Source organism: Actinomycetota bacterium, assembly GCA_041658565.1.
Classification (GTDB): domain Bacteria; phylum Actinomycetota; class AC-67; order AC-67; family AC-67; genus JBAZZY01.
Window position 1 is genome coordinate 1 of record JBAZZY010000020.1, and the last position, 48,931, is coordinate 48,931.

Annotated in this window: 51 protein-coding genes and 1 tRNA gene; 9 read left to right on the plus strand and 43 right to left on the minus strand. The window is 64.5% G+C overall.

Features of this window, described 5'->3' with window-relative positions; translation table 11 throughout:
* From WDA27_10245 to WDA27_10280, 8 genes are all read right to left on the minus strand, one after another.
* Positions 1-1,393 (minus strand): VWA domain-containing protein (locus WDA27_10245; GenBank protein ID MFA5891307.1); only part of this gene is annotated, 1,393 nt, incomplete at its 3' end.
* Positions 1,390-2,775: a CpaF family protein gene (locus tag WDA27_10250; protein ID MFA5891308.1), complete on the minus strand. Its 1,386-nt coding sequence runs from the start codon at positions 2,773-2,775 to the stop codon at positions 1,390-1,392. The genes WDA27_10245 and WDA27_10250, both read right to left, overlap by 4 nt.
* On the minus strand, positions 2,772-3,962 hold the full coding sequence (locus WDA27_10255; GenBank protein MFA5891309.1) for a P-loop NTPase: 1,191 nt from the start codon (positions 3,960-3,962) through the stop codon (positions 2,772-2,774). The genes WDA27_10250 and WDA27_10255 overlap by 4 nt, the downstream gene beginning before the upstream one ends.
* Positions 3,963-3,973: 11 nt before the next feature.
* A complete protein-coding gene (gene cpaB, locus WDA27_10260; protein MFA5891310.1) occupies positions 3,974-4,783 on the minus strand; it encodes a Flp pilus assembly protein CpaB in 810 nt (269 codons plus the stop codon).
* A 22-nt stretch (positions 4,784-4,805) separates the two neighbouring features.
* The gene (locus WDA27_10265) at positions 4,806-5,840 is read right to left on the minus strand and encodes a hypothetical protein (GenBank protein MFA5891311.1); all 1,035 of its coding nucleotides are present in this window, start codon (positions 5,838-5,840) and stop codon (positions 4,806-4,808) included.
* A gap of 23 nt (positions 5,841-5,863) precedes the next feature.
* Positions 5,864-6,310, minus strand: coding sequence for a TadE/TadG family type IV pilus assembly protein (locus tag WDA27_10270; protein ID MFA5891312.1), 447 nt, complete (start codon positions 6,308-6,310; stop codon positions 5,864-5,866).
* Between the two features lie 79 nt (positions 6,311-6,389).
* Complete coding sequence (locus WDA27_10275; protein ID MFA5891313.1) at positions 6,390-6,611, minus strand: Flp family type IVb pilin; 222 nt, start codon at positions 6,609-6,611, stop codon at positions 6,390-6,392.
* A 55-nt stretch (positions 6,612-6,666) separates the two neighbouring features.
* Positions 6,667-6,885 carry a Flp family type IVb pilin gene (locus WDA27_10280; protein MFA5891314.1) on the minus strand — a complete coding sequence of 73 codons (219 nt, stop codon included), beginning with the start codon at positions 6,883-6,885 and terminating at the stop codon, positions 6,667-6,669.
* Positions 6,886-7,138: 253 nt separating this feature from the next.
* Between WDA27_10280 and WDA27_10285 the strand changes: the two genes are divergently transcribed.
* The gene (locus WDA27_10285) at positions 7,139-8,155 is read left to right on the plus strand and encodes a DnaB-like helicase C-terminal domain-containing protein (GenBank protein MFA5891315.1); all 1,017 of its coding nucleotides are present in this window, start codon (positions 7,139-7,141) and stop codon (positions 8,153-8,155) included.
* A gap of 13 nt (positions 8,156-8,168) precedes the next feature.
* Here the strand turns inward: WDA27_10285 and WDA27_10290 are convergent, their stop codons facing one another.
* The 5 genes from WDA27_10290 to WDA27_10310 form a co-directional block, all read right to left on the minus strand.
* Complete coding sequence (locus WDA27_10290) at positions 8,169-8,813, minus strand: response regulator transcription factor (protein MFA5891316.1); 645 nt, start codon at positions 8,811-8,813, stop codon at positions 8,169-8,171.
* Between the two features lie 17 nt (positions 8,814-8,830).
* The gene (locus WDA27_10295; protein ID MFA5891317.1) at positions 8,831-10,732 is read right to left on the minus strand and encodes a GAF domain-containing sensor histidine kinase; all 1,902 of its coding nucleotides are present in this window, start codon (positions 10,730-10,732) and stop codon (positions 8,831-8,833) included.
* Between the two features lie 318 nt (positions 10,733-11,050).
* Positions 11,051-11,923: a homoserine kinase gene (gene thrB, locus WDA27_10300; GenBank protein MFA5891318.1), complete on the minus strand. Its 873-nt coding sequence runs from the start codon at positions 11,921-11,923 to the stop codon at positions 11,051-11,053.
* Positions 11,920-12,984 carry a threonine synthase gene (gene thrC, locus WDA27_10305; protein ID MFA5891319.1) on the minus strand — a complete coding sequence of 355 codons (1,065 nt, stop codon included), beginning with the start codon at positions 12,982-12,984 and terminating at the stop codon, positions 11,920-11,922. The genes thrB and thrC overlap by 4 nt, the downstream gene beginning before the upstream one ends.
* Positions 12,981-14,273, minus strand: coding sequence for a homoserine dehydrogenase (locus WDA27_10310; protein MFA5891320.1), 1,293 nt, complete (start codon positions 14,271-14,273; stop codon positions 12,981-12,983). The genes thrC and WDA27_10310 overlap by 4 nt, the downstream gene beginning before the upstream one ends.
* A gap of 121 nt (positions 14,274-14,394) precedes the next feature.
* On the opposite strand from WDA27_10310, the gene WDA27_10315 reads away from it, so the two are divergent.
* On the plus strand, positions 14,395-15,789 hold the full coding sequence (locus WDA27_10315; protein ID MFA5891321.1) for a wax ester/triacylglycerol synthase family O-acyltransferase: 1,395 nt from the start codon (positions 14,395-14,397) through the stop codon (positions 15,787-15,789).
* On the opposite strand, the gene WDA27_10320 is transcribed toward WDA27_10315, so the two are convergent.
* The 4 genes from WDA27_10320 to WDA27_10335 are packed head-to-tail and all read right to left on the minus strand — an operon-like array spanning position 15,786 to position 20,091.
* Positions 15,786-16,664, minus strand: a complete 879-nt coding sequence (locus WDA27_10320) for an alpha/beta hydrolase (GenBank protein ID MFA5891322.1) — start codon at positions 16,662-16,664, stop codon at positions 15,786-15,788. The two genes, WDA27_10315 and WDA27_10320, sit on opposite strands and share 4 nt — an antisense overlap.
* Before the next feature lie 7 nt (positions 16,665-16,671).
* Positions 16,672-17,976, minus strand: coding sequence for a diaminopimelate decarboxylase (gene lysA, locus WDA27_10325; GenBank protein MFA5891323.1), 1,305 nt, complete (start codon positions 17,974-17,976; stop codon positions 16,672-16,674).
* Between the two features lie 16 nt (positions 17,977-17,992).
* On the minus strand, positions 17,993-19,684 hold the full coding sequence (gene argS, locus WDA27_10330; protein ID MFA5891324.1) for an arginine--tRNA ligase: 1,692 nt from the start codon (positions 19,682-19,684) through the stop codon (positions 17,993-17,995).
* Positions 19,685-19,689: 5 nt separating this feature from the next.
* Positions 19,690-20,091, minus strand: a complete 402-nt coding sequence (locus WDA27_10335) for a response regulator (protein ID MFA5891325.1) — start codon at positions 20,089-20,091, stop codon at positions 19,690-19,692.
* An 82-nt stretch (positions 20,092-20,173) separates the two neighbouring features.
* Here WDA27_10335 and WDA27_10340 point away from each other — a divergent pair.
* The 3 genes from WDA27_10340 to WDA27_10350 all read left to right on the plus strand — a co-directional run bounded on the left by WDA27_10340 (position 20,174) and on the right by WDA27_10350 (position 22,761).
* Positions 20,174-20,245 (plus strand) — tRNA-Arg (locus WDA27_10340).
* Positions 20,246-20,324: 79 nt separating this feature from the next.
* Entirely contained in the window at positions 20,325-21,272 is a 948-nt protein-coding gene (locus WDA27_10345) for a type IV toxin-antitoxin system AbiEi family antitoxin domain-containing protein (protein ID MFA5891326.1), read from the plus strand.
* 496 nt (positions 21,273-21,768) lie between these two features.
* Complete coding sequence (locus WDA27_10350) at positions 21,769-22,761, plus strand: hypothetical protein (GenBank protein MFA5891327.1); 993 nt, start codon at positions 21,769-21,771, stop codon at positions 22,759-22,761.
* Positions 22,762-22,826: 65 nt separating this feature from the next.
* On the opposite strand, the gene WDA27_10355 is transcribed toward WDA27_10350, so the two are convergent.
* The 9 genes from WDA27_10355 to WDA27_10395 all read right to left on the minus strand — a co-directional run bounded on the left by WDA27_10355 (position 22,827) and on the right by WDA27_10395 (position 31,997).
* On the minus strand, positions 22,827-23,036 hold the full coding sequence (locus WDA27_10355) for a zinc ribbon domain-containing protein (GenBank protein MFA5891328.1): 210 nt from the start codon (positions 23,034-23,036) through the stop codon (positions 22,827-22,829).
* Entirely contained in the window at positions 23,023-23,271 is a 249-nt protein-coding gene (locus tag WDA27_10360; GenBank protein MFA5891329.1) for a hypothetical protein, read from the minus strand. Before WDA27_10360 ends, WDA27_10355 begins: the two co-directional genes overlap by 14 nt.
* A gap of 68 nt (positions 23,272-23,339) precedes the next feature.
* Positions 23,340-24,830 carry an FGGY family carbohydrate kinase gene (locus WDA27_10365; GenBank protein ID MFA5891330.1) on the minus strand — a complete coding sequence of 497 codons (1,491 nt, stop codon included), beginning with the start codon at positions 24,828-24,830 and terminating at the stop codon, positions 23,340-23,342.
* 17 nt (positions 24,831-24,847) lie between these two features.
* On the minus strand, positions 24,848-26,692 hold the full coding sequence (locus WDA27_10370) for an ATP-binding cassette domain-containing protein (GenBank protein ID MFA5891331.1): 1,845 nt from the start codon (positions 26,690-26,692) through the stop codon (positions 24,848-24,850).
* The gene (locus WDA27_10375) at positions 26,676-27,464 is read right to left on the minus strand and encodes an ABC transporter ATP-binding protein (protein ID MFA5891332.1); all 789 of its coding nucleotides are present in this window, start codon (positions 27,462-27,464) and stop codon (positions 26,676-26,678) included. The genes WDA27_10370 and WDA27_10375 overlap by 17 nt, the downstream gene beginning before the upstream one ends.
* Before the next feature lie 2 nt (positions 27,465-27,466).
* On the minus strand, positions 27,467-28,480 hold the full coding sequence (locus tag WDA27_10380) for a branched-chain amino acid ABC transporter permease (GenBank protein MFA5891333.1): 1,014 nt from the start codon (positions 28,478-28,480) through the stop codon (positions 27,467-27,469).
* Complete coding sequence (locus tag WDA27_10385) at positions 28,477-29,355, minus strand: branched-chain amino acid ABC transporter permease (GenBank protein ID MFA5891334.1); 879 nt, start codon at positions 29,353-29,355, stop codon at positions 28,477-28,479. The genes WDA27_10380 and WDA27_10385 overlap by 4 nt, the downstream gene beginning before the upstream one ends.
* A gap of 51 nt (positions 29,356-29,406) precedes the next feature.
* Positions 29,407-30,768, minus strand: a complete 1,362-nt coding sequence (locus WDA27_10390; GenBank protein MFA5891335.1) for an ABC transporter substrate-binding protein — start codon at positions 30,766-30,768, stop codon at positions 29,407-29,409.
* On the minus strand, positions 30,765-31,997 hold the full coding sequence (locus WDA27_10395) for a hypothetical protein (protein ID MFA5891336.1): 1,233 nt from the start codon (positions 31,995-31,997) through the stop codon (positions 30,765-30,767). Before WDA27_10395 ends, WDA27_10390 begins: the two co-directional genes overlap by 4 nt.
* Positions 31,998-32,409: 412 nt before the next feature.
* On the opposite strand from WDA27_10395, the gene WDA27_10400 reads away from it, so the two are divergent.
* Positions 32,410-33,036 (plus strand): TlpA disulfide reductase family protein, encoded by a 627-nt coding sequence (locus WDA27_10400; GenBank protein ID MFA5891337.1) that lies wholly within the window; start codon positions 32,410-32,412, stop codon positions 33,034-33,036.
* 9 nt (positions 33,037-33,045) lie between these two features.
* Positions 33,046-33,732 carry a hypothetical protein gene (locus tag WDA27_10405; protein MFA5891338.1) on the plus strand — a complete coding sequence of 229 codons (687 nt, stop codon included), beginning with the start codon at positions 33,046-33,048 and terminating at the stop codon, positions 33,730-33,732.
* A 12-nt stretch (positions 33,733-33,744) separates the two neighbouring features.
* On the opposite strand, the gene WDA27_10410 is transcribed toward WDA27_10405, so the two are convergent.
* The 12 genes from WDA27_10410 to WDA27_10465 form a co-directional block, all read right to left on the minus strand.
* Positions 33,745-34,101, minus strand: coding sequence for a hypothetical protein (locus WDA27_10410; GenBank protein ID MFA5891339.1), 357 nt, complete (start codon positions 34,099-34,101; stop codon positions 33,745-33,747).
* A gap of 4 nt (positions 34,102-34,105) precedes the next feature.
* Complete coding sequence (locus tag WDA27_10415) at positions 34,106-34,420, minus strand: hypothetical protein (GenBank protein ID MFA5891340.1); 315 nt, start codon at positions 34,418-34,420, stop codon at positions 34,106-34,108.
* Positions 34,421-34,450: 30 nt separating this feature from the next.
* Positions 34,451-35,293: a cytochrome c3 family protein gene (locus WDA27_10420; protein ID MFA5891341.1), complete on the minus strand. Its 843-nt coding sequence runs from the start codon at positions 35,291-35,293 to the stop codon at positions 34,451-34,453.
* A gap of 4 nt (positions 35,294-35,297) precedes the next feature.
* Positions 35,298-35,969, minus strand: a complete 672-nt coding sequence (locus WDA27_10425) for a NapC/NirT family cytochrome c (protein ID MFA5891342.1) — start codon at positions 35,967-35,969, stop codon at positions 35,298-35,300.
* Between the two features lie 58 nt (positions 35,970-36,027).
* On the minus strand, positions 36,028-37,305 hold the full coding sequence (locus tag WDA27_10430) for a carboxypeptidase-like regulatory domain-containing protein (GenBank protein MFA5891343.1): 1,278 nt from the start codon (positions 37,303-37,305) through the stop codon (positions 36,028-36,030).
* Between the two features lie 47 nt (positions 37,306-37,352).
* The gene (locus tag WDA27_10435; GenBank protein ID MFA5891344.1) at positions 37,353-37,886 is read right to left on the minus strand and encodes a zinc ribbon domain-containing protein; all 534 of its coding nucleotides are present in this window, start codon (positions 37,884-37,886) and stop codon (positions 37,353-37,355) included.
* On the minus strand, positions 37,886-38,479 hold the full coding sequence (locus WDA27_10440; GenBank protein MFA5891345.1) for a cytochrome c-type biogenesis protein CcmH: 594 nt from the start codon (positions 38,477-38,479) through the stop codon (positions 37,886-37,888). Before WDA27_10440 ends, WDA27_10435 begins: the two co-directional genes overlap by 1 nt.
* The gene (locus WDA27_10445) at positions 38,442-40,439 is read right to left on the minus strand and encodes a heme lyase CcmF/NrfE family subunit (GenBank protein ID MFA5891346.1); all 1,998 of its coding nucleotides are present in this window, start codon (positions 40,437-40,439) and stop codon (positions 38,442-38,444) included. Before WDA27_10445 ends, WDA27_10440 begins: the two co-directional genes overlap by 38 nt.
* A 105-nt stretch (positions 40,440-40,544) precedes the next feature.
* Positions 40,545-41,258: a cytochrome c biogenesis protein gene (locus tag WDA27_10450; GenBank protein ID MFA5891347.1), complete on the minus strand. Its 714-nt coding sequence runs from the start codon at positions 41,256-41,258 to the stop codon at positions 40,545-40,547.
* Positions 41,259-41,265: 7 nt separating this feature from the next.
* Positions 41,266-41,943: a heme exporter protein CcmB gene (locus WDA27_10455; GenBank protein ID MFA5891348.1), complete on the minus strand. Its 678-nt coding sequence runs from the start codon at positions 41,941-41,943 to the stop codon at positions 41,266-41,268.
* A complete protein-coding gene (locus WDA27_10460) occupies positions 41,940-42,680 on the minus strand; it encodes an ABC transporter ATP-binding protein (protein ID MFA5891349.1) in 741 nt (246 codons plus the stop codon). The genes WDA27_10455 and WDA27_10460 overlap by 4 nt, the downstream gene beginning before the upstream one ends.
* A complete protein-coding gene (locus tag WDA27_10465; protein MFA5891350.1) occupies positions 42,677-43,162 on the minus strand; it encodes a cytochrome c maturation protein CcmE in 486 nt (161 codons plus the stop codon). The genes WDA27_10460 and WDA27_10465 overlap by 4 nt, the downstream gene beginning before the upstream one ends.
* 686 nt (positions 43,163-43,848) lie before the next feature.
* Here WDA27_10465 and WDA27_10470 point away from each other — a divergent pair.
* Together WDA27_10470 and WDA27_10475 are read left to right on the plus strand one after the other, a co-directional pair.
* Complete coding sequence (locus WDA27_10470; GenBank protein MFA5891351.1) at positions 43,849-45,147, plus strand: hypothetical protein; 1,299 nt, start codon at positions 43,849-43,851, stop codon at positions 45,145-45,147.
* Positions 45,148-45,308: 161 nt separating this feature from the next.
* A complete protein-coding gene (locus tag WDA27_10475) occupies positions 45,309-45,596 on the plus strand; it encodes a DUF6158 family protein (GenBank protein MFA5891352.1) in 288 nt (95 codons plus the stop codon).
* A gap of 45 nt (positions 45,597-45,641) precedes the next feature.
* On the opposite strand, the gene WDA27_10480 is transcribed toward WDA27_10475, so the two are convergent.
* The 5 genes from WDA27_10480 to WDA27_10500 form a co-directional block, all read right to left on the minus strand.
* Positions 45,642-46,205 (minus strand): FHA domain-containing protein, encoded by a 564-nt coding sequence (locus tag WDA27_10480; GenBank protein MFA5891353.1) that lies wholly within the window; start codon positions 46,203-46,205, stop codon positions 45,642-45,644.
* A 50-nt stretch (positions 46,206-46,255) separates the two neighbouring features.
* Positions 46,256-46,891 carry a TetR/AcrR family transcriptional regulator gene (locus tag WDA27_10485; protein MFA5891354.1) on the minus strand — a complete coding sequence of 212 codons (636 nt, stop codon included), beginning with the start codon at positions 46,889-46,891 and terminating at the stop codon, positions 46,256-46,258.
* A gap of 38 nt (positions 46,892-46,929) precedes the next feature.
* Positions 46,930-47,415 carry a hypothetical protein gene (locus WDA27_10490; GenBank protein MFA5891355.1) on the minus strand — a complete coding sequence of 162 codons (486 nt, stop codon included), beginning with the start codon at positions 47,413-47,415 and terminating at the stop codon, positions 46,930-46,932.
* Positions 47,388-48,083, minus strand: coding sequence for a signal peptidase I (locus WDA27_10495; GenBank protein MFA5891356.1), 696 nt, complete (start codon positions 48,081-48,083; stop codon positions 47,388-47,390). Before WDA27_10495 ends, WDA27_10490 begins: the two co-directional genes overlap by 28 nt.
* 66 nt (positions 48,084-48,149) lie before the next feature.
* Positions 48,150-48,719, minus strand: a complete 570-nt coding sequence (locus WDA27_10500; GenBank protein ID MFA5891357.1) for a TasA family protein — start codon at positions 48,717-48,719, stop codon at positions 48,150-48,152.
* Between the last annotated feature and the right edge of the window lie 212 nt (positions 48,720-48,931).

The window sequence follows — 48,931 nt, forward strand, 5'->3', positions numbered from 1 at the left end:
GAAACACCATGCCGCCTATGACTGCCAGCACGATTCCGAGCCACCAGCGCTGAAGCAACCCCACACCGACCAAAGCCCCGGCCGCCACTCCAGCCCCTTGCAGCACAACGAACTCAGAGGCCCGCAGCGGCCAACCCGCGCGATCCAGCCGCATCTGTAGACGCTCCTCGAAACCGGAACGCTTAGGTGCTCGCTCAACCAGGTGAACTGCGGTGCGCGCAATGGCGCTTCCGGCCAGCCCGTGACGCTCGTCGTCGGATGCGCCCCTGTTCCGCGACTTGGTCTTCGCACGCATGCTTCGCAGCAGGCGATCGCCGCCGCGCGCGCCCGGACGAGGCATCAACACCCCGAGGAGCAGGATGAGCGCTAGGAACACAGATCCAACGCCCACGTACAGTCCCGTGCGGCCGGCGAAAGCGCGGATCGGCGGAGCAGCCTCAGCATCGGGAGCAGAGATCGCCGGGAGCGGCGGTGGTAGTCCGGTCCTCGGGTTCAGTACGACGACCGAGTCGGACACCGAGAGCGCACCGGCTCGCAGCGTGACGGCGAGCTCGATCTCCTTGGTCCGCGCAGCGCCCGACTCGAACTCCAGCACGTATTGGGAAGCAATGTCCTTTGCCACCTGTCCGAACGCCGCTCCAAGTTGAGCCGACTGCCCGACCCGCAGGCTTCGCCCGCCGGTGGCGTCCGCGATCCTTGCAAGTGCCGTGGCGTCGAAGTCCGGAGTGACGAGCCCTACCGAGGTCACCGGCGCCGAGGCCCTCTTCGCTGCGGCGACCGACTGAGACAACGTCCGCACGCTGGAGGTGTCCTTGCCGTCGCTGAACAACACGATGTTGTGCTGCGCGGCAACTCCGGCCAGCCGCGTCGCGGCGAGCACGATCCCGTCGTACATGGCCGTGCCGCCCGAGGCGGTCAGCCCGCCGATGGCGCGCGCAAGCGCCCCGTGGTCCGCAGTGAGGCCTTGGCGCACCGATGCCCGCGGCCCAAAGGAAACAACCATCACGCGGACCCCGGCCGGAAGCAGCGAGACGAACCGTTTGCCGGCCGCCTTAGCGTCCACAAGCGGACCTCCCGCCGTACTTCCGCTCACGTCGAACACCAGAGCCACCGTCACCGGCTGAGCATGGGCTTCCAGCAGGGGCGTCACCGTCAGCGACGGAACCGCATCGCCCGCCTCAGTGACCGCGAATGCATCTCGCCCGAGAACAGCGTCACCGGCACCCGCAACCGACACGATCAGGCGCGCGTGACCGTTCTCGGAGAGAGCGGCCTCGCGGATGGTGACTGTCGCAGCCTCGACACCCACTGCTGGTTTGGCGAGAGCATAGATGTACGCCACCAACAGGAGACTGCAAACGAGTCCGGCGGTCGTCCGGCGTGACGGATTCATCGCCCCGATCCCCTCGCCATGCGCTCCGGCGCAAAGAGAGCCGCGTCGAGTTTGATTCCCTGATCGGCGAGGCGATCGACAAACCTCGGACGAAGCCCGAGCGACTTGATGTGCCCCTGGTGCCGCCCGGTCTCGTCCACTCCCATCCCCGTGTCGAACAGGAACAGATCCTGCAGCGTGATGATGTCACCCTCCATGCCGGCGACCTCGGTGACGTGAGTCATGCGACGGGAGCCGTCCCTCAGCCGGGCGAGGTGCACGATCAACTGCACCGCCGAACCGACCTGCTCGCGGATCGCGCGCACCGGCAAGTCCATGCCGGCCATCAGGCACATGGTCTCCAGCCGCGCAATGACATCCCGAGGCGAGTTCGCATGCACGGTCGAGATCGATCCGTCGTGACCGGTGTTCATGGCCTGCAGCATGTCCAGCGCCTCGCCGCCGCGGACCTCGCCGACGACAATACGATCGGGACGCATACGAAGGGCGTTGCGCACCAGATCACGAATCGTGACTTCACCGCGTCCTTCAATGTTGGGAGGCCGGTGCTCCAGGCGCACGATGTGCGGCTGCAATAGGCGAAGTTCCGCTGCGTCTTCAATCGTAAGGATGCGCTCATCCGACGGGATGAACGAGGACAGCACGTTCAGCGTCGTCGTCTTACCCGAGCCGGTGCCTCCGGAAACCAGGATGTTGATCCGGCCGCGCACGCACGCCTCAAGGAACAGTCCGACGGTCTCGGTCAACGTTCCGAAGGCGATCAGGTCTTGCACGTTGTACGGCTCCCGCGCGAACTTGCGCACGGTCAACACCGGACCGTCGATGGAGATCGGCGGGATTGCTGCGTTGACACGCGACCCGTCCGGCAGGCGCGCGTCCACGTACGGCTGAGCCTCGTCGATGCGCCGACCGACCTGCTCGACGATCTTGTCCATCGTGCGCCGCAAATGCGCTTCGTCCAGGAACCTCGCGACCGTCCGCTCAAGCTTCCCGTCGCGTTCGATGTAGACGGTGGATGGTCCGTTCACCATAACCTCGGTGACCGTCGGATCCCGCAAGAACGGCTCGATCGGTCCGTATCCAAGGATGTCATCCGTCGTCTCGGCAATCAGGCGCTGGCGGTCGGACGCCGACAACGGAGTGTCATCGTGTTGGAGGACCGAGGCCAATTCCTGTCGCACGCGGGACTCAAGTTGCTCTGCCGTCATCTGGGTGTCGTAAAGCTTCGGGCCCATCGCATGCAGCAATGCCTGATGGATCTTGCGCTTCAATCCGGCGAGCGAGTCGGGCGCGCGCCCCGAAGCCTCGTCCTCGCCCACTGCGTACAAGGGCGGGGGCCCGTCGTCCTGGCGCGCGCGCGACAGCCGTTCGTACAGAGTCATCGCTTCCTCCCAAGTTGAAACCGCCGCCCATTGGCTGGCTCGGCGACCGGCTCCCGCCGGAACTCCTCGATTCCTGCAGCAAGCTTCGACAACGCCAAGCTGATCGGCGACTTCGCGTCCTCGAGCACCAGGGGGGTTCCGCGGTTCACCGACAACGGCACGTCACGGCTGGACGGAATGCGAATGTCGACGCTTCTTCCGAGCGTCTTCTCGACCTCACGGATGTTGAGCCCCACCTTGCTGTCTGCACGGTTAAGGACCAATCGCACCCGGTCGGGATCGACGCCGAGCAGGCCCAGTGTTTGAAACGAGATCTTGAGATTCTTGATGCTCGGAACATCGAGCGTGGTCACGGACACCAGGATGTCACTCTCATCGATCGCCTGAAGCACGTGGTCGGTAAATGCAGGCGGCGTGTCGACAATCACATAGGCGAACTTCTTCTTCAGCATCCGCATTATCGTGAGCGCGGCGTCGGCCGACACCGTTTCGGCCAGCCCCGGCTCCAACGGCGCAGCCATCAGCGAAACGTTGGACCGGTGCAAAGTGAGATATCGAGCCAGCGCCTCATCGTCCAGCCTGTCGAGGTCCCGCGCCGCGTCGCAAATCGTCCGCGTGGGAAACAGTTGCAGCATGATCGCGAGATCCCCGAACTGCAGGTCCAGATCGAGCAGGGCGACCGGCCGGTCTCGCCGGGCGAGCAAGACGGCCAGATTCGAGGCAACAAAGCTCTTCCCCACCCCCCCTTTCGAACTGAGGACCGTGACAATCTTGTTGCCGTCGGACTTCTCGGAGGAGTGCCCGTTCGTCGAGCGCGTGCGCAATTGGCGCGACACATCTTCGGAGTGCGCGACGGCCTTCATAAGCTGTGCCGGCGTAAACGAGATGGGCAACACGTCACGAACGCCCGCCCGCAACGCGTCCTGCAGGGAGTCCGGAGTCAGGCGTTCGGCTACCAGGACGACGCTCACTTCCGGCGCCGTGATCTGAATCCGCCCGGCGAGCGCAAGACCCCCATCCACCCTGAGTCCCGGACCCAGAACGACGACGGCCAAATCCTGCCGCCCCTTTGCCAGGAGTTCATCGAACTCAGGGATCCGGCCCAACTCCAACACGTCGGACGTGGACGCCAACTGCTCGATTACCCGAGCGCGGAACGCACGGTCCGGATCAACGACAACAACCATCTCTTCTCCTCTCAGCGGAACAGGTTGGCCTTGGATCGGCCGGAGGTCTTCGCCGCGTCCTGTCCCTTGGGCAGCAGCGTGAAGTAGATCTGGCCCTCCATGACCGCGTACGCGATTCGCTCGGCGTCCGCAGGGCTCACAGCCAGCGTCAGCATGACCTGGCTCTGCGCAGCGTCTGCCTTCGCATCCTTGTCGGTAGTTGCGGCGGCTCCGGCGACATCGCTTCCGACCGCAAGCACCTGCACGTCCTGGAGCAAGAAGTGCACCACCGTTACCGGCAATGCGGCAGAAGACGCCGCGCTCGAACGATCCAAGAGCGACGAGCTCAGGCGAGCCGCCTGGGCACCGGTCACGTCGATCTTCGCGATGACCGACACGTGGTCGCCCGGCTGCACGAATCCGCCAACGGCCGGCGGGATGTCGGTCTGCACCGTGACGGCCTGGCGGCCGGCGGGAATCGGAAGAAGCCCCGATGCCTCGGCCACAGCCGCGAACCTAGCTGCGACGATCTGCTCTCCCTTGAGAATGGTCACCGTCGCCACCTGTCCACGGATCTGCTCGAGAGTCGTAATCGCTCCCTCAGCAAGGACCTTCCGAGGAATCGATGTCTTCGCAATCAAGCCCTGCGACAACGCCGAATCCGCCGACGTATCTGCCGGGATGTTGTCTTTGGCGACGAAGGCCGTCACCGATTCCACCCCGGCAAAGGCCTTGGTTTCCAGCCCGCGCATATACGAGATGAGCGCCATCGTCGCCAGCGCGGCAAGCAGCACCGCAAGGACGAGCGCCGCGGTTCGCTTGTGGATCGAAATTGCAGACACAGCCGGCCTCCCTTTGTATCGGTCACAGACAGCGCACTGCGGCGGAAACAGGGTCGTGGTCCACGGCGCAAATGCGAGCCCCGTAGACGCCTGTGTCTCGCCCGGTCGCGGTGCAGCAGTTTCCCGTCACCGTGACCTTGGTGAATTCGAAGTCGAAGTAGCGAAGGGCCTCAGGTCCGGTCACTCGGAAGTTGCGCAACTTCACACCGAGAAATGCGAACACCCTGTAGCGAACATTTCCCCCCTGAGACACGGCGGTATCGAATACCACGACCGTGAACGGTTCACCTGAGTCGCGCAGCGTGCTCAGGGTGCTTGAGATGCTTCCACCGGAGGACCCGGTGTCCGCCTGACACGAATCGCCGGAAGCCCCGTCGGCGTTGCAGTCGTTTACTCCGACCGTTCCCGGATACCCATTGAGCAGCCAGCTAACGAGGTCCGAGTTCGAGTTGGAACCGCCGTCGAAGTCCATGAACCCCCAGTTCCCCGGAGATCCCGTCCCGCAAGCCGTCGGCTGGTCCTTCGTGTACATGATGCGGTGAACCCCGGCGGACGGATGGATCCCGAGATCGAGGCCGAGCTTCAGGTATCCCTGCACGTGGGCGTTCTGCAGGCAGATGCCGATCGGCCGCAGCCCCTCGACCTCGCTGAGCAGTCCCCACTCCGCGGCGGACATGGAATACGCCGACTGCTGATCCAGCCCGAGAACGCCGCCGAAGCGAACGGCCGCAGGCTTCCGCGCCTCGACCGTGACGTAGCCGCTTAAGCCCAGCGCGTCCGACGTCACATTGCAGTCGATCGGCTGCACGTCGCTCCCGGCATTCGCGACTAGCAGGTCATTCCAGTTCTGACACGCGGCGGCAGGACCCAGCAGTGCAGCCGTCCGAGCCTCTTGCAGTGCGGTGGCGTCGGTCGCGGTGATGATGTTGCGACGAGTCTGCCACAAGTTGCCGGCGTCAACGCTCAGCGTTAGCGCCGCCATGAGCCCCACGAGCGAAACGGCGGTAACGACCGCGCTGATTCCACGTTCTTCTTGCCCGACGCGACGAATTCGCATGACCCGCCGCCTCCCCTCATGACTCACTCGCATCTGAATTCACCATCCCCGGTCACCGTCACTGCCGGCGACTTCCACACCGGAATTTGAATCAAGGCTCGGTACTGAACCGACACCCGCACGGTCTGCCCCGTTCGCAGATTGCACGGCTGAAACGCTCCGGATCCCGTCGGCGTGATCGCCACGCATCCCTGACCCACGGCCAGGGCACCGGGGCAGCCGACCTGGATCGCCGAGCCGTCCACAATGCTTACGGAGTCGCGAACTCGTGTGACGATGTCGTCCACAGTCGCCTGCGGCAGCGAGCCGGTACGCGCGCCCTCGCGAGCCGCAGCCTGAACGCCTTGGTACTGGTTGAACGCGATCCCGAACTGGATCGTGCCGAAGAGAATCATGAACAACAGCGATGCAACAATCGCGAACTCCACCGCTGATGCTCCTCGTTCTCCGCGGAACGACCGTTCGTCCATCACGTTCTCCTTTCCCACAGTCAGCGATACTCCGGACGGCTTCGGGCGGGCATCCCCGCCCGAAGCCGCTCCCGGCGGGCTAGGACCCGCAGCCGTTCGTCTTGGTTCTGATCGCTTCCGCCGTGCAATTGAACGTCGAGCTGGCCTGCTGGCCTAGGGTCATAACCGCGACGATGATGACCGCGGCGATCAGTGCCACCATCACGCCGTACTCCACGGCCGTCGCCCCACGGTCACTCTTGACCTGAAGGCGAGTTGCGAGCCACGTCCCCGTGAAGCGCGCCAAGCGAATAATGCGCATGCTTTTCACCTCCTTCTTAACTCCATCACGGCCACGCAGCTCAGGCGTTCGCGCCTCAGCACTTGGTGGCTCCCTTGTCTCCGATAGAAGTCGCTGTGCAATCGAAGGTCGACTCAGCACGGTTCCCCAACGCCACGACACCCAAGATGATGACCACTGCGATGAAGACGAGCATGATCGCGTACTCCACCGCGGCCGCCGCGCGCTCGCTTCGCAAGTTGCATCGACCGACAACCCACGGCCCCAACATGCGCAGGCTTCGAATCGTCAACATGAGGGCCTCCGGTAGGGAGCGATCACTGGATTGGTCATGTGGCCACGATACGGACGCCGCATTTCCTCGTCATGAGGCCTGCGCCCCGAATCGAATCGTCGATCGTCCTCAGTCAACCGGGACGAATGTCCTATTCACTTGGCGCCGATATGTATGCACAATCCATTGCTAGACATTGGTGCGCACTCGGAAGACCACCGTCGATCGGCCAACCTGCCGTCGACCTGCGCCCACATAGTGGAGGCGAGAAGACATGTCACAGGCTGCCAACTCCGCGGGCCACGCGCCCGCCGCGCCGCGCACGGTCGCCGGACTCATTGATGACCTGCAGGATCAGGACGTCGCCCTCGCGCGCGAGCTGATTCCCATCCCGACCCATTTCGAGCCGCTCGACCACGCGCTCGGCGGAGGACTTCGCGCAGGAGAACTGATGGTCGTCGGAGGACCTCCGGGTGTCGGCAAGACCATCGCAACGCTGCAATGGGCCCGCTCGATCGCAATGGCCGGCGGCACGGCGATTTACGCTTGCTACGAACACGACGAAACCGCGCTGCTTACGCGACTTATCGCGCTGGAACTCGGCGAGTTGCCTCGCTACGACGGCGACGAACACATCGAGCGTTTGCGGGAGGGGTTCCGCGACGTCGCAGAGGGACGTGCGCGCCTCGCCGACGTCCTGACGCGCGAGGAGTTCGTTCGCCGCGCCTACGGCCGAGTCCGAGAGTATGCCGAGCGGCTGTGGCTCGTTCGGTGCTCCAGCGTGCGCACCGGCGTGCCGGCCCTCGAAGAGATGGTTGAGCAGCGCAAAGACGACGTCACGGTCCTATTTGTCGATTACTTACAGAAAGTGGCGCTTCACCCGGAGTCCGCCGACGACGCCGAGAAAGCCACCCGCGTGGTGGAGGCGCTGAAGGAACTCGCCCTCAGCCACCGGATTCCCGTGGTGGCCGTGGTGGCCGGCGACCGAGACGGGCTGTCCGCTCGCCGTGTCCGACTGAACCACCTCAGCTCATCGGCCGCGCTCGCGTACGAGGCCGACGTCGCGATCATCCTGAACGACAAGACCAGCGCCGTGTCCAAAGTCCACCTCGCATACGACACCGTTCGGGCGAAGACGTTCAGGGACTACACCGTATTCTCGATCGAGAAGAACCGGGGCGGACCTGCCACGCTGGACCTGGAATTCCGCAAGGACTTCGTCTACTTCCGCTTCAACCCGTCCGGAGGTCTGGTCGCAGAGCGGCTCGTGGATGAACGGTACGCGGAGTAGCGGAACTGCTCTCTCAGCCGGTTCCCACCGCAACCAAGCCCCGCCGGTACGCCTCGGCGACTGCCTGGGCTGCAGTCTGAACCTCCAGCTTCGCGTAGATGTTCGTGAGGTGGTTCTTCACGGTCTTCAGCGAAACGAACAGCCGCGTACCTACCTCGGCCGGCCGGGCACCGGAAGCCAGCAAGTGCAGGATTTCCAGCTCGCGCCCGGTGAGCGCGGTGCCCGACCCGCGTGAACCGGCGAGATCGATCACTCGCCGCGCAATCGCCGGACTGAGGTAGGAGTTCCCCTCCGCAACGGTTTGCAACGCGAGGATCAGCTCAGCAGTGGACGCCGTCTTCAAGATGTACCCGTCGGCGCCGAGGCTAATGGCTCGGGAGATGCTGGCGTCGTCGTCGTGCATCGTGAGGAACAGGATCCGCACTCCGGGGGACGACGCGCGAAATCTCTGAGCGACGTCAAGGCCGCTGCCTCCGGGAATAGCGATGTCCAGCAGGATCACGTCCGGCTTCACCTTCAGGGCCTCGTGAACGGCTTCATCTCCTCGCGATGCCTCGCCTGCGACTTCGAACCCATCCTCCGCACCTATGGTCTTCACCAGACTCTGACGCAGCAAGGTGTGATCTTCAACCACAAGGACGCGAGTCATGGCCTTCATCTCCCCATCGCACGCCGTCATGCCGCACCAACGCTTTGAATAGAGCACAAGACCTCGACTCGGGTCCCGCCTCCCTGCACTCCGGACACCGAGATGCCGGCGCCGATTCGCGCCGCGCGCTCCCGCATCGCCGTCAACCCGAGACCGTTCCCCATCCCGGCACCATCCGGCATCCCGACCCCGTTGTCTTCGACCGCGAGACGAAGCCTCTCGCCGCTCGCCGAAAGGACCACGCGAATCCGGGTCGCCCGGGCGTGACGCAATGCGTTCGACACCCCCTCCTGCGCGATGCGAAACACCTCCGCCTCGACCTCGGGACGAACATGCACCGGACCGACGGCATCGAACAGGATTTCAGGGCCGCCGATTCCGCGCAGATCGCGCAGGTATGCGCCCAACGACCGCGCAAGTCCGTCCGTCGACACCGGCGAACGCAAACCCCCAATCATCCCCCGCACATCCTCACCGGCTCGATCCACCACGCGAGATAGCCGGTTGATCGCCGACCGAACATCTTCGTCGGCGATGCCTCCGTACCGCGACATGAAGTCCAACTCAAGGCGGAGATGCGTAAGCGCCTGTGCGACACCGTCGTGCAGCTCGCGCGCCAGCCGTCGTCTTTCCTCGTCGATCGACAGTTCCCGTACGCGCCCGAACAACTGAGCGTTCTCGATCGCAACGGCGGTTTCGTCGGCCAGTTGTTGCACGAACATGCGATTCCGCTCGTGGTGAGCCTCGTCCGGACAAGCACACACGATGACCCCCAGCAGGACTCCATCACGACGCAGAGGAGCAAAGACATAGCAGTCGTGCGCACCGAGCGACTCGGTCCGCTCCGGCGGCAACGCCGCTCCCGGGATGAATCCCGCCGCGTGCCACTGAAGCGGCTGAAGGGACATCGTCTCCGCCCAGCCGGCGAGTACCTCCGGGCGCGGGAAGCCAAATGAGGACGCGATGCCGAAGTTACCTGCGTCACTGATCGCGATGAGGCCGGCCGGCGCGCGCAGCACCTCGCGCACCTCGGACATGACCGCCGAAGCGATCGCCCCTACCTCGAGACTCTCCGGAACGGCGCGCGCAATCCGGTAGAGGGTGGACAGAACGCGGTTGGCCTCGGCGAGCGTCTCCATCCCCTCAGGGTCCGACGCGCGACGAACGCTGCGCGCCAGTCCGCCGGCCAGACCCCCCAGCACGAACGCGACGCACCAGGCCGCCGCTTCGTATGCGTGCAGCGACCGGGCAAAGACCTGCGAGCCGATGTCGTACATGGCTCCCGACGCTGCCAGAGCACCGGCGAAGGCACCGCCCGCAACGCCGTACGACACTCCCGCTCCGATGACGGCGACAAGAGCGAACGGCGCATAGTTGCTCGCAAGGCCACCGGTCAGCCCGACCAGGATCCCGCCGATCACGACGTCGGCCGCAGAGGCTGCGCGCGCCGGTCGGATGAAGATCCGCAACGCCACGTACGCAAACGCGACGGCGAGAATCGTTCCCCGCCAGCGCCCCGCGCTGCTCGAGGTCAATTCCAAGACGGCGGCCAGCGCGACGGCGCCGATGCGCGCGGCGTCCAACGCCCAGGGCGGACGCGACCGGCGCTGAATCGACTCGGCCGGAGCCTCCTCCACCCCAAGCGCGCGCCGGATCATTCCACGCACTTCGGACGGCAAGTACGGACGGATCAGCACGCCGACAACGCCGTCGGGCGGCGACTCCGCGTCTCCCGGCCCTTGTCGGACGCCGATCACTTTGGTCGCTCCCGGCACCGCGGGCGCGTCCCTCCGGTCCAGATCTACCAAAAGGACATCGGGCGGGGATGTCGCACCGGTACCGGCCCCCTCGAGCACCTCTTCGACGACGGCCCTGGGGAACAGCCGCTGAACAAGGAATGCAAGATACGGATCGGGATCGGCAATCATGATTCGAAAGGAACCGGGCGAAAGAGGCGCTACGGGCGCGCGGGTGGCGAGCAGTTCTACTCCAGCCGACTCGTGCACGGACACCGTCCCTCCAGAAGTCGGTCAACCGCCTGCGCCGCGACCCTAAGCGTCCTTCGAAACGAGTTCGGCGCCTCAGAGGCCGCGAGCGACTTCGATATCACACGTCAACCATGGTCGCCCACGCGGCATCTCCGGCCAATAGCACGAAACTATCAATAGGTATCCGGCCCGTCGTCGTCACGACACCTGTGCATTTGCGCGATGCGCAAGCGCAGAAGGAGGTTTTGCGGAGTTCGGCTAACGGACTTCGGCGCGCGCACCACTCGGGTCAATCCGTGCAACCCGGACATCCCATCCCGGCTGCACGATCGAACGCGCGAACTCGGCGGCAGCGTCGGCCGCGGCTTCCTCAACGAAGGCGGCCACGCTGGGTCCGGCACCGGACAGAAAAGCCGCAATCCCCCGATCTCGCAGCGCGCGCACGACCGCCGCTGTGGCGGGCATCAGTTCAAACCTGCTCGGTTGATGCAAGACGTCCTCGGTTGCAGCAAGCAACACATCGGTCGACCCCGTGGCGAGCGCCGCAACGAGCACGCCGGTGTGCGCCAAGCCTGCTACGGCGTCGGCGCGCGAGACTCTCGGCGACAGTGCCGCGCGCGCAGCCTCCGTCGACATCGCCTCGGACGCCACACACATCAACACTCGCAGCCCCGCCGGAGGATCGATTCGAACCGTCTGAAGACCCGCCGTCGCGGTGACCCCGCCGAACAAGCATGGCGCGACGTTGTCGGCGTGGCCCTCGATCGCGACCGCAAACCGGAGCAGATCCTGATCGCTGAGGGCGATGTCGCACAGAACTCGTCCCGCCACCAGTCCCCCGATGATTGCCGCCGCGCTCGAGCCGAGCCCCCGGCCGAACGGGATCGCGATCCGCTGATGAATGCGGACAAACGGCACCTCGCCGGTCACCGATGCGATCGCTTGAGCAACAAGGTTGGATCCGTCGGTCGGCACCGCCTGCGCCCCGGGGCCTTCAGCGGAGATCAACAGCGCCGGCGCGCGCTCGACGATGATCTCGTTGTGCCGGTCGAGCGCGAGTCCCAGACAGTCAAACCCGGGGCCTAGGTTCGCAACCGTCGCGGATACGCGCACCGCGACAGCGTCGGTCACAATCCCAACTCCCGCGCGGCGATGTCGGGGTCGGGAGGAATGACGATCGGCTCGGGAGCCCCTGCGATCGCCCAGTCGGGGTCCTTGAGTCCGTGGCCCGTGAGCACGCAGACAACGGTCGTGTCGGGCGCGATCAATCCTTCGTCGGAAAGGTGCAACAGGCCGGCCACCGACGCGGCCGAAGCCATCTCCACGAAGACACCCTCACGCGCGAGCATCCGGTAAGCCACCAGGATGTCGCGGTCACTCACCGCGCGGATCGCGCCCTCAGAATCCCGCGACGCCTCGAGCGCCTGCTGCCAGGACGCGGGATTGCCGATGCGAATCGCGGTCGCAATCGTCGAGGGCTTCTCAACGGGATGACCGAGCACGATCGGCGCGGCACCGGCGGCCTGGAAACCGAACATCCTCGGCAGAAAGGTGATGTCGCCGGCGTCGCGCGCCTCGCGGTACCCGCGCCAGTACGCCGTGATGTTCCCGGCGTTGCCGACCGGCATGACGTGATAATCGGGCGCGCGCCCCAGCGAATCGCAGACCTCGAATGCCCCGGTCTTTTGGCCTTCGATCCGGAAAGGATTGACCGAGTTCACCAGCGTGACCGGATACCGCTCGACCAGATCGCGCGCCATGTTCAGCGCTTCGTCGAAGTTCCCGGCGACCTGCAACAGGCGCGCGCCGTGCACCAGCGCTTGGGCCAGCTTCCCGAGAGCGATCTTCCCCTCGGGCACCAGCACCACGCAATCGATCCCGGCCTTCGCTGCATACGCCGCGGCGCTCGCCGAGGTGTTCCCCGTCGAGGCGCAGATCACAGCCCTCGCGCCCTCTTCGAGCGCCTTGCTGATCGCCACCGTCATTCCGCGGTCCTTGAAGGACCCGGTCGGGTTCGCACCCTCGTACTTCAAGTAGACGCGCGCGCCGGTGCGCTCGGAAAGCGGACCCGACAAGATCAGCGGCGTACCCCCCTCGCAAAGGGTGACCACCGGCGTGTGTTCGGACACCGGCAAGCGATCGCGATACTCCTCGATCACGCCCCGCCAGACACGAGACCCCGGCCGGCTCACGCCTCCCCGCCTTCGACGCGCATAACGCTGGTGATCTTAGTGACGTCGTCCAAACCCTTCAGCGTTCCAAGCGTCGCCTGCAAGTCCTTCTCGAGAGCGCGGTGGGTGATCAGCACCAACTGCGCCTGGTCACCGGTCCCTTCCTGCCAAACGCTCTTGATCGACACGTTGTGGTCACCGAAAGCGTGCGCGACCGTTGCAAGGACGCCGGGCCGGTCGGCCACGTTCAACAAGATGTAGTACTGGGAGTACATCGCCTCGATCGGGCGGATCTTCTTGTCGGTGTAGCAGGTGCAACCGACGCCGCGTCCGCCCGAGATGATGTTGCGCGCCACGTCGATGATGTCGCCGACGACGCTCGTGCCCGTCGGCCCCCCGCCGGCGCCGCGCCCGTAGAACATCAACTCACCGACGTTCTCTCCTTCGACGAAGACCGCGTTGAAGTTCTCACGAACGCTCGCAAGGGGGTGGTGGTTCGGGACCATCGCCGGGTGCACGCGCACTGCGATCTCGCCGTCTTGCTGCTCGGCGATCGCCAGCAGTTTCACCGTGTACCCCAGCCGGCGCGCGAATGCGATGTCCTGCGCAGTGATATCGGCGATGCCCTGGCGGTATACGTCACCGGACACCACACGCGCGTTGAACGCGATGCTGGCCAAGATGGCAACCTTCGCGGCAGGGTCGAAGCCCTCGATGTCGGCGCTCGGATCGAGTTCGGTGTAGCCCAAGCGCTCCGCCTCGGCCAGCGCCTCACCGAACTCCAGCTCCTCTTCCTCCATGCGCGTGAGGATGAAGTTGGTCGTCCCGTTGACGATGCCCATCACCTTGCGAATGCGTTCGCCGGCCAGCGACTCCTTCAGCGGGTGGATCAGAGGAATCCCCCCGGCCACCGCCGCTTCGAAATACAAATCGAGGCCCTTCGCGTCGGCGGCCTCAAAAAGCTCCTGCCCGAGCGAAGCGAGCAACTCCTTGTTTGCGGTGATCACGGGTTTGCCGTTGGCAAAGGCCTCAAGGATCAGCGATCGCGCAGGCTCGATTCCGCCCATGACCTCGACGACGATGTCGACGTCGGCCCGGTTGACGACTTCGTGCGCGTCGGTCGTGAACAGCGCCTCGGTCCCGGAAGGGACGTCCCGATCCTTGCTCAAGCTCCGCACGGCGACGGAAACAACCTCGAGATCCGCGCCCACGCGGCGGCGGATGTCCTCAGCGTTTGTCGCCAGCATGCGCAGCGTTGCCGAGCCGACGATCCCGCATCCAAGCTGGCCGATTCTCAGTGTCTTGTTCATCGCCGGCCAATGATACCGGCGCGGAGGCAAGGCTTCCCTCGTGATACGCGGCGGCCGACCTGGGCCTTGGCGGTCGGGCGAGCCCGGGTCTATGCTCGCGTCCCCAACCGGAAAGGCAACCGTGCCCGAAAGACTCAGCGCACTCGACGCACAATTCCTGCACCTGGAGACCCCCTCGGTCCACATGCACGTCGCCGGACTGGCCGTGCTCGACCCATCCTCGCGGCCGCAGGGACCCCCGACGCTGGAGTCGATCGAGCAGGTCGTCCGGGATCGGATCCACCTGGTTCCCCGCTTTCGCCAAAAGATCGTGCCCGTCCCGTTCGGCATCGCGCGCCCGGTCTGGGTCGATGACCCCGAATTCGACCTCGGATTCCACCTGCGGCGCGCGGCTCTGCCTCACCCCGGCGGACGCGCCGAACTCGCGGACTATGTGCAGAGGGTGTGTTCACGACCCCTGGACCACTCGAAATCCCTGTGGGAGATGTACTTGATCGAGGGCCTGCTGGACGGTTTCCTTGGGCTGCTGTGGAAGGTGCATCACGCGATGATCGACGGGATGAGCGGCATCGACATCGCCACCGTCTTGCTCGACTTCACCCCTGAGGGGCGGGCCGTCGAAGCCCAGCCGTGGGCCCCGAAGCCCGAACCCTTGCCGCTTGACCTACTGGTCTCGGCCGTCCGCGAACAGATCGCCAACCCGATTCGCGTGGGAATCGAGACGCTGGAGACCGTGGTGCGCGCGCCGGCCGCCGCGGCCAAGCAAGCGCAGGCACTCGCCGAAGGAGTCGCGTCGATCGTCGCCGCCGGCAACGCGCCGCAGAGCCCTTTCAACCGTCCAGTCGGCCCCAACCGCCGCTTCGCGATGACCGAGGCTCCGGTCTGCGATTTCAAGGAGGTCAAGAACGCGCTCGGCGGCACCGTCAACGACGTTGTCCTCGCGATCGTCGCGGGGTCGCTGCACAAGTTCCTGACTCATCGAGGCATCCCCACCGACGCTTCGACGACCTTTCGCACCATGGTGCCGGTCTCGACGCGCGACGACAGCCACCGAATGGCCCTGGGCAACCGCGTCTCAAACATCTTCGTGGATCTTCCGGTCGGCCCGATGGCTCCCGCCGACCGACTGAAGGCAATCGTCCAGTTCACCAAAGACCTGAAGTCGTCCCATCAGGCCATCGGAGCTTCCGCGCTGATGGACATCGGCACCTGGGCGCCGCCGACGCTACATGCGCTTGCGGCGCGCCTCGCCTCGCGAAGCCGCCTGATCAACCTCGTCGTGTCGAACGTTCCGGGACCGCAGGTTCCTCTGTACCTGGACGGCGCGCGCGTCCTGACGACGTACCCGATGATGCCGCTCGCCGAGCGATGCGCGTTGTCGATCGCATGCACGAGCCTCGGCGACGTCATGGGATTCGGGATCACCACCGATTGGGACACGCTCCCCGACATCGACGTCCTGGCGCGCGGCTTGCAGGAATCCCTGGAAGAGCTGAAGAAAGCGGCGCGCGCCTAGCGAATCTGCGAGGTGCCCAGCCAGCGCTCGATCGCGGCGAGCGTATGCCGGGGGGCTTCGAGTTGCGGGACGTGACCGACGTCGTCGAACACGACGAAGTCCCAGTCCGCGCGAACGCGCGCCACCGCCTCGGCCGCCGCAAGCGGAACCAAGCGATCTTGGCGACCCATAAGCATCAGCGTCGGCGCAACGACGGCGCGCACCGTGCGCAGGAACTCGCGGCGCCGCGCGAGCAGACGAACGAGACTTCGCGATGCTTCCAAGAACGCAGGCGTGGTCCACGGTTGGTCCATCCGTTCGCGCATGATCGCGATCTGCTCGGCGACCACCGCGGGATCGACGCGCCGGTAGTCCACTGTGCACATCTTCAGCCCCTTCATCGCGACGCGCTCCGGACCAACCTTGCGCAAGCGACGCTGCGCCATCGGAATCCCGGCGGCAGGGATCGCAAACGCGGCGAGGAACTGCGCGCCGGCGCGATCGAACACGTGCGAATACCGCGGCGGCAACGCGGGATCAACAAGTACCAGCCCTGCCACCGAATCCGGGTGAGCCGCAGCCTGAAGGATCGAGATCGCGCCGCCCATCGAATTCCCGATGAGCACCACCGGCCGACCGAGCACGGCAAGGACCCGGTTGAGCAAAGCCACGTTGGCCTCGACGGACGCGCTACGCCCTTCCGGCGGCGTGCGACCGAACCCGGCCAAGTCGATCGCGTACACGGTCCCGTGTCGGGCGAGGCCGGGAACGATCGGCAACCAGTTGGCGTGGGAGCCGCCGAGTCCGTGCACCAAGACGAACGGCGTTGCGTCGGGCGGGCCCGGGTACCGCAAGCAGTAGACCCGTCCGCCGGCCTCAATCCAGTTCGATTCCACGAACCTGCTACACGTCCCGCGCGACGAGATCTTCGTATGTCTCGCGACGGATCAACGTGCGGGCTTTGCCGTCGCGTACGGCGATCACGGCCGGACGCGGGAACCGATTGTAGTTCGATGCCATCGAGTACCCGTACGCCCCGGTCGCGAGAATCGCAAGCAAGTCTCCGCGCTTCACTCCGGCCGGAAGTGGGATATCACGAATGAGCACGTCGCCCTGCTCGCAGTGCGAACCTGCGATCGTGACCGCGCGCTCGGCCGGTGCGTCGGCCCGGTTCGCAAGAAGGGCTTCGTAGCGCGCGCCGTATAGCGCGGGCCGGATGTTGTCGCTCATCCCACCGTCCACCGCGACGTAGGTGCGCACCCCCGGAATGTCCTTGACCACGCCGACCCGGTACAGCGTCAGGGTGGAGTTCGCCACCAACCACCGGCCGGGCTCAACAGCCAAGCGCGGCACGGGCAGGCCGTGGCGGGTCACCTCTTCCTCCAACTTGGCGCGCGCCTCCGCAGCGAAGTGGTCCACGCGCGCCGCGAAATCTCCCCGCGTGTAGGCGATCCCCAATCCGCCGCCCAGGTTCAACTCCCGCACGACGTAACCGGCCTGCTCGCGCGCGGCCGCGCAGAACTCAACGAGGATCTCGATCGTCTTTAGAAAAGCCTCGACGCCCGTAATGTTGCTTCCGATGTGGGCGTGGAAGCCGGCAACGTCGATGTTCGCCAGGTCGCGCGACAGCTTCACCGCCTCCAGCGCAGCGCCGCCTTCGATGGACATCCCGAACTTCGAATCCTCCTGGCCGGTCTGGATGTACTCGTGCGTGTGCGCCTCTACGCCCGGAGTCACCCGCAGCAGCACACACGCGCGCGCGCCGGCCTCCGCCGCCAGGCCGTTGATCCGCTCCAGCTCCTCCAACGAATCCGCCACGATCCGGCCGACGCCCTTGTCGATCGCCATCGCCAGCTCGTCGTCGCGCTTGTTGTTGCCGTGGAACACGATCCGATCCGGCGGGAACTCGGCCGCAAGCGCGGTGTGCAACTCACCGCCGGACGAAACGTCCAGACCAAGTCCTTCCTCGGCGACCATGCGCGCCATCGCGACGCACAAGAATGCCTTTCCCGCGTAGTAAACGTCGGCATCGGGATAGGCCTCGAGGTAGGCGCGCGCGCGCTCCCGAAAGGTCTGTTCGCACATGACGAACAGCGGCGTCCCAAACTCCTCGGCCAGATCGACCGTGTCGCATCCGCCGATCTCGAGGTGGCCGTCGGGGCGAAGGCGCGCGCTGGCCGGCAAGACGTCGCGAAGCGTGTGCGGCATGTCGGGAAACCTCCGGTTACATCGACTCCGGCGCCGAGACGCCGAGCAGCGCGAGAACGTTGTGAAGCGAGATCTGCGTGGCGCGCGCCAGATGCAGCCGCGCCTGCGTGAGGGCGGCGTCCTCGGTCACCACGCGGCAGTCGCGATAGAACCCGTGGAACAGCGCCGCGAGTTCCTCGGCAAAGCGGGTCATCCGGTGCGGCGCGCGCAAGCGCGCGGCCACCTGCACGGCTTCTGGCAGCTCGGCGATCTTGCGCAGCAAGTCCAGCTCGCTCTCGTGCTGCAGCTCCTCCAGCGCCACTCCATCGACCGGTTCCGTCTGAACGCCTTGGTCTGCGGCGTGACGCATGATCGAGCAGATGCGCGCGTGTGCGTACTGCACGTAGTAGACCGGGTTCTCTTGCGTCTGGCTGACGGCAAGATCGAGGTCGAAGTTGATCGTCTGGTCGATGCTCGTGCGCACGAGCAAGTATCGCGCGGCATCGACACCGACCTCCTCCAACAACTCGTCGAAGGTCACCGCTTCTCCCGTGCGCTTGGACATCTTGACGGACTCACCGGCGCGCGTGAGATGCACGAACTGGCCCAGCATGAACTCGCAGTGCTCGGGATCCTCGCCCAGCGCGGAAATGCTCGCGCACATCCGGCGCGCGAACCCATGGTGATCGGCGCCGAGCAGGTAGATCATCCGTTGAAACCCGCGACGGAGCTTGTCCAGGAAGTACGCAATATCCGGCGCAACGTAGGTCGGAATCCCTCCGAACGCCTCAGACCGCACCAGCACTCGATCCTTATCATCCCCAAAATCGGTCGTGCGCAACCAGCGCGCGCCGTCCTGCTCGTAGACGTGCCCGAGTTCATTCAGCACCTCGATGATGCGCTGAACCGCGCCCTCGTCGTGCAGGGTCGTCTCACTGAACCAGACATCGAACACGACGCCGAAGCGCTCCAGCGTGGCCCTTTGATGCGCGAGCATCCGTCGGTATCCCTGCTCGCGGAAGAACGCCAAACGATCGGACTCGGGAGCCTCGACGTACCGATCCCCAACCTCGGCGGCAATCTCCGCCGCCAACTCGCCGACGTACGCGCCCCGATACCCTCCCTCCGGAATCGGCCCGGCATCGCGCCCGAAGCGCTCGAGGTAGCGAACGGCGATGGATGCGGCGAACAGGTCAATCTGCCGGCCGAAGTCGTTGACGTAGAACTCACGCTTGACATCCTGGCCGGTCCACTCCAGCAGTCGCGCGAGGGTGTCACCGACGGCCGCCCACCGTCCATGTCCCAAGTGCAGAGGCCCGGTTGGGTTCGCCGACACGAACTCAACCTGGATTCGCTCGGAAGCCGGCAACTTCGAGCGCCCCCAGTCGGGTCCGGCCGACTCGACCTCCCGGACGATGTCGGTCAGCCAAGCATGCGTCAAAGTGATGTTGATGAAGCCGGGACCGGCAACCTCGAACTTCGCGACGTGCTCCCGGCTGTCGTGCTCGATTACCTCCGCGGCCGCGACGATCGCATCGGCGATGTCCCGAGGCTTTCTGCCGGCCTGCCTCGCCACCACCAGTGCGATTCCACTCGACCAGTCCCCGTGCTCCTTGCGCGCGGGACGCTCCATCTCAAACGCCGGCACCTCGAACTCGGGAAGGGAGCCGACCTCTTGGGCGTGCTCGATCGCGCGTCGCAAGAGCGCGGCAAGCTGATACTGAACCACCGCGCTCAGCTCCCCCGAGGAGGCCGTGCCGGCTGTCCGGCCAGCAACCGCTCAACCGTGTCCAGCAGATCCACCGGGTCGAACGGTTTGGTGACGTACGCCGACGCCCCCAATTCGATCCCGCTCGCGACATCGAATTCCTGGGCCCTGGCGGACAAGAAGATGATCGGGATGCGCGCCGTTTCGGGGTCCGCCTTGAGCCTGCGACAGACCTCGCGTCCGTCGATCTTCGGCATCATGACGTCCAACAGGATCAGATCCGGCCGGAAGACACGAACGGCTTCAAGGGCCTCCTCGCCGTCACCCGCCTTGGCGACGTCGTAGCCCTCCAACTCAAGGTTCACCTCGAGCAACTGCTGAATCACTCGGTCGTCATCGACCACAAGCACCCGTGCCAGTCCGATCACCCTCCTCGCGCTGCCACCTATGCTACCCGGCGCGCGCCCGTCCGATTCGCGCCGCTGCGCGGATGGTACGATGCGGACTCTCGCCCCCGTAGCTCAGAGGATAGAGCACCGGCCTCCGGAGCCGGTGGCGCAGGTTCGAGTCCTGCCGGGGGCACCCATCATCTTCGGGAAGTTCACCTCGATCCGGTCGCGCCGAGGCCGATGAACCTCGGCGACGTGGTATCCCCGTATGAATGAGGGCGTCATACGACCCAAAACGTACGGAGAAGTCCGTCGACGGAGCCGTCGCGCGCGTCGCCGCCAACCAGCACGGCCTGCTAACGCGCGCGCAAGCTCTCAAGACCGGGGCGACGCCCGGAATGATCCGATGGCGGCTGCAGGCCGGACGGTGGCAACGAGTTCTCCCCAGCACCTACCTCGTCGCGGGCGCCCCACCGAGCTGGCGACGGCAGGCGATGGCTGCCTGTCTGCATCTCGGGCCTGGCGCCACGCTGTCTTTCCGAGCGGCAGCGACGCTGTGCGGCATGACCGACATCAAGACTCGGCGATTGGAGGTAACGGTGACGAAGCACCGCAACCGCTCGGGCAACCCCCGGATCGTGATCCACATCCCCGAGGATCCAAGCCCACCAGAGGATCTGACTACGATCGACGGGATCCCCGTCACGAAACCCGCTCGCACCTTGCTCGATCTGGCAACAATCGAGTCGGCCGACGTGCTCGAGCAATGCCTGGACGACGCGCTGCGGCGTCGGTTGGTGTCGATAGCGTTTCTCGAGCGATGGCTCGCAGATCCCCAGCGCAAACGACATCGCGGCGCGCGCAGGCTTCAACGACTCGTCGACGAGCGCGCCGCGCGCGGGGTAACCGAGAGTCCCGTTGAGACGAGCGTCCTCCAGTTGATCCGCTCGCGGAGACTGCCGCTGCCGATGCTGCAATACGTCGTCACCGATGCCGGCCGGTTCATCGCTCGGCTCGACTTCGCCTATCCCGATCAACGCGTCGCAATCGAGGTCGACGGATTCAGGCACCACGACACGCGCGCGACCTTCGACGACGAGCGCGCGCGCGGCAACGCCATCGAAGCGCTCGGATGGCGAATCCTGCGCGTCACCGCAGCACACCTGGAACGCGATCCCGACGCGGTAATCGCGTGGATCGCGCGCGCGCTCGAGGGCTGAACACACGCGAGTCAATGACGTGTTGCACCCGCCTCACCGAAAGGGCCGGAGGCTCGTTTAGCATCATCCGAGCCACACGCAACAGCGGTCGAACAAGGACAACCCCCATTGAGTGGTCGCGAACGGCACGCCTGATGAGCGCGAGAGGGACGAACCGGACCCTTGACACCGGTCGCCGCCTTGCGCGCGCACGCGCGCGTCGCTTCTCGCGCGTGTTGTCGTCCGCAATCCTTCTCGCTCTTCTGACCGCGTGCTCACAAAGCCCTCTCGCACCCAGTGCCCCCGGCCGTCACCCTGCGTCCATCCGATGACCTACAACCGGGGGTGGTCACGAAGGGCTCCGCGCGCAGCCCCTCCTAGCTATGGGCGAATGGGCCGACGAGCCCTGTCAAGAAGCCCTCAGACAATGAGACGATGCAAGTGTCTCATCGGTAGTCGGTGGGCTCATCGCGAGCCCGGACGACCCTGGATCCGGGTCCGCAGGAAGGAGCCGGATATGACGCGGCGAATCAGCGCATCGATCGTCGTGCTCGTCGGGCTGGTCTTCATCGTCTTGACGTTTGCCTCCAACTTGTTCACCGTTGGGCCGGCATTCGAGAAGATGACCGACGGGTTTCGTCCCGTGATGCAAACGCAAGATCTGCAGGCGCTACAGCGGGACGTCACGGGCCTCGCCGCAGCCGGGACCGAGTTCGGGACCAAGGTCGTTCCCGCGCTCGCCGACCGGCTAAACACGACTCCGGAGGAGTTCTCGACCTTGCTCGGGCAGCAGTTCCCCGACTCGGCCACCGGCGTCGCAGCGATCCCCCAGATCACTGTCCAGTTCAACGGCGTGACCGGGCTCCTGACCGCCGAACAGGGTCGCTTCGAGCGGGCGGACGCCATTCCGACCTCCTCGCTTCCGGCCACAACCGTCCCGTGGAGCCTGCTCTTCGTCGGCATCGTGACCGTGGGCGTCGGGCTGGCGATGTTCACGTTCCGCAATGCGGTCATGGCTGCACTCGTTCTGGGTTCCATCGTCGTGGTCGTGCCGTTGGCGATGTCACTACCATCGAAGGCTCAAGCGGCCGACACGATGAACGACCACCTCCGACCCGTATACACGGCCGAACTGGTGGCCGGAGCGCGGCAATCACTCGGCATCGTGCAAGCGATGGCGACCGACATGCAGACCCGGGTCTTCCCGTTCCTGGAGCAGCAACTCAGGATTGATTCGGTTCAGTTGCAGGCGTTCCTCGGAGGGAACTTCCCCGCACTGGCCGGAGCACTCGGGAACCTGCCTGCGTCCTCAGCCCGATTCCAGAGCACGGTCGGCACCTTCGACACCCAGTTGGCGAACTACGACAAGATCAAGTCCACACAGTTGGTCCCCATCGTGTGGACGGCGATCGCGGGCGGAGTCGTGACGATGCTGGCGAGTGGATGGGCAATCGGCCGGCGCCGCGAAATCGCGCCGGCGCTACCGAGGCGTGAGACCCGAGCAGCCTGACGCGCGCAACGGAATCGCCCGGGGCATCTGCAACCCGGGCGGTTTCGCTTGCGTGGAGACGGCCGTCAGACCGGACAGGCTTGCCCGCACGGGCTGCCGCCACACGGAGTCGATGGAGCCTCAGCCCGGCCTCCGAGACCGGCGATAACCGGAAGCAGGCGCCGGACTTCGGTTGCCCCGCACCCTTCACAGGCGACGTCATCGGCACGCGCGGCGCTGATCAGCAACTCGAAACGGGACCCACAGGAGCGACACTCGTAGTCATAGAGGGGCATGGACCCAGGATACTCGCTCCGGCGCGTGCGTCCCTACGGAGTTCGCAGCCGGACCTACATCGGCTGCTTCACGTCCCGACACCAAAGCGATCGCGACAAGAACCAGCACGATGACCACGACAACGCGCGCGCGCCTCACCTTGTCGAGCCCTTCGTGCCGTCGCCGAACGTATCCGTCGCCGGCTCCCGTGCAATTCGCGACATAGCAATCATTCCCTAAGGAATGCTTCGGCATCACGCCGGGGGCGTCAAGAGGCGCAAACAGCCTATGCCGGGTCGCGATCTGTTTGGCGGCCGTTACGCCTAAGAGCCCAAAAGGGCCGAGATCCTCATGGCGCCCCGCCCCAAATTCGCAACAATCTCTTGCCACCGCGGCAATCCCGCGCTCATCGCTGCGACGAGCGCGTCGTCCGGGTGAACCTCGCGTCCGCGGCGCGCGGCGGCGTCCAGCACGCTCCCCGCGTCCGCAACCAATCCCGACCCTTCAGCGGCGCACGCCGCGACCCCGATCGCAGCGGAATCCTCGGCGACGACCAGGATCGGCCGACCGAGCGCGGCGGCCAGGGTCTCGAGCCACAACTCAGACTGGGTCATTCCGCCACATACACGAACAGGCCCGATTCCGACCGTCTCAGCATCGACCCACGAAAGCGCTTCGGCGGCAGCCCACGCCGCGGCTTCGATTCCCGCGCGCGCCAGTCCGGCACGCCCCGCGCCGAACATCCCCGGCGGCAGTCCGAAGACGAAGCCTCCACTGTGCAGCAACGGCATGTCGGCGAAGTCCTGCGGAACAGTCCCCAGATGAGCGATCACCGCTGTCGGCTGTGCGGCGCGCGCCAGATCATCGAGTTCGAAAACTTCGACCCCGAGGGTCTCCGCCAGCCACTCCCAGACGAAACCCGACTCACCGGTATTCGACTCGACGACCCCGAAGCCCGGTCGCAGGTGACGACTCGACCACAGCCTCGCAGAGCGCGGACCCGGATTCGCCACGACCCTGGCAACCGGCATCGACGTTCCCGCGATGATCGCCGTCTCGCCCTCCCGCCAGGCCCCGCTCCCGGCGAGGGCCGCGTGAGTATCCCCAGCGCCGGCACAGACTGGGACTCCCTCCAAACCCAGTTCGCGCGCGAACTCACCGTGGGCTGGGCCCAGGACGGTACCTGCGGCGAGAACACGAGCGAGCCGATCCGAAGGAAAGCTCACCAAGGACAGCATCTGATCCGACCATCCCCCGGCCGCGATGTCGAACAGTCCGTTCGCCGACGCCGACGAAAAGTCCATCGCCGGCTCCACTCCAAACAGCGACAGCATCCAACCCTCGATGCTGGTGGCGACGGAAGCTGCCGCGAGCACCTCGGGCTGATTCGCGGCGAACCAACGCAACCTTGCCGACCACGACAAGATCGGAGGGAGCTGACCCGTCACCGCATGAATGAGGTCACGGTCCCGGCGCAACAACTCGACGGCTTCGCCAACCCCGCGCGCATCCCGGTTCGGCCCCAGATACAAAGCCGCGCCGGCGGCGTCGAGCAAGGCACAAGACGGACGCATTGCGGCGGCGGTCATCGCCGCGATCCTCATTCCCGCCGGAGCGTCGGTTCTTGCCGCCGAGATCGCGGCGGCGATAGCGTCACGAAGTTCGCCGGGTTCGTACTCCAGACCCGCGGCAACACCCTCGGCCGCGCGCGCGCGAATTCGTACTCCTCGGCGCGCGACGATCAAACCGTCGGTCGAAACCAGGCACGCCCGAACGCTCCCCGTCCCGAGGTCGAGCGCGCACACCGTATCCATCGGCGATCCCTCCGCCGTTAGGGATGCGAGGTTAACTGCAGGGTGTAGTCGGAGACGTATGTTGCGCTGCTCGACTGCGCCTCCGTGTGATTGATCTCCTTGACCCACGTTCCAAGTGACGGCGCAATCCAGCGCGTCGAATGGACGCTGCCCGTCTGGTCCCCCGAGAACTTGATGTTGTACTCGACAACGTAGGTCTCGAACTTCCCCGCAGGCAATGAGAGCGTCTCCTTACGCCTGACGGAGGCGGTGAGTGTGTCCGTTCGACTGCTCGCTTTGGAAACAACCTTCCACGTCTGGCCCACCTTCAACGGGGCCTTCACGCGGAGCGAAGGAGGCGACATCGTATCCTCGGAGTTCTGGCGAACTCCCATGCACGTCACCGACGCCGCCGAATCGGTCAGGTAGACACCGTCCGAACGAAATGAGTAGATGTGGCGCTCCTGGCGACTACCGGAGAACGTCCAGTCAAACACCATGTCATTTGGATGGGCAGAATCCAACCGGCGCGAGACGACACTCACCGGATCATTGATGTCCCATTCGCACGCCGAAAACGCACCGAACGACACCTTGTCGTGGCCCTGTGCAGCGTACTTCCACACGCCTTGCGGGGGTATGGTCAACCCGCCGACGACGGCCGGGGCAGGACTCCCCGACGCCGCCGATCTCACAGGCGCGGCAGCCTGCGATTCCCCCGGGGCTGGAGATCCACTGGGAGCCGCGACTGAACCCTTCGAGTTGCCGGGAACGGTCGAGTCCTGAACAACGCCGAACTGACCACCCTTCGAGAACGCAGGGCCTCCGCGCCGAGTCCACCACCCGTAAGCCGCGAACCCCGACAGCAACAGCGCCGCGATAGTCAGGCCTGCAACTACCTTGCGCGGCAGCGCGCGCTTTCCGGTTTCCGGCTGAACGACCAGCGCCGGAACCGGCGGCAGCGCGTCCCCTGTTCGTCGCGGTGGAGCTTTGCGCTTCCAGTCCCGGAAGGCCATCACCAACAACTCGCCGACCGAGTATCCGCTCACCTCGGCCACCGCCTGAATCCTGCGCTTCTCTTCGGGCGTCAGAGGGACGAGCACTTTCTCCAAAGTCGCCGGCCGCTGCTCGACGACTCGCGTCGCCGCCGGCTCCGCGGCGTCGTCGCCCGCTTCGGCGTCCCCTCCAAGGTAGGAGGCTTGGATCACCTCCGAACTGGACAGCAGCTCGGCCGAGTTCCCACTCGCAACGATCTCCCCACTCTCGAGGACGTAGGCGCGATCCGACAACGCGAGCGCTTCCGTAACCTGCTGCTCGACCAGAAGGATGGTCGTCCCCATCGCTCGAACATCGTGCAACGTACGGAACAACTGCTGGATGATGATCGGCGCCAAGCCTTGGGACATCTCGTCGATCAGCAAGAGCTTGGGCTTGGCGACCAACGCTCTGGCGATGGCAAGTTGTTGCTGCTCCCCTCCCGACAGGGTCCCCGACCGCTGATCGGATCGCTCCCTCAGGATGGGGAAGATCTCGGTGATCTCATCGATCCGCCGATCCATCGATCCGTCTTCGACCGTCCAGCAACCCATCTCTAGGTTCTCGCGAACAGTCAGGTCCGCGAACATTCCCCGGCCTTCAGGAACCAACGCCATTCCCAGGCGCGCGCATCGATCCGGCAGGCGTCCGGTGACATCCGAGCCGGCGAACACGACCGTGCCCCCGGAGGGCCGGAGCGCACCAACGATCGCGCGCAACGTCGTAGTCTTGCCGGCGCCGTTGGGCCCGAGAACCGCGACGATCTCCCCTTCAGCAACGTCTAAGTCGATGCCGTGAAGCACCTCGATCGCGCCGTAGCCCGCGCGCAGGTCACGAACCGAGAGCAACCGGCTCCTCCTCGCTCGCGCCGAGATACGCGGTGATGACCTCGGGGTTGTTACGCACTTCCTGCGGACTGCCCTTCGCAAGAAGTTTCCCAGCGTTCAAGACGTAAACGAAGTCCGAGATTCCCATCACGAGTTTCATGTCGTGCTCGATCACGAGCAGGGCCACATTGAACTCACGACGGATCTGACCGAGCAAATCCATTACGCCCTGCTTCGCGGAGCGCGACACACCGGCCAGAGGTTCATCGAGCAGGAGCAGGCGCGGCTGCGACGCGAGCGCGCGCGCCAACTCCACCGTCCGCTGCTCTCCCAACGCCAGCGACTTCGCCGGCAACTCCCGGTACCTCCATAGATCAAGGAACTCCAGAATCCTGCGAACTTCCGCGCGCGTTGAACGTTCCTCGTTCCGACTCGACGGCAGCAGCAGTCCATCGGCGACAAGTCCATGCCGAGTGCGCGCGTGAGTGCCGACGAGGACGTTCTCCTCGACAGTCAACCCCGCGAACAACTGCACTGTCTGGAACGTACGGGCCATGCCGAGCCGGGCCCGTTCGTGGGGAGGCAGTTCCGTGACGTCGGCGTCGCCGAGCAGCACGGTCCCCGCATCCGGCGTCAGCAATCCGGTAATGCAGTTGAAACAGGTGGTCTTTCCGGCGCCGTTGGGTCCTATCAGGCCGACGGTCTCTTGCTCGTGCACCTCCAATGCAACCGCATCGAGCGCGCGCAACCCTCGGAAGTTGATCTCCAGTCCAACGGCACGCAGGATCGACATGCTCAGCGTCCCTCGAGCACCGGCGCCGGCGCATCCGGCGCTCCGCGGCGCCGCAGGATCCAACGCACGACGGCATCTTCCTGCTGTCGCATCTGGCCGACAATCCCTTCCGGAGCGACGGCAAGCTGAACGAGCAACAGGGTCGACAGAATCACCAGCAGAATGTTGCCCGGCAAGATCCCACTGAGCGCCTTCGGCATGATGTTCAGGAGCATTCCGGCCAGGAGCGCCCCGGCCACCGAGCCGACGCCGGCAATAATCGTGATGGTCACGAACGTGATCGACTGGAATACGTCAAAAGACGAACTGTTGACAGACAGCGTCGCATGGCCAAACAACGCCCCCCCGACGCCCGCGAAGAACGCGCTGAGCGCAAAGGCCATCATCTTGTAGCGGGCGAGCGACACCCCACTCGCTGCCGCCGCGACCTCGCCATCGCGAATCGCCGCGAACGCCCGTCCGGTCTTGCCCCGGCGCACGTTCACGGTGAAGACGATCAGGAGTACAAGCACCGCCAGAGCAAGGAAATAGAAGCTCCGGTCACCGGCAAAGTCCAGCCCGAACATCTTCGGACGCTCGAAGGACACTCCCGAGATACCTCCGGTAATCGTGCTGTTGCCGAATATCGTCGCCTGCACCGCCGCGCCGAACCCCAGCGTCGCAATCGCTAGGTACAACCCCCGCAACCGCAGCGCCGGCACGCCCGCGAGCAACCCGATCGGAACGGCCGCAAGGCCCGACAAAGGAAGCGCGATGAGGAACGGCACGTTCGCGTCACCGGTCAATCTCGCCGACGCATACGCACCGAATCCAACAAACGTCGCCTGACACAAAGAGATCTGCCCGACAAGCCCGGTAAGAACCACGATCGACAGCGCCACAATGGATGTAGTAACGGCCGACACCAGCACGAAGGACCAATACGCCGGGAGAACAAAAGGCAGCACGATCGCGAGAAACCCCGCAGCCCCCCACGCGCCCAAGCGAATTCGCCGGCGCAACTCCGCTTCGCTCATGCCTCGTTTCCTCGCGCTATCAGACTCGTCTCACTACGCAACATCAGGATCCCCACGATAAGCAGAAAGGAAACAACCGGTGGGATTACCTGCGCGTGCGGACGGAGAATCTCCAGGGATGCGGGAACCGTAGTCAAAAGGCCGAGCACGATACCGCCGACAAACGTGGCAGGCAGCGAAACCAGGCGCCCCAAGAGCGCGGCGGCAAACGCTTGGATGACCAACAACGTCAGCGAGAAAGCGTCCGCGGCCGGGGTGGAGATCAGGATCCCCGCGATGCCGGCAAGCACCGAGCCCAGCACCCATGCGACGACCGTGATTCGCGTCACGTTGATCCCCTGCAAAGCCGCGGCGTCCTGATCCGAGCTGACCGCGCGGATTCCGACACCGAGCTTCGTGTACCGGAAGAAGGCCGAGAGTCCACCCACGAGGCCCAGGGTAATGACGATGATCCCCACCTGGTCATACCCGAGCACGAACCCGATGATCTTGACGCCACCGGACGGGAACAGACTCGGAACAATGCGCGGCCGAATCCCCCAGATCGCTGTGGCAAGATTCTGCAATAAGGCGAGAAGCCCGAGCATGAAGATCGCGCGCGTAAGTCTCGGCGCGCGACGCAACGGACGCAAACCGTACGCGACCGCAACCCCAAGAGCCGCGGAAAAGACGAGGGCGACCGGCGCGGCGAGCAGGGTAGGGATCGCTTGGCGCGTGAGCGAACTGAACAGGAACGCGGCCACCATCCCCATCGCTCCGTGGGCGAAGTTCAGCACACCGGTTGCCTTGTAGACAATGACCACACCCAGCGCCGTCAACGCATAGATGCTCCCGGTCGCCAAACCGAGGATGAGGACGGGACCTATCGACCTCATGGCCTCAACCGACCGAATCCACAATGATCACGCACAGAGATGACCGAGTTCCTAACGCTCCAGGTAGTACCAATCGGTGCTCACCACCTGAGCTCGAGCATCCTTGATGACCGCCCACTTGCACGCACGCACGGTTTCGTGGTTCCCGGGACGAAGGGTGTAGGGCGGGATGACGTGGTCGTCGTAGTTGGTAAGACCGTCCATCGCGTCGATGAGCCTGCGACGGGTCACGTTGTCGCCCAGTTTCGCAAGGACATCGGTAAACACCCACGCCGGGTGGTAGCCGTTGTTCGCCAACTCTAGACGCTGCTCGCCCGGGTAGTACCGCTGCATATCCTCTCGGAACTGCTTCATGATCGGGTAGGAGCCACGCACCGGCTGAGAGTAGAAGGGGACCATCATCCCCTCGACCTGGGCGCCGCCGTAGCGAATAACCTCCTCGTCGTACCCCACAACTCCGACGAGCTTCGGATTCCACCCCTGCTGGCTGGCAGCCTGGAGGAAACGGATCGTCGAAGCCGTGTCCAGCAGCAAAGAAACGTTGTCGACACCTTCGCCGCGCATTCGGATGACGGTCGGCGTGAAGTTGGGATTGACGACCGGCGCAGTCTCCACCGTGTAGTCCTTGACGCCCATCTTCTTCCATTGCGCCACGACCCCGTCGCCCATCTCAATCAGCAACTCGTGATCGAGTTGAATGACGGCCGGCTTTACCGCGGCCATGTCCTGCGCGACGTACTTGCCGACCAGCCGCCCCATCGATCCCATCGTGAGACGCAGCGGGAACTGATACGGGTTCTTGAAGAACTGCTCCCCACCCAGAACGCAACTGCCGATGACCGGGACACCCTTCTTGCGCAGATACTCGACGTTCTGCGCGTCGGTCAGCGGTGCGCACTCAGACACCAGGGCGAAGATCTTGTCATTCTCGACCAACTTGCGCAGCGCCGCGCTTCCGCGACTGGTGTCGGTCCCGTCGTCCTCAACGATCAACTCGATCTTGCGCCCGTTGACGCCTCCGGCCGCGTTGACATGCTGAATCCACGCGGACAAGCCGCGCAGAATCGGCGTTTGGTCGGCGAGCCCGCTCTGAGTAATCACCGCGCCGATCTTGATCGTTCCCTTCGACACTCCGGTCCGATCCGTGGCGGCAGGAACGTCGGCAGCTCGAACCCCCGTCGCCCCCGGCGAGGTCGGCCCTGCGGCCGGGTCGGCGCCTGTTGACTCCAACGGCTGCAAATCGTCGCCGCCGATCGGCACCTGTCCCACAGACCCGGAACGCTGCGCTTGTCGCAGAGCCGCGACCTCGGTCCGCAGAGAATCCACTGCCCACACATTGACGAGGAGAGAAAAGGCAAGAGCCCCGAAGAAAACCTTGTCGCGGAAACTGAGGCGAGGAGAACGTCTGCTCATGTGTGATCTACTGCCTGCACTCGATCGATACTGTCGAAGAACCACTCGCGTCCCACACCCTGGGTGCGTGGGCGCGACCACCAACCCAGCAAACCGACAATCGCCCAGAACCCGAGCTGCGCAGCCGCAACCGCACCCACAAGGTGTCCGGGCAGCTCGATCGGACGCGCGGCCACGCTGTGGACTTCCACACCGGGCGGCGGCGGCTCGACGAAGGTCTGGACCGGCGTCGGGAAAACGACGGGCTCGAATGGAACGGATGAGTACTGCGGCTCCTCCGGCAGAGAGACGGGCGCACCCACAACGGCCGGCACGGCCCCTGCCGTCGCCACCGCGGAACCGATTCGGAACTCCACAACGCTGCCGTCGGGTGCTTGCACCTTGGCAATCAACCCCTCGGCCCGAGCCACGGCCGCTGTTCCGTCGGGGAGCGCCGTCGAGGTCACTCCCCCGAGAGACGCCGAAATCCCCGCAGCCTTAAGCGGGTCGGTCGCGGACCCGGCCCCGACACCGGGAAGGGCCTGACCGGCAAGATGGACCCCTTTTTCGTCGATCGTGGCCGCCTGACCCGCAAACGTCACGTTGGCGAACTCGATGTGAGGAACCCCCCCAGCACTACCGGCGGTCCCCCCCGCGGTCGCCCGCACCGTCGTGTGCACCGACCCGATGCGAAGGGCTCCGCCGATGACGACGTCGCTCACCACGACGTCGGTGACGGCACTGACCGACTCCCCCGCGGCATCCATCGTCGTGTAGGAAATCACAGTGCCGGTTGAGAGAACACCCTCGGCGTCGAACGAGCCGGCAATGCCGGATGACTGCAGGCGCGGTCCCTCGGCCGCAACAACGTCGCTCACGATCATCCGAGCCATCCCCGGACCGATCGCTTGCTCGGTCACGCTCGTGCGCGCGCGCGGCGTCGCGCCGGGGAACTCCGCGCGAGCATTAAACGGATACGCCGGAACAGGGACGCCCAGCGCAGAAAGCGACTGTATGGCCTGACCCGGATCAACGGCCGACGAGTACCCGCGCGCGTTCGGCCGCGAGTCCAATGACCCCGAGATGTGAGCCACGCTCGCGTCAACGATTGGGAACATAGAGGCGAACCCGGAGTACACAACCTTGAAGGCGATACCGGCAGCCTCCGACGTCGCACCAAATGAGGAGAACTTCGAAGCCTCAGCCTGGGCCGGTCCCGCCACGGCGATCCCGAGGGCCGCCACAGTCACTGCAACGAGGAGGCTTCGCAATCGCGGCTGTGCTGAATGCTGCACGGTCAGTCACCCGATCCTCTCGCGCCCACCCCGACACCTGGGGGGCCGTCCGCTCGCGAAGCAATGGGCATCACCGTTGCGTGCGTCGATACGACGACGACATGCCCACGGATCAGGCCCACGGAACCCCTGCTTCGATGGTGGTTGATGGCAGGCTCCTTGACGACTGCACGCTGTCTACAACAAGTTCCCCGCGAAGGCAAAAACATGTGGCATTGTGCACCTTCATCATTCTCCGACCGAAAACGGAACTCCTTCGCGTGTCGAGGCGAAAAGTCCCGCTGTGCGGGAGTCCAACGCCCCTAGCACTCGTTTAACGATCGTGACCAACTAGAGATACACGCCGCCCAACGCGCGTGGAGGGACAGTGCCCACAGACAACGACGAATCGTCAACCACAACAACATCCGCACCCGACGCCGCGGAACCGCCGATCTCCGAGTTGGAGGTCGTCCGGAAGTCCCGTGCCAAGGGCATCCTCATCGCAGGACTCGTTTCGCTGGCAGTTATCGCCATCGGCGCGATCTCGGTGAAGGCTCAGATGGCGAACCGGCCTCTCGGCGAGGAACCCTCCGGGTCGAAGCCACCTCCGTTCACGCTACGCATGATGCATGAGGACCGTGACGTGTCCCTGTCGGACTTCAAGGGCACGCCGGTCGTGCTTAACTTCTGGGCGTCGTGGTGTGGACCCTGCGCCGACGAAGCTCCCGTGCTGGCGAAGGGGTGGCAGCAGTGGGAAACCAAGGGCGTGCAGTTCCTCGGCGTGAACGTTCGCGATTCGCTGAAGTGGGGCACGAAGTTTGAGCAGGAATACGGGATTGAATACCCGAGCGTGCTGGACCCCAGCAGCGCCGTACAGCGCAAGTACGGCGTAGTGGGGCTCCCCGAGACCTTCTTCATCGGACGCGACGGCCTCATCAAAGCCAAGTACATCGGACCGATCGACCCGCAAACGCTGGATCGCCTCGTGACGTCCCTACTCAACGAACTGTAGGCGGTCGACATGGAAGTGGACAGGGTAACCGCCTTTCTGTTGTTCGCCGTCCTGCTGATTGGAGCGGCGCCCCTGCTGCTCTTCGTCATGTGGATCGGCCGCAAGATCGCACGCCGAGGCGGCAAGGAGCAGGCTAATCCTGCGGGCAAATCCATCGCCTCAGTCCTGCTTGTCGCGACGGCACTCGCCGCCCTCGGCGGCGCCGTCTTCCTGCTCACCGGAAAGACCACGGCGTCAACGAACCCCCACACCGGGCACTCGGATCCCAGCGAAGCGCTCATGCAAGCGCTGCCGAGAACCCTGGCGGGTCAGTCCCTAGCGGACCTGTCAACAGGAGAAGACGCCCTTCAGCAGGTCGGGCGCATGCACGGAAAGAACCTCGAGATCACCGGCGCCATCGTAGCGACGTACGGCGCGTCGAAGGACGGAGCCACCCTGTGGATCGCCTCAGTCGGCAGCGCCTCGGCCGCGCGCACCATGCGCGACCAAATGGTCAAGGGAATGACGCAATCGAAGACTCCGTTCGAAACCCCGTGGAAAGTGCCGGGTGAGGACGAAGTCTGGGCGACGGCCGACGCGCGCCAAGCGCACTACTTCTTCGCGAGCGGCCTGACGGTCTGGTGGGTCGCCTCAGACAAGTCGAACGCAGTCGCCGCGCTCGCCGACACCCTCAAGGCCGCAGGCATTCGAACCTAGCACGCGGAATCCCTACTGTGACGCCGCCGAAGCGAATCCGGTGACGAAGGCCCACACGGCAATCGCTACGACGATGAGTGAAGCCGCCGCCACCGCGCGGACGCGACCGTCGCCCTTCACGTTCCGGGCCGCCAGGACGCCCGCCAAGGCCACGGCAGGTGCAAACGTGTGCGCCGGGCCCAACTTGTCCCCAATGGTTGAGGTGATAAGGAAGAACCCCGTCACCACCTGAAGCGCCAGCGCGCCATGCGCAAAACCCGCGAGGCTCCAGAACCGATCACGATCCGTTTTGGTCCGGAAGCCGAGCACTCCAACCGTCAGGTTCAACCCGACGACCGCTATCCCGAGAAGACCGTGAAAGGCTCCCATGTCTCTAAGGAGCCGGAGACCCGGCTTCCGACGGAGCTTTCGACGCCCCACTATCCACCGGCACGTGCCCCGCCGGCATCTCTCCACTCAGCTGTTCCTCAGTCAGCGGCGGCGCGACCTGAAAACCCTCCTGAGGAAACTGCTGCTGCGTTCCGGAGGGGGGTCCCTGCTGCGCCGGCCCAGAGTCCATTCCCGACACCAAGACGCCGCCCAAGAACCCAAACGCCATCAAGACAACGGCTACCCACAGTTCAACCTTCGTACGCAACGCGGACAGCCGGCTCGCGCCCTGCCCGGATTCACCATCAACCGCGCTCATCGCGTTTCCTTTCCTTGGCAATTCTCGCTCCTACGTCTTTGCGATCCTTGCTTCGTCCTTTGAGAAATCTTCTTTACCCGTCGAGTGACACGCTGAGCACGTAGCCTGTGCGTGACATGCGAAGCATGTGCCGCTGAGGCCGCCACTGACGACGTCGGGATGTGCCCGCAGCCAGGACTTGGCCTTGTCGCCCTCGTTGTGATGACACGTATCGCAAAAATCTCGGCTGACGGCACTCCGGCCGCGCGGATGGCATCGGTCGCAAGTCTTTGCCCCGTCGTCAAAGAAGCTTCGCGCATGCGCAAGATCCTTCCATCCTTCGGGATGCGGCATCTCGACCACGTGGCATGCAGCACACTGCTCTTCCGTGTGGCACCCCGCACACACAGACGGTGCCTGCGCGCGCACCTCGCCGTGCTTGGCCAAGAAGCTTGCGGCACCGTGCGTCTTCGGGGGCTCGCGATACCCAGGCGGATGGCAGGTCTTGCACGCGCCCGGCGCGCGCGCCACCTTCGACACGCCGTGACACGAGAAGCACCGGTACATCGTCGGCTTGCTCGTGGTATCCCGAACATGTGTCTCCGGAGGGTGACAAAGCACGCAGTCAGCTTCACCCTTGGCGAAGTGCTTGCCGTGCTCGAAAACCAGCGGACCCGCCTTCCCCGCCCGAATCGACCGGTCAAGGTCCTTGTGGCATTCAACGCAGGTACTGAAAGAGTTGATCTCCGCGACGCGGAAGCGCGCGCTCTTCGACGCCGGCTGCGCCGGCTCATGCGAAGGGCTGACGATGCGCGCCGCAGCCACGGACAGACCGATCACCGCGACCAGGCCGGTCGCGAGGCGAAGCGATCTCGCCGCTGGGGAACGAGTCACGGATTCACGACTTCTTCTTGACACCCGGAACCGTCTTTTCCCTGCCCTCTCCCGGATGGCACAGTTCACACTTCAGCGGTGCCGTCTTGTCATCGTGGCACTTCATGCAGGCAGCCATCGTCGGATGTGTCTGTGACCCCTCAGGGACGGCATCTCCGTGCGCAACGGTGGAGTGGCAGAAGTTGCACTTCCCCCCCGACTCGATGATGTTCTTGTGGCTGACGACAATCGCTGATGCACCCTCGGTATGGATGTTCTTCTCCATGATCTCCTCGTGACATTGCAGGCACGAGGCGTTCGACACGACTGCGTTGAACGACCAGTCTCGGAAATCGCCCTTGACGTAGTTGGCCACGACTTGGAGTCCCGCAATCTTTCCGCCAAGGAACCCAAACAGACCGGGCGTGGTGTGACACCTCTCGCAGTTGACGCTCTTGTGCGACGATTTCGCCCACTCATTTACGAACGGCTCCATCGGATGACAACGAGCACAGAACGACGGCGTCGACGTCCACCACATCGACGCTCCGGTGAGAGCCAGCATTGCCGCTCCCCCAAGAACGACCGTCAGCAAGACGACAATCAGCAACCGGCGGGATCCCGACGGACCAAGGGTCGTGCGAACCTGTCGAACCGCATCCCTAATCCGTACTTCGTCCTCGTTATCGGAACTCACGTATTCCCCTTCATCTCAGCCTCGCCATTGAGTTCGGCGAGTTTGCTGCATCCGTTCCTCACTCTTCGGCCTTTCCCGGGCGGGCCGATCGCAGTTCGACAAGCTCCGCCTTCCGGACTGCGCGCAACTGCTGATACACCGCATCGGAAACAAAGCCTCGTTCGAAAGCAAGATCCAACACCGCAAGCTCCTCGAGAAGCAACTCCGCTTGTCCTAGAGAGGTCTCCCCGTACGCGGGACTCGAGGTGACAGAAGGTTTGGGGAGGGAGTCTCCCGGTCGACCTGCCGACTGCCGGATGCCGACAGTCGCCGGTCGCCGCTCGGGAACAGGTGCGGCCTTCTGAGGCAGCACCTTCTTCGCCCCCTGATTCTTCGCACCCTGTGGCGTCTTGCGACGCCGCGGGCGGAACTTCAAGAACGCGACCGCGCCGCCCGCGAGGGCCGCCAGCACCAAGAGGACGATCGCCGCAATCGGGATGGACTTCCGACCCAGGCCGTCCACAGAAACCTTGAGAACGGTACCGATCGCCAGATCCTTCGCGCCGTACACGTTGTACGTGATCCCGCGGTCTTGAATCTGTCCGCCGGGCTTAACCTGCTCGGAGATAACCTTGACGTCCGAAGGCACGATCATGCTGAATGCCTTCGTCTGCAGCAGCACCGGGAACGACATGTCCTTTACGGACGCGACGTTGTAACGCATCGTCCCCTGAGACTCGCCCGGGGTCACCGGTAACGTGTGGTAGAAGGTCGTCCCGCGCACGAGCGTGCAGCACTGCATGAACCGGCCCAGATACTGGAGGTTCTTCGCCCCGTTGAGCAGGGGCAGCTGAACGACCCCCTTCTTGCCTTCTGCAATCACAGCCTTGCCGACATATGTAGCCTTGCCGGTGTTGGAAAGCCGGACGTCCTGCTGAATCGCCACACCGCTCTCGCGGTCGACCCATACGATCCACTCGTTGATCTTCAGGCCCGCGGCCGAATCAGTCGGATCGTAGACGAGCAGGGACACGCTCTTGGTCTCGCCCGCCTTCAGTTTGGCCGCGTCGAAGACGTAATCCGCGTTGCGATACGTTGCCCCCACTGCGTACGACCACGTTGAGCCACTCTCGAGTCCGGCGAAGGCAAAGCCGCCGGAGGCATCGGTCGTCGCGGACTTGGTCGACACCATGGAGCCCGCGCGCATGATCTGGAGCATCACCTTCTGGTTCGGGACGGCTTTGGAAGTAGTCCCGTTCGTAACCCGGCCCTTGATCGTGGCGGAATCCGCCGCCAGAGACGGCGAGGCTCCCAACAAAGCGAATGACGACGCGAGCAGGATCACGCCCGCAATCACCGCCGCATTCCGGCACCGGTTCCCTCGGCAAAGACGAACTCCAAACATCACATGTCCCCCGGCGGCGCCAACCTCGCCCCACAAGCCCGGCAGAACGCGTCATCCACCGACAGTTCAGCGCCGCACCCAGGGCACGGTGGGACCGCAAGCTTCGCCTTGCGCGTCGCGATCTCTCGCTCGAGGTCGTCCTCACCAATCGGATCCTCGAGAGAACCCCGCGTCAGAACCGACACAACAGAACCGGGGAGTTCGGCCGAGTCCGACGCGGACGACGCCCCGGGATCCGGCGTGATCGCTGCCGCCGGTTCAATAGACACCTCGACCAAGGACCGCATGACCTCGGCGGTTTCTGCGACGAACCGAGCCCGGAGGCTCATGTAGTCGTCCTCGGAGAGTTTCCCCGTCTCATAATCCATGTCCAACTCACGAATCGCGTCCAGCAGTTGCTCCTTCTTCACCTCAAGGGGCGACCGAATCTCATCCTCGTCCAACGCCGTCTGGTCGGGAGTGAGGTAGGCGCGCGCAACAAGATACGCGACGCCAAGCAGAAGTACGAACGCGACAACAGCGAAGGATCCCACTACATCCCCCTCTTAACTTCATCCTCGATGGCGGCCAGATACTTCGAATCCACCGGAACAGAAACTGAATCGGCCACCGCTGAATCCCCCTCGCGACCCCGCCATTTCACCAAGGCAATCACTACGAATCCCACGCCCACTGCGAGCCCGAGGAACGGGAACACCCATGCCACAAGGTTGAATCCACTCTTCGTCGGAGCGGCGCGAACCCGCTCACCGTAATCGGCGACAAAGGCATCGAATATCTCGTCGGTACTCAAGCCATCCTCAATCATCGCCGCAGCTTCGGCCTTCATCCGCGGAGCGATCGAGCACGCCATCGACACCTCGCAGGCGGCCAGCGTGAGGCTGCATCCGCAAGTGCACATCAGGCGAGATGTGATCTCGTCCAGGCTCGCGCGCGGCGCATGCAAGACCGCATGCGTCATCCCGCCCATGCCGCGCGCAGCCATCGGCGTGCCGTGCAAAGGCGCGGGAAGCCCCGGCGACACCGGGCCGGCAAGCAGCCACACTGCGGCGCCGGCCAAGCTGAGCGCGAAGGTCCGCCCCAGAGCGCTAGCGCGCACTCGATGCCGCTGCGGTCTCCCGAGCATCGGACACCTCCTTCTCCGGTCGGCGCATCGGCCACGCGACGATCAACCCGCCGCCGAGCATGATGACCCCACCGAACCACACCCAGAACACAGCCGGATTGACGAGGAACGCAAAGGACGCGATCCGGCGGACGGGATCAGCAGACTCGATGATGACGTAGAGGTCCTCGACGACCGTCGACCGGATCCCCACCTCCGTCGTCGGCTGCTCTTGGTTTTCGTAGAACGCCTTCTCCGGACGCATCAGACCGATCCGCTTGTTCGTCTTGGCGTCCAAGACGGTGAGTTTGGCGACGAGCGCGAACTTCGCCGGCGTCTCCGAGGTTGTAATGCTGTCGAGCCGCAAGGTATAGCCTCCGACGCGCGCCGTCTCCCCGATCTTCAGGGTTGCCCGAGTCTCATGCTTGAAGCCCATATGGATGGCAATACCAAGCACCAGCAGAATCACTCCGAAGTGGACGAGATACCCGCCATAGCGGCGCGGACTGAAGACGAACAAGCGCCCGAGAGCCTTCGTCCATCCTTCTCCGCGAATTCGCCTCCGCACTTTCGCTCCGCGGTAGAACTCGACCAGGATCGTCGTCGTCACGAAGGCCGACAACGCGAGAAACCCGACCAAGCCGCGGTGACCCTTGATGATCACCAAGAACACCCCAAGGGCGACGACACCCGCAGCAAACGGAGTCCGGAAGTTGCGTCGGAAGTTGCGTCCGGTCGCCTTGCGCCACGCGAGCAAAGGGCATACGCCGACCAGGGCAATCAGCGCGATCCCGATCGGGCCCACGACCGCCTCGAAGAACGGCGGCCCGACCGAGACCTCGACGCCCCGGACCGCTTGCGCGATCACGGGGAACATCGTCCCCCAGAAGACCGCGAAGGTGATCGCAACCAGCAGCAAGTTGTTCAGCAGGAACGAAGCCTCGCGAGAGAACGCCGACTCCATCACCGCTTCGCTACGCAGCTCCGGGAGCCGGTAAACGATCAACCAGCCCGAGACCAGCACGACCAGCAGAATCGCGGCGATCAGGTACGGACCCACGTTGGACTCAGCAAACGCATGCACCGAAGAAACGATTCCAGACCGAGTCAGGAACGTGCCGAACAGGGCCAGAACGAATGCCCCCACCGCCAGCGACACGTTCCAGATCTTCAGCATTCCCTTCTTCTCTTGGATCATCACCGAATGCAGATACGCGGTCCCAACCAACCAGGGCATCAAGCTCGCGTTCTCGACAGGATCCCAGGCCCAGTAGCCGCCCCATCCAAGCTCGACGTACGCCCAGCGTCCGCCGAAAACGATTCCGATCCCAAGGAACAGCCACGCCCACAGCGTCCACTTGCGAACAGTCTTGACCCACGCGTCACCCAAGTTGCCCGTCGCGAGAGCCGCAATGCAGAACGCGAAGGGGATCGTGAACCCGACGTACCCCATGTAGACCGTGATCGGGTGGAAGAACTGCCCGTAGTTCTGCAGCAGCGGGTTCAGCCCTTGGCCGTCGGCCGGGATGACCGAAAGGCTCGCAAAGGGGTTCTGAGAGAACGCCAGCAAGAACGTGAACAGCAACGTCACCGCCGAAAGCGTCGCGGCAACGTACGGCATCAAGTCACGGTTCTTGTGTCGGTTCTGGTGGGCCACCGCCGCGGCGTACAGCGCCAGCACCCACGCCCACAGCATCAGCGACCCGGCCTGCCCCGCCCAAAAAGAACTGATCGTGTAAAAGACCGACAGCGACCGGCTCGAGTACTGCGCAACGTACTCAAGGCTGAAGTCGTGCGTCAGCAAGGCGCGGAAGAGCACGATCGATGCGACGGTTAAGCAAATCGCGACCGCGCGCAACGCGTCCTCGGCACTGCGAACGGCCTTCTCACGTCGGGTGCGCACGCCGACGAGAGCCGCGACCACCCCGTACAGGGAAACGGCCAGCGCGAGCAGAATCGCGAATCTACCGACTGCTACCACGACGTCCCCTCTCCAGCGTCCGCTTCTTCCTAAGCAGCGATGCGGCGTACCCGCCGACAAGCAGCGCGGTCCCGATGTAGGCCGCGGCAACGAACCCCCATGCACTCATGCCTGGACCTCCTCCTGGGCCGAACGCAACCTGCCGACATGCAGCCGCAACGTAAACAGCACCAGGTAAAGCAACGTGAACGTGAATACACCGAAGAGCAGGATCTGCAGCATCGACGCTGGGAGTTGAGGTCCGCCCTTGCCCAAGACCACGGCCTCGGGGTGCAGCCCGCGCCACCAGCGCACCGCGAGGTAGACGATCGGCACGTCGAGGAAACCGGCGATTCCCAGAACCGCCGAGAAGCGCGCGCGCCGTGAGGGATCCGGAACGTAGCTGCGAAGCGCCAAGTACGACATGTAGATGAGCCACAGAATGAACACTGCGGTGAGCTTGGGGTCCCACTCCCAATACACTCCCCATACCGGACGAGCCCACAGCGGCCCCGTCAGCATCACGACCGTCGTGAACACCACGCCGACCTCAGCCGACGCCACCGCGCGGTCGTCCCACTTCCTCTTCCCGGTCGCCAGCAGAGCGACGCTGGCGACGAACACCACCGCAAAGGCAAGAAACGCGATCCACGCGGAGGGGACATGAATGTAGAAGATCCGCTGCGCCGGGCCCTGGTCGGCGTCCTCGGGAGCTAGCGCGAGGGCGGCGTACACCAGAACCCCCATCAAAGCGACCGTCGGCAGGGCCAAGATCTTCCAGAGCGGGATCCGCTTCGCTGCCGGCGACTCCGGTGGAGCCGCGACGCGTTGCTGCGTCATAACTGCTTCACTCCTCGAGGACGTAGGGGAACGTGGCAAGTGCGACCAGCAAGAACATGGCGCCGTATCCGACCAACAGGAACAGCCACGGCGCGGCCGCGGCAATGTCCTTCCCCTCCAGCGCGGCCTGGGTAGCCTGCACCGAGGCGATCAACGCTGGGACCGAAATCGGGATCGCCAAGATCGGCAGAATCGCCTCACGGGTTCGCGTGTTTACCGCCATGGCCGAGAGCAGCGTCCCCACAACCACAATACCAAAAGTCCCTGCAACCGAAGTCACAAGAAGCAGAGGTAAGCCCGGACCCGGATTCAACTGCAAGAGCACGAGAAACGCCGGCAGGATTGCTGCTTCCGCCGCGAGCGTGAACACGAGATTCGACAACAGCTTCCCGATGAAGATCGACTCGCTCGGAGCCGGCGACGCGACCAGACCGGCAATGCAGGCCTCCTCGCTTTCCAGAGCGAAACTGCGTCCCATGCCGAGCAGTCCGGCGAACAGGAACGCCATCCAGAGCATCCCGGCTGCGACACCCTCGCGGCCCGGCCCGGAAGTCGGGAACGCGAAGCTCGCGACTGTGACCACGAGGAGTGCGAACAGCCCGACGGCGGGCAAGATGTCCTTGGTGCGCATCTCTACGCGGAGATCCTTAGCGGCAATCAGCAACGCGGGGCGAAGGCGACTCATAGACGCACCTCCGCGGCTGCCCGCAGCAGCGACATGTACGTCGAAGCCAGTTCTTCCTGCTGGCCGGCGATCGGACTGTCGATCTTGACCCGGCCGTCGCCGATCACTATGAGCCGCTCCGCGACCGCAACCGCGCGAGACATCTCGTGCACTGCCATCACGAGCGTGCGATCCGGCGTGCGTAGCTCGTTGAGAAGATCCGTCAAGGACTCTGCCGCAGCCTCATCGAGCCCGGTGTAGGGCTCGTCCAGGAGCAAGACCAGCGGCGAATGAAGCAGGGACCGAGCGATCGCTGCCCGCTGGCGAGTCCCCCGCGACAACGCGCGAACCGCCCGGTCCAAAACGTGACCGAGTTTCAGTTGCTCGACCCTAATCTGGATAGCTTTCTCCGGTTGCGGCAGGCCGAAGAGACGAGCGAAGAACTCCAAGTTCTCATGAACGGTGAGGTCCGGGTACAGCATCGCCTCGTGGGAGACGAACCCAACGAGCGCGCGCAATCCTGCTCCCGCCCTGCGAAGGTCCACCCCGGCGAGACTCACGTTCCCCGCCGTCGGCGCTGCGAGCCCGGCCATGGTCTTGAGCAGCGTCGTCTTCCCCGCGCCGTTCGGGCCCATGATGGCTACGCTTGATCCCTGCGGAATCTCAAGGTCCACTCCGGCGAGTGCGACCTGCACGCCAAAGGACTTCCGCACGCCCTCGAGTCGCATCCCCAGGGCGGGCGCGTCAGTGCTGGTCACGGATTCGGTTCCCGGGATTCGAACTTCGAAGGGCACCTAGCCAGCAGTTTCACAGCGCGGAAGACGCCGTCCTCCCCAAGGGTTCCCTCAGCGACGGCGATAGCTTCGTCCTTCAAAGTGTCGGGCGCCGGGCCTTCGAACCGGACCGGCACCGTCACCTTGCCGTCCGTGACGCTAAACGCCACAAACCCCTTCTCGTAGTCGAACCGAATCGTCCCGGGGACAACCTGACCCGACAAGCGCACCTGCTGTCCCTTCAACGCCACGACCTCGGACGTCGTGTGGTAGTAGACGACCGAGCGGCGAAAGATGTTGACCGACGCACCCAAGGCCATCGCGAGAACGACCACGATCAGGATGACCTGAGTGGTCTTGCGCTTCGGACGCTCTAGGGCCTGCTGAGAAAGCGGTCGGGTCAAACCAGGCGAACTACCGCCACTGTTCGATTGCCCCTCGGGGCCTGCCTCGTCGTTGGTAGACATAATTACCCGTCCTGTAGTGAGAGCGTGCGCTTTCCATCCTCCGCAACCCCCACGTACCGCCGCTACCTCCTCGTTCAGGGGTGATCATGGCCTAATGACTCACGCCGCGGCCAGTCCCTCATGGCCCCATCGGTTCAGGCCAATGGGCCTGGCCTGTTTGCCTCATCTCTCCTAAGGACGGATTGCCCTTGGCCTGACGCCTGACGTCCCTCAAAGTTGAGCGTGGCGGAACTGCAGACCTTAAGTGCCGTTCAGACCGCGGACGTGTAGTCTTCGCGACGGCGGAGGAAGAACATCACTTTGAACGGGCTGACCACAGCATGAGAAGGCGAACCACAGAGCCGGGATTCGGACCTGCACGCAGCGCCAAAACGCGGCGGATTGTCGTGGTCGTTTTCGCCGCTTTGATCGTTGCATCCCTTTCCGTAGGCGGAGTGAGCTACGTCACCCGACGAAATGCGAGTCCACAACTCCAGCCGACGGAATCGATCCAGCCCTCGACCACTCCATCCGGGCCGACCACGAGCCCTTCACCGCAAACGAGCGGGTCCCCCAAGGCGTCGACCAACGCATTCCCTCCGGGGCACAATCTCGGGACATGGCTGTCTGCGCATGGGAAGCAAGTCACGAAGACCTGCGCCGTTTGTCACCCGCCGACCAAGTGCAGGGCCTGCCACGGCCTGGACATGCCTCACGCAAGAACCTGGCAAGGCATCCACGGGACTGAGGCGCTCGCGAGGAAAGCGACGTGCCTGAAGTGCCACAGCCAGACTTCCTTCTGCGACGCATGCCACGCCAAACTCGCTCACGGCCTGGGGTGGTTTGCCAAGCATGGGCCGAAATCCAAGGCCGGCGGCGCCACCTGTCGCAACTGCCACGCGGTCTCAAGTGTCAACGCATGCGAGAAGTGTCACGCCAGGAACGTCCACCCCAGCACGTGGCAGGGCGATCACGGAAAGAAGGCGCTGGCCGCTAACGCGAACTGCATCAACTGCCACAAGACCCAGACCGCCTTTTGCACCGCGTGCCACGGTCTAGTGATGCCGCACGCGAGCGATTGGGAAACCGCGCACCGCGCCGCGGCCCGTTCCGACATCGCCACTTGTGAGAACTGTCACACGAAACAGGACTGCGCCGCCTGTCACGACATGACAAAAGTGAGCACCTGCGACAACTGCCACGCAACGCAGGTCGCAGACATCGCCAAGAGCCCGCCGCACTACGAGAGTCAGTGCCTTACGTGCCACAAGCAGAACTCCAAGGTCATCGGACCGAACGCCGGCCACATGACGAAGAACCCCGACTGCTTCCAGTGCCACGACAGGAACGCGCTTTTCCCAACGGGGAAGTCAAACGCCCCGAGAGACTGGATGAAGGACTTCGGTGACGGGCCATTTACCTGGCCGAAGCGTCAACAGCACTCCTCGACCGACACCACGTGCACCAACTGCCACACGATCCACGACGCAAGCCAGCGGAAGTTCCCGCCCGGCACCGACACCAAGAGTTCCAACTGCGCGCCGGCATGCCACTCCCGGCTGGACACCAGCGTCGTGTCGCGCGGACTCACGAATGCTTCCGGCGATCCGGAGCAGACCACCTACCGTGGAACCATCGATCCCGGGGCATTGATCAACGCCAGCGCGACCAAGCACAAGACGGTAGTGCTGGCGGGCAACGGGTGCGCCTCCCTATGCCATAAGGGATCGCACGGGACGGTCACGATGTGCGTCTCATGCCACTCATACAAATACTCCGACTCGTCGAACCTCCATGCAACGCACATCCCATTCGTCTCCGGGGAGCAGCAACAGGCCGACCCGGGGAACTTCGAGGCAGGCAGTTCGTCGTCGGCCTGCAAGTACTGCCACCGGCCGGGCGAGCAAGGGGTCAAGGCGGGGAGCAAGGTGTTCCAGGCCGCATGCTGGAACTGCCACCTGTCCGGACACAGCCCGACCACTCCGTACTGGGAACTCCCCAGCTAGCGCAGGACGGAAGCCCGTCCCCGACCGGTAGTCGTATCCCGCCGATCGTCTCTTCTCGCCGACTGTGTCCCGGCGTAAGATGCCACTAGCGTCGGCCCCTTCTCGGCGTAGACCGCCCACAGCCGGCGGCTGTTCCTCGGAAATGAGAGGAGGTCGCAGCGATGAACTCGCGACGATCTGCAATGAGCGGCTCGACCGGCGACGGCCCCGTCGGAGGCAAGATGGGGATCCCCGCGCGCAACCTAGACGACGCCATCCTCGAGCGCGAGTTGCGACAGATGTGGCGCACTCGGGAAGACACGGTTGTCAACGGGGGCGCCCACGCCATCCGCGCGCACACCGACCGCATGCTCGAACTCGAGCATGAGTACATCGCTCGCTTCCCCCGCGAAACAACGGCTGAGCCCGGGCGAACCCGGCGCGGCGCGCGCCGTCGTGTCGCAAGTTGATCCGTACGAACGTCCGCCGGCCGACGAACTAACAGCCCCTGCGGGTCAGTCGCCGGAGTCGCCGCCGGAGTCGATGAGACCGGCGCGCATCGCCGCCGCGACGGCGGCCGCGCGCGTGTTGACCTCCAACTTCTCGAAGACAACTGAGGCGTATGCCTTGACAGTGCGTTCGCTGACGAACAACCGCGCGCCGATCTCCTTGTTGGACAACCCCCGGGCCATCAGTCGAAGTACCTGGATCTGCCGCTGCGTCAGGGAAGAACCCGCGAACACGACTTGTTCCGACACTTGTGTCGAATCCTCCGGGAACTGGCTCGGATCTTCAAACAAAAGACGGCTGTCTCCGATCGTGATGCGGTCTCCATGGCGCATCTGTCGGACCGAGTGCAGCCGCTCGTCGTTCAAATACGTCCCGTTGTGACTCCCAAGATCCTCAATGAGCATCACGTCACCGCGACGCATCACGATTGCGTGCGCGCGCGACACCAAGGGATCATGAAGGACGATATCGCTGGAAGACCCCCGACCAACGATGAACTCGTCGGAATCAAGCGTCACTCGCCGCCCGGCGAGCGGTCCGCGCAGAAAGATCAAGATGGGCGCGACCATGGCAGGAAGAAGACTATCTCACAAGCGCAAGAAACCCTGTCGGGGAGGATCTAACGCTTTTCAGGTTCCGAGATGCCCAGCGCCCGAAGAGTCACCTCGACAAAGGCGTTCCACCTGTCCGGCGACAACGGAACCTCTTCGCTCCACACGATCCACCGCATAGCAATCATCTCGGTCATCCCGATTAGGCACCAAGCCAGAACTTCGGGGTCACCTTTCGGGATCGCCCCCGCATCCATCGCCCCGACCAAGACGCCGACGTAGCGATCGGCGAACGCCCGGTACCATCGTTCCCGGAGCGCGGGGTTCACGAACTCCGCCTGCCTCATGACCCGGTAGAACCACCTGTGCTCCCCGATCCACCGGAGTGCCGTGTCCATACCCAGACGGTATCGAGTTCCTTCTTCGGAACCGATCCCTTCAAGAACGCGATCGAGTTCTTCGTGAAGCTCGGTACAGCGCGCGGCTATCAGCTCGTCGAAGATCGCCGTCTTGCTCTGGAAGTAGACGTAGAAGCTTCCCTGCGCGACACCGGCCAGCCTCGTAATCTCCGAAATCGACGCATCGTGGAACCCGCGCCGTCCAAAGACCTCCTCGGCGGCCTCCAAAATACGAACACGCGTTCTCCGACCCTTCGCTCCGGAGGCGGTCTGCTCGTTGAGGTGCGGCGACGACGCGTCTTGCATCGCTGAGATCATACTGTCTCGATCGGCAAATGCATGTCTCACGCCAGGCACAACCCGGGAGTCGTAGCCTGCGTTTGAGCCGAGTTCGCACTCACCCAGTTGTTTCGCGTGGCCTGCAATACGTAGTAGTAGGTGGTGGACGTGTTTAGCGACCGGTCCACCGTAGATGTTGTCGAACCGCCGGCCACATGTGCGACCTTCGAGTACGGGCCGCCGTTGACTATCGAGCGGTAGAGATCGTATCCGTCCGACATCGCCGCCTGAGACCATGCCACTGTGATCTTGGCCCTTCCGGGGCCGTCGCACGCCGCCGACGCGGACGGCGCGCTCGGGGGTAGGAGTGTCGCCGTGGACAACGCGTTACCACTCACGACGGGAGTGTCGGCCCACACGGCCTGAGTGGGAGACACGCCTGCGGTTCCGCCCATCAACACCAAGGCGACAACGAGCGCAAGCCACGTCACTCGCGGCTCGCGCTCGTCGTCCCGAAGGGACGTTACGCGCTTCTGAACGACCCGTTCCATGATCCGCGATCTGGAATCAGCAAACCCGGCCGGGGCTCGTTTGCCGGCGGTCGGTGCGAAGTCGACTGCGCCGCCCACGACCGACGCCCATGAAGCTGCGCGTGCCGCACGGCCGCACCCGCCACGGGTCGCCACTCCGACCGTGCATCCTGCATCTCTTCGACTCGGCGCGCCCGGCGTCGACCGCGATCCATCGTCAAGCCGAACATCGGCAGCACGAAGAACGCGAGCCCTCCCAGCGGCGTGCGGGCGAACTTCACTACGTACCCCGCATAGGGAACAACATGCTCAACGCGCGCGATCGGCCCTTGGATGACGACGGGCTCGATGTCGGGAGTCGGGTTGGCGTCTCCCTTGGTCTGCAAGACGACCTTGCCGCCCTCACGCTGAACGGACGAAACGCGGTGCGTGACGGGAACCTGCCGGCCCTGACGACGGTAGCTCACGATGTCGCCGACGCCCACGGCGCGCGCATCGACCATACGCGTCAACACGACCGACCCCGGGGGGGCCGCCGAGCCCATGCTTCCGGTCGTAACGACCATCGACTCAAACCCAATCATCGTGGGGCCGAAGGCCAGAGCAAGAAGCGCGACCACCGCGACCGTGACGGCAAGAGCGATGCCGCCGGCGGTCCGTACAGCAGTTCGAAGAACCTTGCGTCGCACTGAAGTCCCTTTCGCTCGAAGGCTTCACGGGGTGGAGTCGCGAACTCCACCCCGCTCGTCCGTGAACTAGGCGTTGTTGGCCGTCTGCTCGGAGGCAAAGGTGAAGGTTGCGGTGGCAGTCAAGGACTGCAGCGTGTTCGAGGCCGACGAGGGCAACTCGACCTGGAAACACAGCGTCTCAGTGCCCGAGGCAGCCAAAGAACGGTCGCCGGCCTGAGCGCCCTGGCTTGCACTACCCACGGCGCCGCTGGTCAGCGAACCGCTGTACAAAGACGTCCCGTCGGTTCCGAATCCAGCGTTCGAACAAGTCGTGACGCCGCTCTTGATCCCCAGCGTCAAACCTCCGGACAACACCGTCGATCCGGAGATCGCCGTCGACACGGCGTAGCGAAGAGCCAGCGTGCCGGCGTTGCTAACCGTGATCGGAGCAGTGACCTTGTCCCCGGGGGCCATGCTCGAGAACGTAACCAGCGCCGTCGTGACGCTGGTGGAGATGTCCACGTTTCCAGTGCTGAAAGCATTGGCTCCGACGTCCTGAGTGTCGCCCCAGACCGCCTGCGTAACAGCCCATGGTGCTCCCGCCATAACGCCGATGGCCAGCAAAGCTACGTACAGCTTACGTCTCCCGAATCCCATGCCATTCTCCCCGCTCGATGCCGCCCTCGCCGGCTAGCCGGCGACCCGTGTTCGGCATGTTGACTATTGAGTCATGTTTCAAATCGAACGGGACTGCCCCAGGTTCGGTTGACTCCTGATGTGTGAGGATTAGGTCCTCACCGGAAGGAAAGGTCACCATGCCCAAAGCGTTCCCCGAGGAGTTCCGTCGCGACGTCATCGCCGTGGCTCGC

Bases quoted from the DNA above. Each gene is read 5' to 3' on its own strand.
- WDA27_10250 (MFA5891308.1), bottom strand. From the start codon at position 2,775: ATGACTCTGTACGAACGGCTGTCGCGCGCGCGCCAGGACGACGGGCCC.
- WDA27_10255 (MFA5891309.1), bottom strand. From the start codon at position 3,962: ATGGTTGTTGTCGTTGATCCGGACCGTGCGTTCCGCGCTCGGGTAATC.
- WDA27_10265 (MFA5891311.1), bottom strand. From the start codon at position 5,840: ATGCGAATTCGTCGCGTCGGGCAAGAAGAACGTGGAATCAGCGCGGTC.
- WDA27_10270 (MFA5891312.1), bottom strand. From the start codon at position 6,310: ATGGACGAACGGTCGTTCCGCGGAGAACGAGGAGCATCAGCGGTGGAG.
- WDA27_10275 (MFA5891313.1), bottom strand. From the start codon at position 6,611: ATGCGCATTATTCGCTTGGCGCGCTTCACGGGGACGTGGCTCGCAACT.
- WDA27_10280 (MFA5891314.1), bottom strand. From the start codon at position 6,885: ATGTTGACGATTCGAAGCCTGCGCATGTTGGGGCCGTGGGTTGTCGGT.
- WDA27_10285 (MFA5891315.1), top strand. From the start codon at position 7,139: ATGTCACAGGCTGCCAACTCCGCGGGCCACGCGCCCGCCGCGCCGCGC.
- WDA27_10290 (MFA5891316.1), bottom strand. From the start codon at position 8,813: ATGAAGGCCATGACTCGCGTCCTTGTGGTTGAAGATCACACCTTGCTG.
- WDA27_10295 (MFA5891317.1), bottom strand. From the start codon at position 10,732: ATGATTGCCGATCCCGATCCGTATCTTGCATTCCTTGTTCAGCGGCTG.
- WDA27_10310 (MFA5891320.1), bottom strand. From the start codon at position 14,273: ATGAACAAGACACTGAGAATCGGCCAGCTTGGATGCGGGATCGTCGGC.
- lysA (MFA5891323.1), bottom strand. From the start codon at position 17,976: ATGCCGCACACGCTTCGCGACGTCTTGCCGGCCAGCGCGCGCCTTCGC.
- WDA27_10345 (MFA5891326.1), top strand. From the start codon at position 20,325: ATGAGGGCGTCATACGACCCAAAACGTACGGAGAAGTCCGTCGACGGA.
- WDA27_10350 (MFA5891327.1), top strand. From the start codon at position 21,769: ATGACGCGGCGAATCAGCGCATCGATCGTCGTGCTCGTCGGGCTGGTC.
- WDA27_10355 (MFA5891328.1), bottom strand. From the start codon at position 23,036: ATGCCCCTCTATGACTACGAGTGTCGCTCCTGTGGGTCCCGTTTCGAG.
- WDA27_10360 (MFA5891329.1), bottom strand. From the start codon at position 23,271: ATGCCGAAGCATTCCTTAGGGAATGATTGCTATGTCGCGAATTGCACG.
- WDA27_10365 (MFA5891330.1), bottom strand. From the start codon at position 24,830: ATGGATACGGTGTGCGCGCTCGACCTCGGGACGGGGAGCGTTCGGGCG.
- WDA27_10375 (MFA5891332.1), bottom strand. From the start codon at position 27,464: ATGTCGATCCTGCGTGCCGTTGGACTGGAGATCAACTTCCGAGGGTTG.
- WDA27_10380 (MFA5891333.1), bottom strand. From the start codon at position 28,480: ATGAGCGAAGCGGAGTTGCGCCGGCGAATTCGCTTGGGCGCGTGGGGG.
- WDA27_10385 (MFA5891334.1), bottom strand. From the start codon at position 29,355: ATGAGGTCGATAGGTCCCGTCCTCATCCTCGGTTTGGCGACCGGGAGC.
- WDA27_10390 (MFA5891335.1), bottom strand. From the start codon at position 30,768: ATGAGCAGACGTTCTCCTCGCCTCAGTTTCCGCGACAAGGTTTTCTTC.
- WDA27_10405 (MFA5891338.1), top strand. From the start codon at position 33,046: ATGGAAGTGGACAGGGTAACCGCCTTTCTGTTGTTCGCCGTCCTGCTG.
- WDA27_10410 (MFA5891339.1), bottom strand. From the start codon at position 34,101: ATGGGAGCCTTTCACGGTCTTCTCGGGATAGCGGTCGTCGGGTTGAAC.
- WDA27_10415 (MFA5891340.1), bottom strand. From the start codon at position 34,420: ATGAGCGCGGTTGATGGTGAATCCGGGCAGGGCGCGAGCCGGCTGTCC.
- WDA27_10440 (MFA5891345.1), bottom strand. From the start codon at position 38,479: ATGCTCGGGAGACCGCAGCGGCATCGAGTGCGCGCTAGCGCTCTGGGG.
- WDA27_10450 (MFA5891347.1), bottom strand. From the start codon at position 41,258: ATGACGCAGCAACGCGTCGCGGCTCCACCGGAGTCGCCGGCAGCGAAG.
- WDA27_10455 (MFA5891348.1), bottom strand. From the start codon at position 41,943: ATGAGTCGCCTTCGCCCCGCGTTGCTGATTGCCGCTAAGGATCTCCGC.
- WDA27_10465 (MFA5891350.1), bottom strand. From the start codon at position 43,162: ATGTCTACCAACGACGAGGCAGGCCCCGAGGGGCAATCGAACAGTGGC.
- WDA27_10470 (MFA5891351.1), top strand. From the start codon at position 43,849: ATGCCTCACGCAAGAACCTGGCAAGGCATCCACGGGACTGAGGCGCTC.
- WDA27_10475 (MFA5891352.1), top strand. From the start codon at position 45,309: ATGAACTCGCGACGATCTGCAATGAGCGGCTCGACCGGCGACGGCCCC.
- WDA27_10480 (MFA5891353.1), bottom strand. From the start codon at position 46,205: ATGGTCGCGCCCATCTTGATCTTTCTGCGCGGACCGCTCGCCGGGCGG.
- WDA27_10485 (MFA5891354.1), bottom strand. From the start codon at position 46,891: ATGCAAGACGCGTCGTCGCCGCACCTCAACGAGCAGACCGCCTCCGGA.
- WDA27_10490 (MFA5891355.1), bottom strand. From the start codon at position 47,415: ATGGAACGGGTCGTTCAGAAGCGCGTAACGTCCCTTCGGGACGACGAG.
- WDA27_10500 (MFA5891357.1), bottom strand. From the start codon at position 48,719: ATGGGATTCGGGAGACGTAAGCTGTACGTAGCTTTGCTGGCCATCGGC.